Source organism: Sphingobium nicotianae, from assembly GCF_018603885.1.
In the GTDB taxonomy this organism is placed as follows: domain Bacteria; phylum Pseudomonadota; class Alphaproteobacteria; order Sphingomonadales; family Sphingomonadaceae; genus Sphingobium; species Sphingobium nicotianae.
The window spans coordinates 173014-218687 of record NZ_JAHGAW010000010.1 but is presented as its reverse complement, the minus strand read 5'-3'; the positions used below and the strand labels follow the sequence as shown (position 1 = coordinate 218687).

46 protein-coding genes (1 of these 46 running past the window's edge) are annotated in these 45674 nt (G+C 65.5%); 18 read left to right on the top strand and 28 right to left on the bottom strand.

Features of this window, described 5'->3' with window-relative positions:
• The 3 genes from KK488_RS15885 to KK488_RS15875 form a co-directional block, all read right to left on the bottom strand.
• Positions 1-238: alpha/beta fold hydrolase (locus KK488_RS15885; protein WP_432653854.1), on the bottom strand; the 238-nt coding region annotated here is incomplete at its 3' end.
• A 266-nt stretch (positions 239-504) separates the two neighbouring features.
• Positions 505-972, bottom strand: coding sequence for a GreA/GreB family elongation factor (locus KK488_RS15880; protein ID WP_214624677.1), 468 nt, complete (start codon positions 970-972; stop codon positions 505-507).
• Entirely contained in the window at positions 969-2255 is a 1287-nt protein-coding gene (locus KK488_RS15875) for a cystathionine gamma-synthase family protein (RefSeq protein WP_214624676.1), read from the bottom strand. Before KK488_RS15875 ends, KK488_RS15880 begins: the two co-directional genes overlap by 4 nt.
• Before the next feature lie 298 nt (positions 2256-2553).
• Between KK488_RS15875 and KK488_RS15870 the strand changes: the two genes are divergently transcribed.
• Positions 2554-2760 carry a cold-shock protein gene (locus KK488_RS15870; protein ID WP_214624675.1) on the top strand — a complete coding sequence of 69 codons (207 nt, stop codon included), beginning with the start codon at positions 2554-2556 and terminating at the stop codon, positions 2758-2760.
• An 84-nt stretch (positions 2761-2844) separates the two neighbouring features.
• The gene (locus KK488_RS15865; protein WP_214624674.1) at positions 2845-3171 is read left to right on the top strand and encodes a DUF6481 family protein; all 327 of its coding nucleotides are present in this window, start codon (positions 2845-2847) and stop codon (positions 3169-3171) included.
• Positions 3172-3189: 18 nt separating this feature from the next.
• On the opposite strand, the gene KK488_RS15860 is transcribed toward KK488_RS15865, so the two are convergent.
• The 4 genes from KK488_RS15860 to KK488_RS15845 all read right to left on the bottom strand — a co-directional run bounded on the left by KK488_RS15860 (position 3190) and on the right by KK488_RS15845 (position 7284).
• Positions 3190-3669 (bottom strand): RidA family protein, encoded by a 480-nt coding sequence (locus tag KK488_RS15860; protein WP_214624673.1) that lies wholly within the window; start codon positions 3667-3669, stop codon positions 3190-3192.
• Positions 3670-3741: 72 nt separating this feature from the next.
• Complete coding sequence (gene murA / locus KK488_RS15855; protein ID WP_214624672.1) at positions 3742-5025, bottom strand: UDP-N-acetylglucosamine 1-carboxyvinyltransferase; 1284 nt, start codon at positions 5023-5025, stop codon at positions 3742-3744.
• 150 nt (positions 5026-5175) lie between these two features.
• Positions 5176-6489 (bottom strand): M20/M25/M40 family metallo-hydrolase, encoded by a 1314-nt coding sequence (locus KK488_RS15850; protein ID WP_214624671.1) that lies wholly within the window; start codon positions 6487-6489, stop codon positions 5176-5178.
• 228 nt (positions 6490-6717) lie between these two features.
• The gene (locus KK488_RS15845) at positions 6718-7284 is read right to left on the bottom strand and encodes an HNH endonuclease (protein ID WP_214624670.1); all 567 of its coding nucleotides are present in this window, start codon (positions 7282-7284) and stop codon (positions 6718-6720) included.
• A 97-nt stretch (positions 7285-7381) separates the two neighbouring features.
• Here KK488_RS15845 and gluQRS point away from each other — a divergent pair, with 97 nt between their 5' ends.
• Together gluQRS and KK488_RS15835 are read left to right on the top strand one after the other, a co-directional pair.
• On the top strand, positions 7382-8272 hold the full coding sequence (gluQRS, locus tag KK488_RS15840) for a tRNA glutamyl-Q(34) synthetase GluQRS (RefSeq protein ID WP_214624669.1): 891 nt from the start codon (positions 7382-7384) through the stop codon (positions 8270-8272).
• A gap of 24 nt (positions 8273-8296) precedes the next feature.
• Positions 8297-8533 (top strand): HIG1 domain-containing protein, encoded by a 237-nt coding sequence (locus KK488_RS15835; protein WP_214624668.1) that lies wholly within the window; start codon positions 8297-8299, stop codon positions 8531-8533.
• 44 nt (positions 8534-8577) lie between these two features.
• On the opposite strand, the gene KK488_RS15830 is transcribed toward KK488_RS15835, so the two are convergent.
• The gene (locus KK488_RS15830; RefSeq protein WP_214624667.1) at positions 8578-9516 is read right to left on the bottom strand and encodes a hypothetical protein; all 939 of its coding nucleotides are present in this window, start codon (positions 9514-9516) and stop codon (positions 8578-8580) included.
• Positions 9517-9636: 120 nt separating this feature from the next.
• On the opposite strand from KK488_RS15830, the gene KK488_RS15825 reads away from it, so the two are divergent.
• Together KK488_RS15825 and KK488_RS15820 are read left to right on the top strand one after the other, a co-directional pair.
• On the top strand, positions 9637-10902 hold the full coding sequence (locus KK488_RS15825; protein ID WP_214624666.1) for a glutamate-5-semialdehyde dehydrogenase: 1266 nt from the start codon (positions 9637-9639) through the stop codon (positions 10900-10902).
• A 269-nt stretch (positions 10903-11171) separates the two neighbouring features.
• On the top strand, positions 11172-11729 hold the full coding sequence (locus tag KK488_RS15820; protein ID WP_214624690.1) for a hypothetical protein: 558 nt from the start codon (positions 11172-11174) through the stop codon (positions 11727-11729).
• 433 nt (positions 11730-12162) lie between these two features.
• Here the strand turns inward: KK488_RS15820 and KK488_RS15815 are convergent, their stop codons facing one another.
• The 4 genes from KK488_RS15815 to KK488_RS15800 form a co-directional block, all read right to left on the bottom strand.
• Positions 12163-12729: a GNAT family N-acetyltransferase gene (locus KK488_RS15815; RefSeq protein WP_214624665.1), complete on the bottom strand. Its 567-nt coding sequence runs from the start codon at positions 12727-12729 to the stop codon at positions 12163-12165.
• Positions 12730-12770: 41 nt separating this feature from the next.
• Positions 12771-13502, bottom strand: a complete 732-nt coding sequence (locus KK488_RS15810) for a L,D-transpeptidase family protein (protein WP_250890522.1) — start codon at positions 13500-13502, stop codon at positions 12771-12773.
• A 92-nt stretch (positions 13503-13594) separates the two neighbouring features.
• Positions 13595-14098, bottom strand: coding sequence for a DUF2721 domain-containing protein (locus KK488_RS15805; RefSeq protein WP_349356908.1), 504 nt, complete (start codon positions 14096-14098; stop codon positions 13595-13597).
• Entirely contained in the window at positions 14095-15306 is a 1212-nt protein-coding gene (locus KK488_RS15800) for an LL-diaminopimelate aminotransferase (RefSeq protein WP_214624664.1), read from the bottom strand. Before KK488_RS15800 ends, KK488_RS15805 begins: the two co-directional genes overlap by 4 nt.
• A 136-nt stretch (positions 15307-15442) precedes the next feature.
• Between KK488_RS15800 and KK488_RS15795 the strand changes: the two genes are divergently transcribed.
• From KK488_RS15795 to ppc, 5 genes are all read left to right on the top strand, one after another.
• Positions 15443-17182 carry a PHA/PHB synthase family protein gene (locus KK488_RS15795; RefSeq protein WP_214624687.1) on the top strand — a complete coding sequence of 580 codons (1740 nt, stop codon included), beginning with the start codon at positions 15443-15445 and terminating at the stop codon, positions 17180-17182.
• Between the two features lie 441 nt (positions 17183-17623).
• Entirely contained in the window at positions 17624-18145 is a 522-nt protein-coding gene (locus KK488_RS21440) for a phasin family protein (RefSeq protein WP_250890554.1), read from the top strand.
• 147 nt (positions 18146-18292) lie between these two features.
• Positions 18293-18622, top strand: coding sequence for an ATP-dependent Clp protease adapter ClpS (gene clpS, locus KK488_RS15785; RefSeq protein WP_246605954.1), 330 nt, complete (start codon positions 18293-18295; stop codon positions 18620-18622).
• A 19-nt stretch (positions 18623-18641) separates the two neighbouring features.
• Positions 18642-19421 carry a class I SAM-dependent methyltransferase gene (locus KK488_RS15780; RefSeq protein ID WP_214624661.1) on the top strand — a complete coding sequence of 260 codons (780 nt, stop codon included), beginning with the start codon at positions 18642-18644 and terminating at the stop codon, positions 19419-19421.
• A gap of 278 nt (positions 19422-19699) precedes the next feature.
• Positions 19700-22387 carry a phosphoenolpyruvate carboxylase gene (gene ppc, locus KK488_RS15775; RefSeq protein WP_214624660.1) on the top strand — a complete coding sequence of 896 codons (2688 nt, stop codon included), beginning with the start codon at positions 19700-19702 and terminating at the stop codon, positions 22385-22387.
• Between the two features lie 93 nt (positions 22388-22480).
• On the opposite strand, the gene KK488_RS15770 is transcribed toward ppc, so the two are convergent.
• Positions 22481-22834: a hypothetical protein gene (locus KK488_RS15770; RefSeq protein WP_214624659.1), complete on the bottom strand. Its 354-nt coding sequence runs from the start codon at positions 22832-22834 to the stop codon at positions 22481-22483.
• Positions 22835-23042: 208 nt separating this feature from the next.
• Here KK488_RS15770 and KK488_RS15765 point away from each other — a divergent pair, with 208 nt between their 5' ends.
• Positions 23043-24287: a hypothetical protein gene (locus KK488_RS15765; protein ID WP_250890520.1), complete on the top strand. Its 1245-nt coding sequence runs from the start codon at positions 23043-23045 to the stop codon at positions 24285-24287.
• A gap of 84 nt (positions 24288-24371) precedes the next feature.
• Here the strand turns inward: KK488_RS15765 and KK488_RS15760 are convergent, their stop codons facing one another.
• Positions 24372-24935, bottom strand: a complete 564-nt coding sequence (locus KK488_RS15760; RefSeq protein ID WP_214624658.1) for an outer membrane beta-barrel protein — start codon at positions 24933-24935, stop codon at positions 24372-24374.
• 287 nt (positions 24936-25222) lie between these two features.
• Positions 25223-25678 (bottom strand): peptidylprolyl isomerase, encoded by a 456-nt coding sequence (locus KK488_RS15755; RefSeq protein WP_214624657.1) that lies wholly within the window; start codon positions 25676-25678, stop codon positions 25223-25225.
• A gap of 166 nt (positions 25679-25844) precedes the next feature.
• Here KK488_RS15755 and mgtE point away from each other — a divergent pair, with 166 nt between their 5' ends.
• Both mgtE and KK488_RS15745 read left to right on the top strand, forming a co-directional pair.
• Positions 25845-27281, top strand: coding sequence for a magnesium transporter (gene mgtE, locus KK488_RS15750; RefSeq protein WP_214624656.1), 1437 nt, complete (start codon positions 25845-25847; stop codon positions 27279-27281).
• A gap of 11 nt (positions 27282-27292) precedes the next feature.
• Positions 27293-27691: a DUF1489 family protein gene (locus KK488_RS15745; protein ID WP_214624655.1), complete on the top strand. Its 399-nt coding sequence runs from the start codon at positions 27293-27295 to the stop codon at positions 27689-27691.
• A gap of 30 nt (positions 27692-27721) precedes the next feature.
• Here KK488_RS15745 and queA read toward each other — a convergent pair whose 3' ends face one another.
• Positions 27722-28750 (bottom strand): tRNA preQ1(34) S-adenosylmethionine ribosyltransferase-isomerase QueA, encoded by a 1029-nt coding sequence (queA, locus tag KK488_RS15740; protein ID WP_214624654.1) that lies wholly within the window; start codon positions 28748-28750, stop codon positions 27722-27724.
• A gap of 277 nt (positions 28751-29027) precedes the next feature.
• On the opposite strand from queA, the gene KK488_RS15735 reads away from it, so the two are divergent.
• A complete protein-coding gene (locus KK488_RS15735; protein ID WP_214624653.1) occupies positions 29028-30359 on the top strand; it encodes a M28 family peptidase in 1332 nt (443 codons plus the stop codon).
• 48 nt (positions 30360-30407) lie between these two features.
• Here KK488_RS15735 and KK488_RS15730 read toward each other — a convergent pair whose 3' ends face one another.
• The 4 genes from KK488_RS15730 to KK488_RS15715 all read right to left on the bottom strand — a co-directional run bounded on the left by KK488_RS15730 (position 30408) and on the right by KK488_RS15715 (position 32860).
• Complete coding sequence (locus KK488_RS15730; protein ID WP_214624652.1) at positions 30408-31115, bottom strand: peptidylprolyl isomerase; 708 nt, start codon at positions 31113-31115, stop codon at positions 30408-30410.
• Positions 31116-31186: 71 nt separating this feature from the next.
• Positions 31187-31687, bottom strand: coding sequence for a pantetheine-phosphate adenylyltransferase (coaD, locus tag KK488_RS15725; protein ID WP_214624651.1), 501 nt, complete (start codon positions 31685-31687; stop codon positions 31187-31189).
• A 22-nt stretch (positions 31688-31709) separates the two neighbouring features.
• Positions 31710-32612, bottom strand: coding sequence for a polyprenyl synthetase family protein (locus tag KK488_RS15720; RefSeq protein ID WP_214624650.1), 903 nt, complete (start codon positions 32610-32612; stop codon positions 31710-31712).
• Between the two features lie 5 nt (positions 32613-32617).
• Positions 32618-32860 (bottom strand): exodeoxyribonuclease VII small subunit, encoded by a 243-nt coding sequence (locus KK488_RS15715; protein ID WP_214624649.1) that lies wholly within the window; start codon positions 32858-32860, stop codon positions 32618-32620.
• A 214-nt stretch (positions 32861-33074) separates the two neighbouring features.
• On the opposite strand from KK488_RS15715, the gene KK488_RS15710 reads away from it, so the two are divergent.
• Positions 33075-33374, top strand: coding sequence for a hypothetical protein (locus KK488_RS15710; RefSeq protein WP_250890518.1), 300 nt, complete (start codon positions 33075-33077; stop codon positions 33372-33374).
• Positions 33375-33438: 64 nt separating this feature from the next.
• Here KK488_RS15710 and KK488_RS15705 read toward each other — a convergent pair whose 3' ends face one another.
• Entirely contained in the window at positions 33439-33951 is a 513-nt protein-coding gene (locus KK488_RS15705; RefSeq protein ID WP_214624647.1) for a nuclear transport factor 2 family protein, read from the bottom strand.
• Between the two features lie 65 nt (positions 33952-34016).
• Positions 34017-35354, bottom strand: coding sequence for a hypothetical protein (locus KK488_RS15700; protein WP_214624646.1), 1338 nt, complete (start codon positions 35352-35354; stop codon positions 34017-34019).
• 283 nt (positions 35355-35637) lie between these two features.
• On the opposite strand from KK488_RS15700, the gene purL reads away from it, so the two are divergent.
• The gene (purL, locus tag KK488_RS15695) at positions 35638-37869 is read left to right on the top strand and encodes a phosphoribosylformylglycinamidine synthase subunit PurL (RefSeq protein ID WP_214624645.1); all 2232 of its coding nucleotides are present in this window, start codon (positions 35638-35640) and stop codon (positions 37867-37869) included.
• Between the two features lie 52 nt (positions 37870-37921).
• Here purL and KK488_RS15690 read toward each other — a convergent pair whose 3' ends face one another.
• From KK488_RS15690 to KK488_RS15680, 3 genes are all read right to left on the bottom strand, one after another.
• Positions 37922-38995, bottom strand: coding sequence for a CAP domain-containing protein (locus KK488_RS15690; protein ID WP_214624644.1), 1074 nt, complete (start codon positions 38993-38995; stop codon positions 37922-37924).
• Between the two features lie 79 nt (positions 38996-39074).
• Positions 39075-39617: a GNAT family N-acetyltransferase gene (locus tag KK488_RS15685; RefSeq protein WP_250890516.1), complete on the bottom strand. Its 543-nt coding sequence runs from the start codon at positions 39615-39617 to the stop codon at positions 39075-39077.
• On the bottom strand, positions 39610-40371 hold the full coding sequence (locus KK488_RS15680; RefSeq protein WP_214624642.1) for a methyltransferase domain-containing protein: 762 nt from the start codon (positions 40369-40371) through the stop codon (positions 39610-39612). Before KK488_RS15680 ends, KK488_RS15685 begins: the two co-directional genes overlap by 8 nt.
• Before the next feature lie 196 nt (positions 40372-40567).
• Here KK488_RS15680 and KK488_RS15675 point away from each other — a divergent pair, with 196 nt between their 5' ends.
• Positions 40568-41788, top strand: coding sequence for a DUF418 domain-containing protein (locus tag KK488_RS15675; protein ID WP_214624641.1), 1221 nt, complete (start codon positions 40568-40570; stop codon positions 41786-41788).
• A 467-nt stretch (positions 41789-42255) separates the two neighbouring features.
• Here KK488_RS15675 and KK488_RS15670 read toward each other — a convergent pair whose 3' ends face one another.
• The 3 genes from KK488_RS15670 to KK488_RS15660 all read right to left on the bottom strand — a co-directional run.
• Positions 42256-42786 (bottom strand): FxDxF family PEP-CTERM protein, encoded by a 531-nt coding sequence (locus tag KK488_RS15670; protein ID WP_214624640.1) that lies wholly within the window; start codon positions 42784-42786, stop codon positions 42256-42258.
• 448 nt (positions 42787-43234) lie between these two features.
• Positions 43235-43771, bottom strand: a complete 537-nt coding sequence (locus KK488_RS15665) for an FxDxF family PEP-CTERM protein (RefSeq protein WP_214624639.1) — start codon at positions 43769-43771, stop codon at positions 43235-43237.
• 234 nt (positions 43772-44005) lie between these two features.
• Positions 44006-45674, bottom strand: the 3' portion of a protein-coding gene (locus KK488_RS15660) for a M13 family metallopeptidase (protein ID WP_214624638.1). Its footprint extends 404 nt past the window's final position; 1669 of the gene's 2073 nt are visible here — the last part of the coding sequence; its start codon lies off the right edge, out of view — the gene reads right to left on this strand; the stop codon is at positions 44006-44008.

Here is a 45674-nt window from a genome sequence, read left to right as displayed (position 1 = left end):
TAGCGGCCAATGCCCCAAAATCGAGTATCTGACGATCGGCAAAATGCGTGGAGCAGCCCGCGTCGCGGTTGTCGAAGCGGATCACGCGATAGCCTCTGTCGGCCAGCCGTTGGCAAAATGAAATAGTCCAGCGGATCATCTGGGTCCCGAGCCCCGCGATCAGAAGGATGGCCTCCGAGCTTTCATCGCCCAAACTGTCATAGGCCAGATTAATGCCATTGGTTTTCACGATGGGCATGGACGTTCCGTTGGCGATGATCGCTCAATGTGGCTTCGCCGCACTGGCGATCGAGTGGGTTCAAGCGCCCTATAGCGCGAATGTCAGTTCTTGAACCCAAAAGCCGACCTTCCCTTTCCCACGACTTTTTCGTCATCCACCGGTCCGAAACCACCTCTCCGAAGCGGACGTTCGCTCTGCTTCGAATTTGTCCACGCGGTCCAGAGCCGCGTCGACTGGCTTCTCGCGTTCGCGGGAATAACGAGGATTATTGTGGCCTATCGAGTCTATGTTCCATCGACGGCGATCGCCATGATCTCGATCGCGTCCGCTCTACCGGCGAAGGCCCCCAGTTCGCCCGGCTCGACGCCCATCATCGCGCGGCTGAGGGGTGCGGCGAAGGAGATCATCCCGCCGGCTGGATCGGCCTCGTCATCTCCGACGATCGTGACGGTGCGCTCCTGCCCGTTCAGCCGGTAAGTGACGGTGCAGCCGAACGCGACGGTCTCGCCATCGGGCACGGGCGCGAGCTGCGCGGTCGCCTGCCGCGTGCCCCAGTAGCGCAATTCGCGCTTCGCAGAGGTCAGTGCGGCCTCGTCGGTCAGCGTCGGCAGCAGCGCCTCCAGCTCCGCCACCTTCGCCTGAGTCAATGCCAGGCCCCGCGCCGTCACGAGATTGGGACCGGGCGGAATCGGAATCTCGAACCTGGGCTCGAGATGCTCCTCGTCGCTGTCCCGGCGGAAGGCGACGCTCATGCGAGCGCCAGCGCCTGTTCGAGATCGGCGATCAGATCGTCGGGATTCTCGATGCCGATCGAGAGACGGACGGTCGAATCGAGTACGCCGATCCGCCCGCGCACGTCCGCCGCGACGCCGCTGTGCGTGGTCGTGCCCGGGTGGCTGGCGAGCGACTCGGTGCCACCCAGGCTCACGGCCAGCTTGAAGATCTGCAGCGCGTTGAGGAAGCGGAAGGCGGCCGGCAAGCCCCCGGCGATGTCGAAGGAGAAGGTCGAGCCCGCCCCGGTGCATTGCGCATGGAAGGCGCGACCGGTCGGCGAGAGATGATCGGCGAAGGGCAGATAATGGATGTTCTCCACCTTGGCATGATCGCGCAGATAGGTGGCGATCGCCTCGGCATTGGCATTGGCCCGTTCCATGCGCAGGCTCAGTGTCTCCAGGCTGCGGCCGAGCATCCAGCAACTGTTGGGATCGAGCTGGGTGCCGATGGCGCTGCGCAGCGCGCGGATCGGCCGCATGATCTCCTTCGATGCCATCGCCGCGCCGGCGATCAGGTCGGAATGGCCGCCGACATATTTGGTGAGGGAATAGAGCGAGATGTCGGCGCCATGCTCGATCGGCCGCTGAAAGACCGGGCCGAGCAAGGTGTTGTCGCACATGATGACGGGGCGATGGCCGTCCTGCGTGGCGGCGATCTCCTCGGCCATCTCGCGCATCAGTGAGATGCGCACGAGGCCATTGGTCGGATTGGCCGGCGTCTCGATGAAGATGACGGACACGCGGCCCTTCGCCTGCGCTTCCCTGGCGGCCGCCTCGACGCTCTCGCGCTCCACGCCGTTGGTGAAGCCGACGGACTGAATGCCGAGCTTCGACAGGGAGTTGAGCAGCAATGTTTCCGTCCCGCCATAGAGCGGCTGGGAATGCAGGACGACGTCGCCCGGGCGCAGATAGGCCATCAGGCTGGTCGTGATCGCCGCCATGCCCGAGGCGAAGAGCACGCAGGCCTCCGCGCGCTCATAGACCGCGAGGCGATCCTCCACGATCTCGCTGTTGGGATGGTTGAAGCGCGAATAGACGAGGCCCGATCCCTGCCCGGCGGGCGGCTCCTTGCGGCCGGAGACATAGTCGAAGAAATCGCGGCCTTCCTCGGCCGACTTGAATACGAAGGTGGAGGTCAGGAACACCGGCGGCTTGACTGCGCCTTCCGAGAGGGCGGCGTCATAGCCATAGTTGAGCATCTGCGTCTCGGGATGCAGCGCATGATTGCCGATATGGGTCTTGCGGGAATTATTGACGGTCATGAAAATGGCGCTCCTCGCGGGATGGCGTGATGGTCCATCATAGCCCAGTCTGGCGACAAAGCACCCTGCGCTGCCGCTTATATTCGGCTCCTGTGTGAGTTGAGCCGGGCGTCGGCGCGGGTGAAGTGAAGCGGGGGTTTTGCAATTGTCGCGCAAATAGCCTATATGGGTCGGGCTACCGTCGTTTGCGACAGACTACTGGGCCGCTCTGGCGATCCCTTTGTCCTCTCTGAACTTTCTGCAGCCGGAGCGCCGCATGTCGCGGCGCCTCGTACATACTGGGCAAAGGATACCCAAAATGACCATCGGAACAGTCAAATTTTTCAATGCCGACAAGGGCTATGGCTTCATCGCGCCGGAAGACGGCGGCAATGACGCCTTCGTTCACATCTCGGCCGTCGAGCGCGCCGGCATGCGCACGCTCGACAAGGATCAGCGCGTTTCCTACGAGCTGGAGAAGGATCAGCGCGGCAAGATGTCCGCTGTGAATCTTTCGGCAGCCTGATCGTAAGATAGCGGGAGGCGCGGGCGGGGCCGATGGCTCCGCCCGCGCCTCTTTCGTTTAAGAGAACGGAACGTCACAGACTTTATGGTTTCCTACAAACAACCGAGCTTTGAAGAGCGCCTCGAACTGGCGCGCCTCGCCAAGCAGAAGGCGCTGGACAAGCTTAAGGCCAAGCCGCCGGTCGATCCGGCCGTGCTGGCCAAGCGCAAGGCCGCAGCCGAGGCGAAGGAAGCGGCTGCTGCCGAAGCCCGCCGGCTGAAGATCGCGGCGCGCGAGCAGGAAAAGGCAGCGAAGCGCGAAGCCGATGAAGCACGCGCCGCAGCCAAGGCGGCGGCTCCGGCGCTCGATGCAGCGCAACAGAAGGCCGCGCGCGATGCGCGCTATGCGGCCCGCAAGCAGCGCAAGGGCTGAGCGCGATCCGGAGCTTGTTTATTTCCCGGGCTTGCTCTTCACCGCGATACCCATGATCTCGAAATTCGAGCCGCCCAGCAGGCTGCCGGCGCCCAGGAAGGCGCGGGCAGGCAGCGGTCCCTTGAAGTAGGTGCGATACACCTCGTTGAACGCGGCGTAATTGCCGAGGTCGGTCGCGAAGATCTGGACCCAGACGAGGTCGTCCATCGTCATTCCCGCTTTCGCGAGCGTGTTCTTCATATTGTCGAGGATGATCCTGGCGCCGACCTTGGGATCAGTCGGTGGCTTGCGCGTCGCCGGATCGATGTCGGTCGATCCTGAGATGTAGAGCGTGTCGCCGGCCATGACCGCGGCGCTGAAGGCGGGGCCGCCGGCCGGCGATGTCGCTCCGGCCGGCATCGCGCCACCCGCGGGATAATGGACATTGCCGGATTGCGCGGCGGCAGGTGCAGCGAGGGCGAGGGTCAGCGCGGCAAGGGGGAGCGGCAGAGATTTCACGGCGGGTCTCCTGTTGAACGTCCGCCTCCTGCTTCGACCGGGCCTCGCCGGCTGTCAATGCGCGTCCGACGCTCAGCCGTCGCTGTCGCGCTCGATGTCCGCGCCCACGGCCGAAAGCTTTTCCTCCAGTCGCTCATAGCCGCGATCGAGATGATAGACGCGGTTGACGATGGTCTCGCCCCTCGCTGCCAGGCCGGCAAGGATGAGGCTCATCGAGGCGCGCAGGTCCGTCGCCATCACCGGCGCGCCGGTGAGACCCGTCACCCCGCGCACGACCGCGGTGCGGCCGTTCACAGTGATGTCGGCGCCCATGCGCGCCAGCTCAGGCACATGCATGTAGCGATTCTCGAAGATCGTCTCGGTGAGCACGCTCGCGCCGTCCGCCAGTGCAAGCATCGCCATGAACTGCGCCTGCATGTCGGTGGGGAAGCCGGGATGCGGCGCGGTCGAGAGCGTCAGCGGCCGCAGCCGGCCGTCCGCCGCGACCTTGATACCGCCTTTGGTCTCCTCGACATGGACCCCGGCCTCGCGCAGACTCTTGATGATCGCGTGCATGTCGTCGGCGCGGGCGCCGACCAGCTCCAGCTCGCCGCCGGTGATCGCTGCGGCGCAGGCATAGCTGCCTGCCTCGATCCGGTCAGGCATCACCTTGTAGGTCGCGCCATAGAGACGCGGCTTACCCTGGATGACGAGCCGGTCGGTGCCGATCCCCTCGATCTCGCTGCCCATTTCGACGAGCAGACCGCAAAGATCGACGATCTCCGGCTCGCGCGCGGCATTCTCGATGATCGTCTCGCCATTGGCGAGCGCGGCGGCCATCAGCGCATTCTCGGTCGCGCCGACGGAGGGGAAGGGGAAGCTGATCAGCGCGCCCTTGAGGCCGCCATCGGGCGCCAGCGCGCGGACATAGCCATTGGCCATCTCGATCGTCGCGCCAAGCGTCTGGAAGGCTTGCAGGTGGAAATCGATCGGCCGGTTGCCGATGGCGCAGCCGCCGGGCAGCGACACCGTCGCCTCGCCCGTGCGCGCGAGCAGCGGGCCGAGCACGACGATCGAGGCGCGCATCTTGCGCACTATGTCATAGGGTGCGACGGACGAGGTGATCCGGCTCGCCTTGAGCGTCATCACCCGGCCGAAATCCTCCTGCCGCGATCCCTCGATCGTCGTCGAGACGCCGAGCTGGTTGAGCAGATGGCCGAAGCTGTCGACGTCGGCCAGCCGCGGCAGGTTGCGCAGCGTCACCGGCTCCTCGGTGAGCAGCGAACAGGGCAGCAGCGTGAGCGCCGCATTCTTGGCGCCGGAGACGGGGAGCTGGCCGGAGAGCGGCTTCCCGCCGCGAATGAGGATGCGATCCATCGCGGCGTTATTAGCGGGTGCGGCGTCGGGTGCAAGGGGGAGGGGGCGCCCATCTCCCGTCATGCCAGCGAAAGCTGGCATCTCGTGCGGAGCAGGCCGTCTCATGGGATCGGAGACCCCAGCTTTCGCTGGGGTGACGCTGGTTGCGCTCTATTTGCGCGCCTTCTCCTTGCTCAGTCGCGTCATGATGATCGCGGCGCGCTTGCCCTGGCGGGGGAAGCTGGTCAGGTCGACCTGCTCGGCCGGGGTATGGTCGCCGTCGCTGGAGGCGCCGAGGCCGACCAGCCCGTCGATGTCCGCCGCGACGAAGCTGATGTCGCCCGCGCCGCGCTTGAGCGGATCGAGCGCGGGCATGGCGGGCAGGCCGAGATCGGCGTTGATGACATTCAGGGCCGCCAGCAGCTTCTGGTTGCCCGACGTCGGTGGCATCGGCGGATAGCCTTCCTTGAAGGTGATCGTCGCATTGGTTTGTGGCGCATGCGCGGCGATGATCGCTTCCATCTTCGCCTTCACCCGCGCCGTCTGCTCGGGCGAGAGGGTGCGGAAGTCGCCGCGCGCGATTGCGATCGGGGGGATGATGTTGACCTTGCCGGTGGCCCGCGCCTGGCTCTCGTCCGGGCTCATCGCCACGGTCGCGCCGCCGGCGATCAGGCCGATGTTGAAGGTGAGGTTGGGCTCGGGCAGCTCCTGGCGGAAGCGGCTGATGATCCGCACCAGCTCGTAGATGGCGCCATCGCCGACAGTGGGCGAAAAGATGCCGCTCGAATGCGCGGTCTTGCCGGTCGCGGTGACCGTATAGTCATTCGCCGAGCGGCGGGCGATCGAGCCATAGTCCTGCCCGTCGATCACCGATAATCCTTCGAAATCAAGGGCAACATCGGCGCGTTTGCCAGCGGCGATCAGGTCGGCGCGGCTGACCGAAACCGGCTCGCCGGAGGATTCCTCGTCGCCGGTCAGCACGATCTCGATATTGGCGTCCTTGAGGGTGCCAGCCGCCTTCATCGCCCGCAGCGCCGTGAACATCACGACCATGCCGCCCTTGTCGTCGCCGACGCCCGGCCCCTTCGCGACATCGCCCTCGCGGCTGAAATGCTGGAAGGGCGAGCTGGGCTCGAACACCGTGTCCAGATGGCCGATCAGGAGGATCTTCGTGGTGCCGGGCCTGCCCTTGTGCGTGGCGATGATGTGGCCGGCGCGATTGACCGCGTCCATCGGTTTCCATGCGACCGTGAAGCCCAGTGCTTCCAGCTCCGGCCGCACCATCTCGGCCACCTTGATGACGCCGGGGATGTTGCGCGTGCCCGAGTTCTGGTTGACCAGCCTTTCGAGCAGCGCGAGCGCCCAGGGTTGATCGGCATCGACGGATTTGGCGATGGCCTGCTCGGCGGCGGAAAGCTTCGCGGCGGCGGGCGCGGCGAGCAGGATGAGAGGGAGGGCGAGCGCGGTCAGGGCGGAGCGGGTCATGCCGTCACGATAGACTGCGCCGGAGAGGGCGCAATGGCCTGAATTACTTAGCCCCAAGGGAGGGCGCCTCAGGTCGGTCATGCCCCCGGCATGACCTAACAGCGCGGGGCGCTGTTTACCTGACGCGGGGTGGGTGGCGCGCAGCGATCTGCGGGGTTGCAGCCCCACCCCAACCCCTCCCCTGAGCCGAAGGCGAGCGAAGCCCAACGGGAGGGGCTACAAGTTTGGCTAAGCCAGCAACTCGACATCCCAATAAAGCCAGTCGTGCCAGCTCTCGTGGAGATGGTTGGGCGGGAAGGCGCGACCATGATCCTGGAGCTGCCAGCTCGTCGGACGGATCGGCGTGTCGCGCATCGCCATGTTGGCCTCGCGCGGCGTGCGGCCGCCTTTCTTGAGATTGCAGGGCGAGCAGGCCGTCGCGACATTCTCCCAGGTGGTGCGCCCGCCCGCGCGGCGCGGCACGACATGGTCGAACGTCAGATCCTTGGTCGATCCGCAATAAAGACAGGAGAATTTGTCGCGCAGGAACAGGTTGAAGCGCGTGAAGGCGGGATATTCGCTCGGCCGCACATATTGCTTGAGCGCGATGACCGAGGGGATCTTCATCTGGAAGCTGGGCGAATGGACTTCCCGGTCATAGCTGTCGACGATGTCCACCCGATCCAAAAAAACCGCCTTGATGGCGGTTTGCCAGGGCCAGAGGCTCAGCGGATAATAGGAAAGCGGCGTATAGTCCGCATTGAGGACCAAGGCCGGACAGTTTTCTGCATGGCGAATTCGTTCGGGATGATACATGCGTGCTCGTGCCCCTCACCGTTGCGTCGCGATCTCTCGAAGAGAAGCATGACGCCATCATGACAGCAGAGACAATAAGGCGCCGTCAAGAGCTAGTATGAACCAAACTGTTGCTCCACGACATCTGGTGACTCGCTTTGCGCCCAGTCCAACCGGGCGGCTCCATATAGGCCATGGCTGGTCCGCCCTCCAGGCCTTTGATCTTGCGCGTGAAGCTGGCGGGCGCTTCCTGCTGCGCATCGAGGACACGGACGTCACGCGCTGCCGGCCGGAATTTGTCGAGGGCATCTATGAGGATCTGCACTGGCTCGGTCTGGAGTGGGACGAGGTGGTCATCCAGTCGCAGCGGCTCGCGGTCTATAACGCGGCGCTAGAGCAGCTGAAGCGGCTCGGCGTCGCCTATCCCTGCTTCTGCACGCGCGGTGACATTGCGCGGGAAGTCGCCGCCAGCCTCCATGCCCCGCATGGCGCCGACGGGCCGCTGTATCCGGGCACCTGCCGGTCGCTGAGCGCTGACGCGCGCGCGTCGCGGATCGCGGCAGGCGATCCACATAGCTGGCGCCTCGACATGGCCACGGCGTTGGCGCGGACCGGGCCGCTGACCTGGCGGGACGAACGAGCCGGGACAGTGCCGGTCGATCCGGGTGCGCTCGGCGATCTCATCGTCAAGGGCCGTGATCGCCCGGCGAGCTACCATCTCGCCGTCGTGGTCGACGATGCGGAGCAGGGCGTGACGCATGTCGTGCGCGGGGAGGATGTGTTCGCCTCGACCCACGCGCATCGCACCTTGCAGGCATTGCTCGGCCTGCCATCGCCGCTCTACCGCCACCACCCGCTGATCGTTGACGCGCGGGGCAAGCGCCTCGCCAAACGCAGCCTTGGCCTCAGCCTCGCCGAACTGCGGGAGGGCGGTATGGACGGGCGCACGCTGGCCGACGATCTGCGCGCGGGGCGCTTCCCGCTTGGAATCGGGCTCGCGGACGCCTAGATCGAGGGCAAGGAGTTTCAACCAATGGGCAATGTCCTTCTCATCCTTCTGCTGCTGGCCGCCATGGGCGGCGCGCTGTTCATGCTCGTGCGGGGGATCATCACCTTCCTCAAGACGACCGAGGAAGACCTCAAGAACAACGCCGCCGGCCCCAGCCAGTCCAGCCTCAAGCAGAACAAGGCGATGATGGGCCGCGTGATGTTTCAGGCCTTCGCGATCCTGATCGTGGCGCTGCTATTGCTGATGAAGAGTGGCGGGTAAGTTTCTCGTTTAGAACGGTGTTTTAGTTCAGGCATGGTGCAGGCTCAGGTCATGCAGCGCACGCGCTTCACCTTGCCGATCGTCAGCGCGACGCCGCCGTCCGACAAAGCGAGCACCGATTTGTCCGACCATTCGTCCCCTTCGCCACTGTAGTTGGCCGTCACTTCGATCCGATTGGCGCCGAGCGGCCTGACGGCCGTCACCCTGCCTTCGCTTTCGTAGAAGACCAGGCTGTCGACATTGACCGCGAGACGCATGTCGTCGCCCGGCTTGCCGCAGGTCGCCGCCGTGCCCGACCAGGTCCCCCGGAAGGCCGCCGGGATGCGCGCCGCCTTCTCGCCTTCCGGCGACGCGATCCGGACCGTTCCGCGCGGCTGCAATTCGGAGGCGGCGATCAGCCAGGGCGTCTGCCCGGCCTCGCCCTGCTGGCCATTCGGGTTGCGCGCCAATGTCATCATGCCGATCAGGTTGAAGGGGCGCCCGCCGTCGCGCAGCCGCCCATAGACCTGCACCGGCACCCGCGCCGTCTGCGTGCCGCCCGCCTGCGGCCGCCCGACCAGCACATGGATCTCGCTATATTTGCGATAGGAGTCGGCGAATTGCGCCTGCGTCATGCCGCTCTGCCTGCCCTCGTCGCGCCATAGCCGATAGGCGTCGCCATAGCGCCCCTCGGCCAGCGCGAAGCCCCAGCGCTCGATCGTCGCGCCCGAGGCCTCGACGCTGGTCGGGATGCGTGCCGCACGTTCGTTCAGCGGCTCGCGATCGTCCGGCAGGCCGCCGACCTCGCCCGGCGCGGGCGGGATGAGCGCGCCCGGCTGGTCGACGTCGGCATCCTCCACGCCGTTCATGGCATCGTCCAGTGCGGCATCGGCCTGCTGCGCCGTCATGTTCGACTGATTGTCGTGGGAGGGCTGGCGCCCGCAACTGGAGAGCATCGTTGCGGCGAGGAGCAGTGCAGGCACAGCGAATAATTTGGCGGACATGATGGCTCCTCATGGGCTGACTGGCAAAACGTGCGGTCAATCATCCGGTTGCGGGCATTTGCGCGACTCTTGGCGCATGCTATGGGGACGCCCTTCGATCCCGACAGGACACTATCCCCGATGAACGACCTGACGCAAACGCCCGAGATGCTGATCGCCATGATGGGTGCCAAGGCGCGGCGCGCGGCCGCCGAGATGGCGCTGGCATCGAGCGCGCAGAAGGGCGAGGCGCTGGTCGCGGCGGCGCGGGCGCTGCGTGATGCGACGGCCAAGATCATCCTCGCCAACCGCATCGACATGGAGCGCGGCGCGGCCAACGGCCTCTCCTCGGCGATGCTTGACCGGCTCCGTCTGGACGAGAAACGGGTCGCGGCGGTGGCCGATGCGGTCGAGCAGGTGGCGAGCCTGGAGGATCCGGTCGGCAAGCTGATCGACGAGACGGTGCGGCCCAACGGCCTGAAGCTCAGCCGCGTGCGCGTGCCGCTCGGCGTGATCGGCATCATCTACGAGAGCCGCCCCAATGTGACGGCGGACGCGGCGGCGCTCGGCCTCGGCTCGGGCAATGCGGTCATCCTGCGCGGCGGCTCCGAGGCGGTCGAGAGCAACCGCGCGATCCACGCCGCGATGGTCAAGGGCATCACCGAGGCGGGGCTGCCGGCCGATGCGGTGCAGTTCGTGCCGACCACCGACCGGGCCGTCGTCGGCGCGATGCTGCGCGCGGTCGGCCTCATCGACATCATCGTGCCGCGCGGGGGCAAGAGCCTCGTCGCGCGCGTGCAGGAGGAGGCGCGCGTGCCCGTGCTCGCCCATCTCGACGGCATCTGCCACACCTATGTGCACGCCGCTGCCGATCCGCAGATGGCGCGCGACATCGTCGTCAACGCCAAGATGCGGCGCACCGGTATTTGCGGCGCGATGGAGACACTGCTGATCGACCGCGCCTTCCCTGAGCGCGAAGCGCTGGTGACCGCACTGCTCGATGCGCGCTGCGAAGTGCGCGGCGATGAGGCGGTCCGCAAGCTCGATCCGCGCGTCGAGCCGGCCGAGGATGGCGATTGGGACACCGAATATCTCGATTCGATCCTGTCCGCGCGCGTCGTCGACGGCTTGGACGAGGCGCTCGCCCATATCGCCAGCCACGGCAGCCATCATACCGACGCGATCGTGACTAATGACGAGAGCGTCGCCGAGCAGTTCCTCGCCCGTTGCGACAGTGCCATCGTCATGTGGAACGCCTCGACCCAGTTTGCCGACGGCGGCGAGTTTGGCCTGGGCGCGGAGATCGGCATTTCGACCGGACGGATGCACGCGCGCGGCCCTGTCGCGCTGGAAGGGCTGACCACCTATAAATGGGTTGTCCGGGGAAGCGGCCAGACTAGGGTCTGAACTCAGTTGGAACGGGGATCGAGATTGCCCATGGAAGGCCGCCGACAAGGAGCGCTGCGCAGTCGCGTAGCTAAAGCTACGCGCAAGCAAGCGACGCCGCTCGGCGGCCTTCCATGGGCAAGCGCGCCGCGGCGGGCGTCTTTTGGCGCCAGGCGGCGTCGCGCGTCGGTCACGATGGAAACCATCGCTCCCTCCCTGCTCCTGGCCGGCGCCAAAATTTGCTCCGTCTCGACCCCGTTCCAACTGAGTTCAGACCCTAGGCCGTGACCATGCCCAAGATTGCGATGATCGCGCGGCTGCGCGCCGGAGCGTTTTTGACGTCGGTCCTGTTGGCGGGCTGCCAGGCCGTGCCGTCACCGCGAGCCGCGCCGCCGCCCCCAACTCCGCCGGCTCCCAAGCCCACACCAGCGCCCACCCCGGCGACCCCGTCCAATCTGGACTGGGAAGAAGCACCGGTGGCACCTGGCACCTGGACCTACCTCACGCAGGACGGTGTGAAAGCAGCGTCCTTCGGGCAAGACATTGTGGTGATTGGATGCCGTCCCGCCACGCGGCAGATCGAGTTGAGCGTTCGGGGTGTGGCGCCCGTCGCGCGGGCGATGACAGTCCGTACCAGCTTCGGCGCATTGCAGTGGGCCGGTGTGGTGACGAGTCCGGCCGCCAGCGGCGTTGCGATGCTCACCGTCTCGCGCCCCGCGAGCGATCCCGGCTTTGACCAGATCGCTTATTCGCGCGGCCGCATCGCGATCGAGGTGGCAGGCCGCACGCGGCTGATCGTGCCGGCCTGGGCGGAAATTTCGCGCGTGATCGAGGATTGCCGAAACTAGGTTTTCGGCGGCGCGCCCGGTTCGAAGCGCGGACGCATGAGTATGATTCGAAAAAAAATAAATACAAGTCTTGTTCGCGAGCGCGGAATGACTCACATCTACACCTGTCGAAGGGAAACGGCTTTCAGCCAAACCGCTTCGAAGCAGTTTCAACTTAAGCGAAAGGAGGTGATCCGATGTCTCATGGTTCAGCAATGGGGTCGGTGAAGTCCGTTCGGGGAGCCTGCCGCTAAGGCATTGGTGGCAGGTCGCGCGGCGCTCGATTGAGCGAAACGCGGCGTAAATCCCCGGGTGGCGGCATTTCCGGCCGCTGACCATGCTGATGGGCCGCGCGGAACCTTAGAGGTTCCGGGCGGCCCCTCTCATTTGTGCTGCTTCGCGGCGAAGGCAGGGAGTTGCCTCTGCCTGGTTGGAAATTTCCCTTCCAAAAACCTCAGAGCGCGATCCGGTAGCGCAGGCTCTCCGCGCCGCCATAGGCCGCGATCTTCGTGAAGCGCTCGATCAGCACGCCGCCGCACCGCTCGATCGTACGGCGCGAGGGCAGGTTATCCTCGTTGGCGGTGATCTCGATGTAGGAGAGACCGCGTGACCGCGCATCGGGCAGCAGCGCCATCACCGCCCCGGCCGCATAGCCATTACCGCGCTTCGCCGGTATGACCGCGAAGCCGATATGGCCCAGCACGTGCGGCGGGAGGTCCGATGTGCCGGGCAACCAGCGAAAGCTGATCGATCCGCAGAAATCGCCGTCCCACATCCAGCGCCGATAGCCGGGAATGCGGGGGAGCACGGTGCCATCCGGCGCCGTGTAGCCGGGCAGGCGTCCCTCGGGATCGTCGGAGGCGGTCAGGAAGGCCGGCGCGTCGCTATCGATGGCCGCCAGTTCGGCAAGCCGGGTCTTCTCGCCATCGATATTGTTTGGCGACCAGCCCATCTCCAGCGCGGCCCGGTAGGCAGGCAGATGGTCCATCGACGGGACAACGAGGCTGAAGGTTCCGGACATGACGGCTCCCCGTAGCGGAGCCGCGACGCCCGAGCCAGACGTCAGTTGATCTCGCCGGCCTGGGTCATCTGCGTGCCCTGCGGCACGGCCATCATCTTGCCCGAGGTCACGATCACCTTGGTGCCGATCCTGGCCTGCGCGAACAGCAGCTTGGCGAAGGCGAGCGGCACGCCGATGCAGCCATGCGTGGCATTGCCCCATTTGACTTCGCTGGCGTGGATTGCGACGCCGTCATTGGTGAGCCGCAGCATGTAGGGCATCGGCGCATTGTTATAGACGTTCGAGTGGTGCGTGGCGTCCTTCTGGCTGATCGGGAAGGTGCCGATCGGCGTCGGATAATCGTCCGCGCCATAGAGCACGACGGCGGCGCCGATCTGGTAGCCGGCGCGGAACACGGCGATCGTCTGCGCCTTCACGTCGACGGTGATGATCACTTCGCCCTGCGGCACGCCGGCATCGTCCCAGACATAGTCGCCATGACGGAACGGTCCGTCGACGACGAGGACGCGCTTGAGCCGCATCGCGTCATTGGCCACGGCTGGCGCGGGGTTTGGGGCAACGACGGGTGCCCGGGCGGCGGGACGCGCCACCGGAGGAGCCTGGACCGCCTTGGGCTGATTGCCGAAATCGACCTCGAGGCGCGGCACGTCGCGGTTCGTGTCGGCGCGGGCCGCGACCATCGGCGCGACACTCATCGCGACCACGGCGCCCGTCACCATCGCTCCCAGAGCGAGGCCGATCCTGATCATTCTGTGCTGCGCGATCTTGGTCATGAGCCATGACTAAGAGACTCTTAAGATGCCGCGCAAGAGGCCATTTCTGGCCGTTTCCCAATGGGACACGAGGTTATGGACAAGTTAACGGGTTAATGCGGCCGCCGGTTTTGTTCTTCGTCCCCGGCCTCGTGATAAAGAATCTCGTTGCGGATATGCACGGCGCGCGAGCCCAGGCGCGTCTCATAGATGAAGATCGCGAAGCCGACGCCGATCGAGATCATCGAGGCGATGAAGAGCAGGGCGATCAGCGTCCCGAAATGCGCGTTCACCAGCTCCGAGAGAAACAGCAGGACCACGACCATGCAGATCAGCACCGCCGAGAGCACGGTGAGGAAGATGGCGACGTTGATGACCGAGATGCGCTTGTCGAGGACGTGGATCTCCTCGATCAGCCGGTCATGCTCGGGGCCGCGGCTCTTCAGCACCAATTCCTCGACCGCTCGCGCGCGGTCGACTACGCGCGCGAGCCGGCCGGCGCAGACGTTGAGGAAGGCGCCGGTCCCCGCGAGCAGGAAGACCGGCGCCACCGATAGCTGGATCGTCTGCGCGACCTGGCTGACCGCCGGGGAGCCCAGCGTATAGAGGTCGCTCACGCGGCCCCTTTGCTCGCCGGGGTATTGATCCCCATGGACTGGAGATATTTCTTCACGTTGCGCGCCGCCTGACGCAGGCGCTGCTCGTTCTCGACCATCGCGATCCGGACATAGCCCTCGCCATCCTCGCCATAGCCGACGCCGGGCGCCACCGCGACCTTGGCATGGGTGAGCAGCTGCTTGGAGAATTCCAGGCTGCCCATCTCCTTGAGCGCCGGAGGCAGTGGCGCCCAGGCGAACATGGAGGCCTTGGGGGCAGGAATGTCCCAGCCGGCCCGACCGAAGCTCTCGACCAGCACGTCGCGCCGCTTGTGATACAGCTCGCGATTCTGCTGGACGATGTCCTGCGGACCGTTGAGCGCGGCGCAGGCCGCAGCCTGGATCGGCGTGAAGGCGCCATAGTCGAGATAGGACTTCACGCGCGTCAGCGCCGCGATCAGCTTGGGATTGCCGACCGCGAAGCCGATGCGCCAGCCGGCCATCGAATAGGTCTTGCTGAGCGAGGTGAACTCGACCGCGATATCCTTGGCGCCGGGTACCTGCAGGATCGAGGGCGTCGGATTGCCATCATAATAAAGCTCGGAATAGGCAAGGTCGGAGAGCACCCAGACCTTGTTCTCCCTGGCCCAGGCGACCAGCCGCTCGTAGAAAGCGAGATCGACCGTCTCGGCGGTCGGATTGCTCGGATAGCCGACGACCAGCACACTCGGGCGCGGCACCGTGAAGGCCATCGCCCGGTCGAGCGCGCGCCAGTAATCCTCATCCGGCGTGGTCGGCACCGAGCGGATCGTGGCACCCGCGATGATGAAGCCGAACATGTGGATCGGGTAGGAGGGGTTGGGCGCGAGCACGACGTCGCCGGGCGCGGTGATCGCGGTGGCAAGGCTGGCGAGACCCTCCTTGGAGCCCATCGTGACGACCACCTCTGTCTCGGGATCGAGCTCGACCCCGAAGCGGCGGGCGTAATAGTTCGCCTGGGCCTTGCGCAGGCCGGGAATGCCCTTGGACTGGCTATAGCCGTGCGAGCTGGGCTTCTGTGCCACCTCGACCAGCTTGTCGATGACGTGCTGGGGCGGCGGCAGATCGGGATTACCCATGCCGAGATCGATGATGTCCTCGCCCGCCGCGCGCGCCGCTGCCCGCATCGCATTCACTTCGGCGATAACGTAGGGCGGCAGTCGCTTCATGCGGTAGAACTCATCGGACATTGGGAAGTCGATCTCCTTGAATTGCAATATGGCGTTTGGAACACGGCCTGCCATGATTGCACTTGGTCGGCAGGCACCAAGCTCCATATAGCTGGCAGTCGACTCTGGTGCCACCAAAACAAGATTGAGGCCACATCTGATGAAACAGGACGTGATCGATGGGCCTGACCTGGCGGAGATGCAGCACTGGACCCGGCTGATCGGCCGGGCCCAGCAGATGATCCTGGAGCGCAGCGCCGACCTCGCCGAGCGGGCGTTCAAGATCCGCAGCCTCGAGGCGCATCCCAACCTGGAGAAGATCGCCGAGATCCAGACGCAGATGGCCGGCAAGGGCATGGCCATGTGGGAACAGTTTCTCGCCCGTGCCAACCCCCTCGCCGGGAATATGGAGACGGCGTCGCCCGCCGATCTCGATCGCCGCTTCGCCGATCCACGCTGGCGCGACAATCCGGTGTTCGATCTGATCCGTCAGATCTATCTGCTCGCGTCGGAATATATGCTGCAGCTTGCCGACAGCGTCGACGGGCTGGATGTCCACGAGAAGGAGAAGCTGCGCTTCATGACGCAGCGTCTCGTCGAGGCGGCCAGTCCCGCCAACTTCCCCTTCACCAATCCGCTGGTGGTCGAGAAGACGATCGAGACGCGTGGTGAGAATCTGCTCACGGGTCTTCAGCACCTGCTCACCGATCTCGACCGCGGCCAGCTCACCCATACCGATGGCTCCAAGTTCGAACTTGGCCGCAACATCGCGACGACGCCGGGCAAGGTGGTTCACGAGACACCGCTCTATCAGCTCATCCAGTATGGCCCGACGACACAGACCGTGCTGGAGACGCCGCTGGTCATCTTCCCACCCTGGATCAACCGCTTCTACATTCTCGATCTCAATCCGCAGAAGAGCTTCGTGCGCTGGGCGGTGGAGCAGGGGCTCACCGTGTTCATGGTGAGCTGGAAGTCCGCGGATGCCAGCCTCGCCGACATTGACCTGGCGGATTATGTCGATGCGCAGATCGACGCGATCGATGCGGTGCGCGATCTGCTCGAGGTGCCGTCCGTCCACACGATCGGTTATTGCGTCGCCGGCACGGTGCTTTCCGCGACCCTCGCGCTGCTCGCGGCGCGCGGCGAGGCGGACAAGGTCGCGAGCGCGACCTTCTTCACCGCGCAGGTCGATTTCACGCAGGCCGGCGATCTCGGCCTGTTCGTCGATGATGAGCAGATCGCGCTGGTCGACAGTCTTGCGACCGAGGGCTTTCTCGATGGCCGCTATCTCGCTGCCACCTTCAATCTGCTGCGCGGGCAGGATCTGATCTGGAACTATGTCGTCAACAATTACCTGCTCGGCAATGCCTATCCCGAGTTCGACCTGCTCTACTGGAATGGCGACACGACCAACCTGCCGGCCAGATGGCACCACAGCTATCTCGCCGATTTCTATCGTGACAACCGTCTCGCCCAGCCCGGCGGCCTGATGATCCACGACGTGCCGATCGATCTGCGCCTGGTCAAAACGCCCGCTTATATTCAGGCGGGCATCGAGGATCATATCGCGCCGGCCTGCAGCGTCTGGAAGATCATGGATTATTTTGCCGGCGAGAGAAGGTTCGTCCTCGCCGGCTCGGGCCATATTGCTGGCGTCGTCAATCCGCCGGCCGCGCGTAAATATCAATATTGGACCAGTGAGGCCCCGCAGGCGAGCTTCGAGGCGTTCCGGAAAGCCGCACAGGAAAACAAGGGAAGCTGGTGGCCGGACTGGATGCAGTGGCTGCGCGATCATAACGCTGCGGAGGTGGACGCGACCGGCGCACGCATTCCGGGCACCGGAAAATTTACCGCGATCGAAGAGGCTCCCGGGCGCTACGTCCGCATGCGGTAAGCCGCTAAAATCTGCGACAAACGGGTGCATAAGACAGTTTTGTTGCACTGCATCATTTGACTTGCCAAATGCAGACAAAATCGTTATGCTGCAACGCAACAAATGACTCAGGAGGTCGTTTTGGCAATGCCATCCAAGCCCAAGTCGCGGAAACCGGGAGCGCCCGCCGTACCCGCCGCTGCGAAGGCACCGGCAATCAAGACGGCGCCTAAGCCGGCCGTGTTGGCAAAAGCCAAGCCGGCACCCGTCGTGAAGGCGACGCCAGAGACCGAATGGCCGGTGGCCAGGGCGCCGGTCGCGGATCCGGTCGTGGCGCCTGAACCAGCGCCCGCCATCGAAGCGGCACCGGCGATGGCGCAAGCGCCCGTCGAACCGGCCGCGACGTCGCTCGAACCGCAACCGATTGCTGAGTCAAAACCCGAAACACCAACCCCTCAAGTGATGGCCGTTGCCGACATCTTCCCTGTCGCGGCGCCCCTCAAGACGAAAGGCGATACGATCATGACCGATGTGCTGGAAACCGCGAAGACCTATGCCGAAGAAGCCAAGACCCGGATTCAGGGCGCGATGACCGAGATGAGCGAGAAGGCCAAGGTGGCGATGGAGAAGTCGTCCAAGGCGCTCGAGGAAATGGGCGAGCTGACCAAGGGCAACCTCGAAGCGGTCGTCGAATCGTCGAAGATTGCCGCCAAGGGCGTCGAATCGATGAGCCAGGGCGCCGCGGACTTCGGCCGCAAGTCCTTCGAGAAGACCAGCGCCAGCATGAAGAGCCTCGCCTCGGTCAAGACCCCGGCCGAGTTCTTCCAGCTCCAGAGCGAACTGGTCAGTGCCTTCTTCGACAGCTTCGCGTCGGAGAGCGCCAAGAGCAGCGAAACGATCCTCAAGCTCGCCAGCGACATCTCGCAGCCGATCAGCAATCGCGTGTCGATCGTCACCGAGAAGATGAAGTCCCTGGCTGCCTGATCGCACGTCATCCGGAATGAAGAGGGCGGCTCGCTTCGGCAGGCCGCCTTTTTTATGCTTAACGGCGTTCGGCCCTTGCCAGCGGGCCACCCCATACCCTATTTTTAGGTCATGCAGATAATGGGCGCGCCGCGGATCCAGCCGTTGATGGCCGGACGACAGGATGAAGAAGGTCCGGGCGGGCCGGGCCTGGGTATCGCCACGCGTACCCGCACGCGCACCAAGAAGCCGACGCCTTACAAGGTGCTCATGCTCAACGACGACTATACGCCGATGGAATTCGTCGTCGACGTGCTCCAGCGCTTCTTCCGCATGGACATCGAGCAGGCGACCCGCGTCATGCTCCACGTCCACCAGCGCGGCGTCGGCGTCTGCGGCGTGTTCAGCTATGAAGTCGCCGAGACCAAGGTCAATCAGGTGATGGACTATGCCCGCCAGAACCAGCACCCGCTGCAATGCACGCTGGAGCATGCCTGAGGCATTGGTCTGACCGGAGATGCAGCCGGTCGCCAAACCCGACTTTCTGAGCGCTCAGCAGGGTGCTGCCTTCGAGGATTTCGACGTCGCGCGCTCCTATCGCAACCGTCCCGGTTATGGCGATGCTGTGTTCGATAGGCTGATCGACCTCATGCCGGCATCCGGGCCGATTCTCGATATCGGCTGCGGCACGGGCTTCCTTGCGCGACCACTGGCAAGCCGTGGCTTCGCGGTCGACGCGCTCGACATTTCGCCCGCCATGGTCGAGCTGGGACGCGCACTGCCCGGCGGCCAGCTCCCGAAACTGCGCTGGTCTGCCGTTTCCTTCGAAGAGGCTGGGCATATCGGTCCCTATGCGCTGATCGTCGCAGGCGAGAGCCTTCACTGGATGGATTGGGCGACTGTCCTGCCCAAATGCCGCGGCCTGCTGATACCGGGCGGCAAACTCGCCATCGTCGACAATCGCGCGCTTCCGTTGCCCTGGCAGGAAGATCTGGTGGTCTTGATCGCCCGCTATTCCACGTCGCAACATTATCGCCCATATGACACGGCGCGCGAGATTGCTGCGCGCGGCCTGTTCATCGAGCAAGGTCGTATAAGCACCGACCCTGATCCAATGACCCAATCGATCGAAGCTTATATTGATTCCTTTCATGCCCGCGCCTCCTTCTCGCGGGCCAGAATGGGAGAAGCGGCGAGCGAATTCGATGCTGCCCTCTGCGCCGCTGTCGCAGCGAAAGGCGCCACCGAGGTGATCATTCAGCGAGTCACGGAAATCGTTTGGGGCGAACCAGCCTGAGCCCAACAGGCGCTTTTGAATTCAGCTGGCCGCCGCGTCCGCCTGCGGTCGGGCGCGGGAAGCTTTTTTGCTGTCCTACATGTTTTCGGCCATGCCAGACTGGTGCCCGCTCGGCTTCGGCCAGCCGCTCTTTCTCATCGCGAGCATGCCGCGCGGGAGGCCGGAGAAGCTGCGTGATGGTGTGACTTTCGTGTGACCTTCGGGGGCATTTTGCGAAATCCACCGACGCCTCCACTCCGTCCTTGACCGACTCCCTGTTGCAATGCAGCATCGGTTCCATGGATGCACCCCGGCCCACGATCTCCCAGAACCCCGACATTCGCTATCTCGGGAGGCTGCTGGGGGATGTGATCCGCATCTATGGCGGCGAGCGGCTGTTTCGGCAGACCGAATATATCCGCTCCGCCTCGGTCGATCGGGCGCGCGGAGTAGCGCCGGCCGAGGGCGTCGACTCCGGCCTCTCCGCGCTGACGCTGGACGATACGCTCGCCTTCGTGCGCGGTTTCATGCTCTTCTCGATGCTCGCCAATCTCGCCGAGGACAGGCAGGGCGTCGCCGCCGAGCCGGGCGCGGACGTCGCGAGCGCCGTAGCGAAGTTGGAAGGTGACGGCATCCAGCCCGCGCAGATCATGCAACTGCTCGAAAGGGCGCTGGTCGTGCCTGTGCTCACCGCGCACCCGACCGAAGTGCGCCGCAAGTCGATGATCGATCATCGCAACGTCATTTCCGATCTCATGGTGCTGCGCGACACCGGCGCCACGGAGACCGAACAGGGTGAGCCGATCGATGATGCGATCAGCCGCCAGATCGCCTTGCTCTGGCAGACCCGCCCATTGCGTCGCGAGCGGCTGTTCGTGCGCGATGAGATCGACAATGCGCTCTCTTATTTCCGAGACATCTTCATGCCGGTGCTGCCCGGCCTCTATGCGCGCTGGGACCGGGTGCTCGGCCAGCGCGTGCCCGGTTTCCTGCGTCTCGGCACCTGGATCGGCGGCGATCGCGACGGCAATCCCTTCGTGCAGGCCGATCAGCTTCGCCTCGCGCTGGGCCGCGCCTGCGGATCGACATTGCGTTATTACATGGATGCGTTGCACGAACTCGGCGCGCAACTCTCGATTTCGAGCGAGCTTGCCGCCGTGCCCGCCTCGGTGCGTGACCTCGCGGCCGCTAGCGGCGACGATGCGCCGAGCCGGCGCGACGAGCCCTATCGCCGCGCTATCGCCGGCATCTATGCGCGGGTGGCGGCTACTTACGAGAAACTGATCGGCAGCGCGCCGCCCCGTGTTTCCCGCCTCAAGGGCGTGCCTTACGAGAGCGCGCAGGATCTGCGCGCCGATCTCGCCACGCTTGGTCGCGGCCTCGCCATGGAAGGCAATGGCACGCTGGCATCCGGCGGTGGTCTCGCGCGGCTCATCCGCGCGGTCGAATTGTTCGGCTTCCATCTCGCGACACTCGACATGCGCCAGAACAGTGCCATCCACGAGCGCGTCGTCGCCGAGCTGCTCAAGGAAGCCGGCGTCGAGCCTGACTATCTCGCGCTGGACGAGGAAGCGCGCGTCGCCCTGTTGCGCCGCGAGCTGGCCAGCAACCGCCCGCTCGGCTCACGCTTCGCCCGATATAGCGAGGAGACGACCACCGAGCTCGGCATCGTCCAGGCGGCGGCCGAGGCGCACAGCCTGTACGGCCCGGCCAGCATCACCCATTATCTGATCTCCAAGGCCGAGAGCGTCTCGGACATGCTGGAGGTCGACATCCTGCTCAAGGAAGCCGGCCTGTGGAAAGCGGCGCAGGGCGATCAGCCGCCCTGGGCGCCGATCATGGCCGTGCCCCTGTTCGAGACCATCGCCGACCTTGAGGCCGCACCCGGGATCATGTCCGCCTATTTCGCGCTGCCCGAGATCGGCGCGTTGGTGCGCGCGCGCGGCCATCAGGAAGTGATGATCGGCTATTCGGACTCGAACAAGGACGGCGGCTATCTCACTTCCACCTGGGGGCTCTACGAAGCGAGCCTCGCGCTGACCCCGGTGTTCGAGGCGGCCGGCGTCGCCATGCAGCTCTTCCACGGCCGCGGCGGTGCGGTCGGGCGCGGTGGCGGCTCCTCCTTCGCGGCGATCCAGGCGCAGCCGCCGGGCACCGTGCAGGGCCGCATCCGCATCACCGAGCAGGGCGAGGTCATCGCCGCCAAATATGGCACGCAGGAAAGTGCGCGGATCAATCTCGAGGCCGTCACCAGCGCTGCCTTGCTCGCCAGTCTCGAACCGGAGCGCCTGTCTCCGGCGGACAGTGAACGGTTCAAGCAGGCGATGGACAGGATTTCCTCGCTCGCCTTCCACGCCTATCGCGATCTCGTCTACGAGACGCCGGGCTTCCGCGAATTCTTCCGCGGCCTCACGCCGATCCAGGAGATTAGCGGCCTCAAGATCGGCTCACGCCCGGCCAGCCGCACCAAGAGCAATCGCATCGAGGATCTGCGCGCCATTCCCTGGGTGTTCTCATGGGCGCAGGCGCGCGTCATGCTGCCCGGCTGGTATGGCGTCGGCCAGGCGCTCAAGGAATTTGGCGACGATGCGCTGCTGCGGGACATGGCGCAGGGCTGGCCCTTCTTCCGTGCCTCGATGGCGAACATGGAGATGGTCCTCGCCAAGTCCGATCTGGAGATTGCCGGCCATTATCTGCCTTTGGTCGAGGACAAGGCGGAGGGCGACGCGATCTTCGGCCGCATCCGCGAAGGCTGGCATCTCGCGCACGACCAGCTGCTTACCGCGACCGGCCAGCCGCACCTGCTCGCCGACAATCCCACGCTCGACGCCTCGATCCGCCTGCGCCTGCCCTATATCGAGCCGCTGAACCTGCTCCAGGTCGAGCTGCTCAAGCGCCACCGTGCCGGCGAGACCGATCCGCGCATCAGCGAGGGCATCCAGCTCTCGATCAACGCAATCGCCACGGCGCTGCGCAACAGCGGCTGAGCAACACACCGTTCGTCCTGAGTAGCCACTGAGTTTGTCGAAGTGGCTACTCAGGGCGAACGGGGGTGATGGAGGGGCGATGGAAAGTCAGCCTCAGTCCAGCAATTTTGCGATCGCCGAGATCACGAACGTCTCGCTCGCATCCCCGTCGGTCAGCACCACCTCGCCACCGACCGCCAGCTTTGCGCCGCGAATGTCGAGCTTGGACTGGCGCTCTGCGTCACTCGCATAGGCGCCCATGTCGAGCCGTCCGTCCATCATGAGCGTGAACGGAAACAAGGTCTCGTTCTTGCGGAAGTCGCCGATCCGGCCGAACGCCGGGAACGGACCGCTGCTCGTGCCCTTCTCCGTGTCGAGCTTCAGGTCGAGGATGATCTGCCGCGCAGCCGCCGTATCGGCGTCGGCACCCCGGGGAACAAGGGTGACGCGAACGGGATCGATGGCCATGGCTTGCTCTCCTGGATTGTCGCCTTCGGCGGATGTTGCATGAGGGCATAATCGAGCGCGGCGGGGGCGCCTTGCCCTCACCGGAAATGGTTTCTGTCCTTGACGGATTCGTCCAATCCTCGTCCGGCCCTGCCCGCTATGACGCACGCCTCCGGCACCGCTCTGGTGGATGCGGCAGCTGGCACGGACTGAACAGCAGGGGGATGATATGCTCGATCCAGGTCTTCGCCGCACGGCCCGCATGACGTCGGGCCTGGTCGTGGTGTCATTGCTCGCGGTGCCGGCCGCCACGCAGCAACAGCAGCAGGTGCTGCCGCCGATCGCGCGCTACACGGTCGATGCCGGCACCATGTCCGGCATGGCCGCGATGGGCGGCGGCATCGGCGGCGCGATGTCCATGATGAACGGCGGCGGCAATCGCGCCATGCACGAGATGCTCCTGCGGCTGGGTTCGACCCGCGCGTCGACCGGCGCCGCAAGCGCCGATCACTTCATGCCCGCCGGTGCCCAGCTCGGCAAATCGGTGCCGCTCGTCACCCCGCAGCCGGGCCGATCGGAGCCTGGCGGCTATGAGGCGCAGACGCCCAAGGGCCGGCTGCTTATCTACTGGGGATGCGGCGCGACCGCGCCAAAGGGGCAGCCGATCGTCATCGATTTCGCCAAGGTCGCCAAGGGACAGATGCCTCCCGGCCTCTATGCGCCGCCGATGAGCCTGCCCGGCGAATGGGAAGTGACGCCTGCCAACAGCCGCACCTATGGCGACTGGCCCAATGGCAAGGATCGCAAGACGCTCAGCGCCGCGTCCTCGCTGCTCGGCGCGCACAAAGTGGTGAGCAGCTATGCGCCCGAGATCAATTTCAACCTCGCGCAGGATTTCATGCCGCCGCTGAGTGCGCGGTCGGCCGAGCAGCCGGGCGGTTCGGTGATGCTGACCTGGAACCGTCTGGCGGCCGCGACAGGCTATTATGCCTGGGCCTTCTCCGCGAAGGGGACGGGCCGCGGCCAGCCGACCGACATGGTCTGGTGGGCCTCGTCCGCCACCCAGGCGTTCGGCGGGCCGCTCTGGCAGTGGCTCTCGCCCGCCGCCGTCCAGAAGCTGATCGCCGCGCGCACCGTGATGCCGCCGACGCAGACCAGCTGTCAGATCCCCGCCGAGGTCAAGCAGGCCGGTGGTGAAATGACCATGGGCAGCCTCTATGCCTATGGTCCCGAGCTGCACTTCGCCAATCCGCCGCGCCCCTCCGATCCGAAGGTCGCGTGGAAGCCGGACTGGACGGCGCGCGTTCGCTTCCGCTCGAACACGATGTTCATGATCGGCATGCCGGGCATGGGCGACATGGGGTCGGCGGAACGGGGCGAGCAGTCCGAGGACACGCCGCAGGGCGATGGCAAACCCAAATGCAAGGGCGGTCTTGTGGGCATCGCGATGCGCGCACGGGGCCTGTGCAACTAGCGACACGAAAGTTGCGCTTATGAGAAAGGCGGCCGGTGCTCCATCGAGCACCGGCCGCCCTCCGATCCCAGGAAGAGCAAGGGATCAGAATTTGGCGACGATACCTGCCATCGGGCGGAAGCTATGGAAATTGCCACGCGTATCGACCTGCGCGCGCAGGCGGATATTGCTGCTGTCCTGGCTGCCGCCGAGGTCGGCGAGCGAGAGTTCGGTGCCGAAGCCGTAGGTTGTGCCGTCAAACTTGCGGCTGGTGGACACAGGAGGGCGGGCACTGCCGTCGAACTGCGTCCACTGATAGCCGACCTTGGCGAAGAAGATGCTGTCCTTGCCAGCCTTCACGCCGAAGCGACCGGCGGCGCCGTATTCCCAGTCGATATCCTTGTCGACACCCTTGGCCAGGCTGCCCTCGGCACCCACGAAGACGGGACCGAAATTGTAGTTTACGCCTGCGACGCCCTCGACGATCCAGCCGCGATAGCCGCTCGGCGGACCGCCCTTATACTGGTCGTTATCGAAATCGTGGAGGCCGCCCATCACGCCCACATAGGGCTCGATGCGGCTGGTGGACTCGCCATCCTGGGCCAGGGCCGGGGCAGAGACGCCCGCCGCCAAGGCGAGAGCGAGGGTGGTGAGGGGAAGAGTTTTCATGATACTGAACCTTGTTGTTGAAACAAAGCAGGGGATGGCCCTGCATCGCGATCAGATGTGTCCGATCACCGGTTCAAAATGACCTCCCGGCCTGAACTGTTCCCGAATGAATTGTGGCGGAAAAATGGAAGAGCCCCGCTGTGTCATTTACGCGACACTGCGAGGCCATTCATTTGATGTTCAGTTTTTCTTGGATGGATCGTCGCCTCCTCTAGAGGTCTCTCGATCCAACCCGTTTTATGCTCATATGGGCGTCCCGTTGCGAGACGGATGGCGACGGGCCGTGATCAGTCGCTGACGGTCGCCTTGAGGATCTTGCCCGGTGTGCGCGGCGGCTCGCCCTTGGGCAGCGCGTCGACATATTCCATGCCTTCGATCACTTCGCCCCAGGCGGTGTACTGTCGGTCGAGGAAGGTCGCGTCGTCGAAGCAGATGAAGAACTGGCTGTTCGCGCTGTTCGGATTGCTGCTGCGCGCCATCGAACAGACGCCGCGAACGTGCGGCTGAGCGTTGAACTCGGCCTTGATGTCCGGGAGGTCCGATCCGCCCATACCGGTGCCGGTCGGGTCGCCGCCCTGCGCCATGAAGCCGGGGATGACGCGGTGGAAGACCACGCCGTCATAGAAGCCCTGCTTGGCGAGGGTGGTGATCTGCTCGACATGCGCCGGCGCCAGGTCCGGGCGCAGCTTGATGACGACGTCGCCGCCGCTGTCGAGTGTCAGGGTGAGGGTCTGGTCGGCCATTGAAACGCTCCTTCTGCGCCGCCGGGGGAGGGCGGCATGGAGCGGCCTCCTATAGTGCGTGGGATGCGCAAGGAAAGCCCCGCGCGTTGTTGCATTTGCGAGGCGCATGGGCAAAAGGGTGGCGAGCGCGGCCATGGTGGCCGGGCGCGGGGACAGGGAGACGCGCATGAGCGAGACCGATGCCGCCGCCGCTCCGTCGCGCAGCGATGCTCCAGACCTTGAGCAGGACGCGCCCATCGAGACCAATCTCGACGAGGACGATCATCTGAAGCCCGAATTCGTCGCCGCCGTGCTCGAGGCTGTCGACGAGGGCGATTTCGAGACCGCCCGCAAGCTGGTCGAGCCGCTCCATCCCGCCGATATCGCGGATCTGCTTGAGCTGACGCCTGGCGAGCGCCGCGCCGAGATGACCGAGGCGCTGGGCGATCTGGTCAGCGCCGAAGTGCTGTCCGAGCTCAACGATTATGTGCGCGACGATGTCGTCGAAGCACTGCCCAACGAGCAGATCGCCGAACTCGCCTCCGAGCTGGACACGGACGACGCTGTCGCGATCATTGAGGATCTCGACAAGGAGGACCAGCAAGAAGTTCTCGAGGCGATGGAGCCCGAGGACCGCGCGGCGATCGAGAGCGCGCTCTCCTATCCGGAGGAAACCGCCGGCCGCCTCATGCAGCGGGATCTGGTCGCGGTGCCGGAGCTGTGGAGCGTCGGCAAGACGATCGACTATCTGCGCGACACGGTCGATCTGACGTCGGATTTCTGGGAAATCTTCGTCGTCGATGCGGCTTACAAGCCGATCGGCACTTGCCAGCTGAGCTGGGTGCTGCGCTGCCCCCGCGACATCGCCATGTCGGACGTCATGAAGCGCGACCAGACCCTGATCCCGGTCGACATGGATCAGGAAGAGGTCGCGCTGCGTTTCCAGAAATACGCGCTCATTTCCGCCGCCGTGGTCGATCCGGGCGGGCGCCTCGTCGGCATGATCACCGTCGACGACATCGTGCACATCATTCAGGAGGAGGCCGGCGAGGATATCCTGCGCCTGTCCGGCGCCGGCGATGGCGACATCAACCAGCCGATCCTGCTCACCGTCCGCACCCGCCTGATGTGGCTGCTGATCAACCTGCCGACGGCCATGCTCGCCGCGACGGTGGTCAACCTGTTCGATGCCGAGATCGCCAAATATGCGGTGCTCGCCGTGTTGATGGGCATCGTCTCGGGCATGGGCGGCAATGCCGGTACGCAGACGCTGGCCGTGGTCGTGCGCGCCATCGCCACCAATCAGCTCACCAGTTCGAACACGCGCCGCGTCGTCTTCCGCGAGCTGCGGATCGCCGCCACCAACGGCGTGTCGCTCGGCATCCTGATCGGCATTGGCGCCTTCTTCATCTGGCACAATCCGGCGCTGGCCATGGTGTTCGGCGCAGCGATCCTGATCAACAACATCGTCGCCGGACTCGCCGGCGTGTTCGTGCCGGTGACGCTCGACCGGTTCAACATCGACCCTGCCATTTCCTCGGCCGTGTTCGTGACGATGTGCACGGATTGCATGGGCTTCATGAGCTTCCTCGGCTTGGCGACCCTGGCGGGGCTCGGGAGCTGACCGCCGCGCCCATGACGCTTCACATCACCAAGATCGCCTTCCAGTCCGAGAGCGCGGACACGCTGCGCGCCTGGCTGGAAGGGCATGAGGGGCAGGGCGAGGCCCGTCTTACCACCCGCTATCTCCCCAAGCGCATCGCCGAGATGGACGGCGGCTCACTCTACTGGATCCTGTCGGGCCAGCTGATCGGCCGCAGCCCGATCCTGGGCTTCGCCGAGAAGCCGGACGGCAAGCACTGGATCCGCCTTGCCCCCACGCTCATCCCCGTCGTCCCGCGCCCCAAGCGCGCCCATCAGGGCTGGCGCTATCTCAAGGCGGAGGACGCGCCGCCGGACCTGGGGGGGCTGGGTGAGGGCGATGCGCTGCCCGGCGACATGGCGGCGGAACTGGGCAAGCTGGGATTGCTGTGACGCCCGACTGACGATGGCGAGAAGCTAGCTTCAGGCCGGCAGCAGCAGGCTCGCATCCCCATAGCTGTAGAACCGATAGCCCTGCGCGATCGCGTGCGCATAGGCAGCGCGCATTCGCTCGGCCCCCATCAGCGCGCTCACCAGCATGAACAGGGTTGAGCGCGGCAGATGGAAATTGGTCATGAGGCCGTCCACCGCGCGAAAGCGATAGCCCGGCGTGATGAAGATGCGCGTCTCGTCGGCGAAGGGCCGGATGATGCCATCCTCACCTGTCGCGCTCTCCAGCAGGCGTAGGCTGGTGGTTCCGACCGCGATCAGTCGCCCGCCGGCCGCGCGCACCGCGTTCAGCCGCGCCGCCGTCGCGGCATCGATCCGCCCCCATTCGGCGTGCATACGATGGTCGTCGGTGTCATCCGCCTTGACCGGCAGGAAGGTGCCCGCGCCGACATGCAGGGTCAGCGTCTCGTGCCCGATCCCCGCCGCGTCCAGCGCGTCCAGCAACCCCGGCGTGAAGTGCAGCGCCGCAGTCGGCGCCGCCACCGCGCCTGCCTCGCGCGCGAACATCGTCTGATAATCGTCGCGGTCGCGCGCATCGGTGGCGCGCTTGCTGGCGATATAGGGCGGCAGCGGCATCTGACCGGCGCGCTCCAGCAGGAGCTCGACCGGCTCGTCGCCCAGGAAGCTGAGCGCCATCCCGCCATCCTCGTCGCGCGCGCCGGCCTGCGCCTGCACGTCCGCCGCGAAGTCGATGACGTCGCCCGGCCGCACACGCTTGGCGTTGCGCACGAACACCTGCCAGTCGCGCGGGCCGAGGCGCTTGTGCAGGGTCACGCCGACCTTCGCCTCGCCCCGCCGCCCTTCGAGCTGCGCCGGGATCACTCGCGTGTCGTTGAAGACGAGGCAATCCCCGGCGCGCAGCTGCCCGGGCAGATCGAAGACATGCAGGTCGTGCGTCTCGCCGCCTGCCAGCACAAGCATCCGCGCGGCGTCGCGCGGGCTCGCCGGCCGCAGGGCGATCCGCTCCGGCGGCAACTCGAAGTCGAACAGGTCTACACGCATGGGCTGGGGCCTTTACGCGCCGCCGGACGGCTTGACCAGTCGCGCTCTGGCAGCCGCTGCTCCCTTATCGCTGGAAAGTGCTCATGCATGCTGATTGTCGTTGCCCTGTGCGGTTTTAATGCGCTTGCTTTGGCGATCACGGACCGCCTCGCCGCCGCGCAACCCACCAGCGCCAGGCCTGAAGCCCGTATCTGGACGAGCGTCGGCTATGAGAGAATACGGCGGAGTATCTTGTAACCGCGCATTGCATTCCCTGCTGCACTTGCTAACAAATCGCATGACCAGCCTCGCTCGCGCCCTCGCGCTCTCCGCCCTCGTGTCCGCCACCGCCGTCACAGCGGCGCCCGGCGACTCGACCGCCTGGGACATCGTCTCGGGCCTCACCACCGAGATCGGCCCGCGCCTCGCCGGCTCCGAGGCCGAGGCCCGCGCCCGCGATTGGGCGAAGGCGAGGCTCACCGCCCTCGGCTTTTCGAACGTCGCGATCGAGCCTTTCACGATCAAGGGCTATGTCCGCGGCGAGGATCGCGCGCGTCTGCTCGCCCCTTATCAGCAACCGCTGGCGATCACCGCGCTCGGCTATAGCGGCACGACGCCTGCCAAGGGCATCGAGGGCGAGCTCGTCTATTTCGCGAGCTTCGATGCGCTCAAGGCCGCGCCGGCCGGGTCGCTCACCGGCAAGATCGCCTATATCGATCATGCGATGAAGGCCAATCAGGACGGTAGCGGCTACGGCCCCTATGGCAATGCACGCCGCCAGGGCCCGGCCATCGCCGCGCAGAAGGGTGCGATCGGCGTCGTCATCCGCTCGATCGGCACCGACAACCATCGCAATCCGCACACCGGCGCGACCAATTGGCCGGATGGCGTGAAGCCGATCCCGGCCGGCGCCATCTCCAATCCCGATGCCGACAATGTCGCCCGCATTGCCGCGAAGGGCCAGCCGATGCGCCTGTCGCTGACGCTCACCGGCACGATCACGGACAAGCTGCCCTCCGGCAATGTCATCGGCGATCTGCCTGGCAGCAATCCGTCGCTTCCGCCGATCCTGGTCGCCTGCCATCTCGACAGCTGGGATCTCGGCACCGGCGCGATCGACGATGGCGCGGGCTGTGCGATCGTTACGGCCGCAGCGTTGCGCGCGCGCGCGAGCGGGCCGCTGGTCCGCACGATCCGCGTGCTCTGGGCCGGAACCGAGGAACTGGGCGGCTTCGGCGGCGAGGCCTATGCCAAGGCCCATGCCACGCAGCCGCATGCGCTCGCCATGGAGAGCGATTTCGGCGCGGACCGCGTGTGGAACGTCAAGATGAAACTCGCTCCGGCCAACAAGGCGCTGGGCGATCGCATCGCCGCATCGCTGGCATCTATGGGCATCGTGCGGGCCACCGGCGAGACCGATGGCGGTACCGATGTCGGCCCGATCATCCGGGACCAGAAGCTCGCCGTGATTGATCTGGGCCAGGACGGAACGCGTTATTTCGACCTGCACCACACGCCCGACGACACGCTCGACAAGATCGATCCTGTCCAGCTTGAGCAGAATGTCGAAGCTTGGGCCCGCGTACTCACGATCCTCGGCAATGAAGCGGGGCCGATCAGCGGAGAGTGAAGGCGCCTTTGTAACCCTCTTCCGCGTGCGGAAGAGGGCCTAAACAGCTCAGCCCGCCGGCTGGCTCGGCGCCGGGGCGGCGGCGGCTTGGCCATCGCTCTCGATATAGGCGCGCACGATCTTGGTTGGCGCGGCGGGCGGCTCGCCCTTGGCGATCTCGTCGACGCCCGGCATGCCATCGATGACGCGGCCGAACACGGTATATTTATGGTCGAGCTGCATGCGCGGCATCAGCATGATGAAGAACTGGCTGTTGGCGCTGTCCTCGCCCTGCGCGCGCGCCATGGAGACGGTGCCGCGCATGTGCGGCAGCCAGTTGAACTCGTTATGGAGGTCCGGCAGGTCCGATCCGCCGGTGCCGTCACCCTTGGGATCGCCGCCCTGCGCCATGAAGCCGTCGATCACGCGATGGAAGGCCAGGCCGTTGTAGAAGCCCTTGCGCGTAAGCTCCTTGATCCGCTCGACATGGCCGGGCGCGACATCGGGGCGGAGCGCGATGCGGACATGGCCGCCATCGGAGAGATCGAGCACCCAGGTGTTCTCCGGCGTGATTGGCATCGTGGCCTGCAGCGGCTTGACGCCCGCCTTGTCGGCCGCGGCGCGCAGTGCATCGGCGTCCTTCTTGGCGCGGGCGGCCATTTCGGCCTCCTTCATCACATCTTCGGCGGTTTTGCGTCCCTGCGCGAAGGCAGGCGCGGCGCTGCCGAGCAGGAGGGCGATCGCCACGCCATGGCCGATCAGGTGGGAAACGCGCATTCTTGTCTTCCTCAAAATTTCCAGCCCTCTGGCAGCTCGTGGCTGAACCGGCGCTGACCCGTGAACCGCGCCTATAAGCCTTTTGGCCCGATCCGCGCCAGCATATCCTCACGCACGGTCGGCGACACGAAATTGCTGATGTCGCCGCCGAGATAGGCGATCTCCTTGACCAGTCGCGAGGCGATCACCTGGAGCGACACATGCGCCATCAGGAACACCGTCTCGACGCGCGGATCGAGATACTGGTTCATGCCCGCCATCTGATATTCATAGCCGAAGTCGGCACCGTCGCGCAGTCCGCGCAGGATGATGGAGGCGCCGACCGAGTGCGCATATTCGATCAGCAGCGAATCGAAGGCGCGTACCTCGATCTCGGTATCGGTGATGTCGGCGCATTCCCGCCGCACCATGGCGAGCCGCTCGTCGAGCGTGAACATGGGCGACTTGCTCGGATTGGTGGTGACGCCGATGACCAGCCTGTCGACCAGCTTTGCGCCGCGCCGGATGATGTCCATATGGCCCAGCGTGACCGGGTCGAACGTGCCTGGATAGAGCCCGATGCGTTGCGTCATCCCCGGTCCTTGTCCTCGTCCCTCAGTGGCTGCGGCGAATCGCGAAATCGGCGACGTCGCGCAGCAGATCGGCCTCGCTGCCGAAGCCGTGGAGATGATCCTTGGCCTGATCGACCAGCAGCTGCGCTTGCGCCCGCGCCTGGTCGACGCCCATGAGCGAGACGAACGTGGCCTTGCCCGCCGCGGCATCCTTGCCGACCGCCTTGCCGGTCACGGCCGCGTCCCCCTCGACATCGAGCAGGTCGTCGGCGATCTGGAAGGCGAGGCCGAGGTCGCGCGCATAGCCGCGCAGGCCGACGCGCCTCTCCTCGGGCACGCGAGCGAGAATGGCGCCCGCTTCCATGCAGAAGTCGACCAGCGCGCCGGTCTTGAGCTGCTGCATGCGCGTCACGGTCGGCAGGTCGTAAGGGCTGGCCTGCGCGGCGAGGTCCATCATCTGGCCGCCGGCCATCCCCGCCGGACCGCTCGATAGCGCCAGCGCGCGGACCAGTTCGCAGCGCGCGAAGGGGTCGGGATGGGTGCGCTCGTCGACCAGGATGGAGAAAGCCAGATCGTGCAGGCAATCGCCCGCCAGGATCGCGGTCGCCTCGTCGAACGCCCTGTGAACGGTCGGCTTGCCGCGGCGCATATCGTCATCGTCCATTGCCGGCAGGTCGTCGTGGATCAGCGAATAGACATGGATGCACTCGACGGCGAGCCCCGTGCGCACGGCGCTCTCCCAGCCGATGTTGAAGAGGTCGCAGCTCGCCTTGACGAGCAGCGGGCGCAGCCGCTTGCCGCCGCCGATCGCGCTGTGCCGCATCGCTTCATAGAGCCGCGCGCGCTGATCCTGCGGCACGGCGAGGAGCTGGTCGAACTGGCCGTCGATCGCCTCGGCCATCGCTGTCAGGGCGGCGTCGAGCCTGGTCGGGGCATCCACGCGCATGCCGCTCATTGCGCCGGATAGGGGGCCGTCTTGGTCGCGCCGTCCGCGCCGGTCATGATCTGCTCGATGCGCGCCTGCGCCGCGTCCAGCCGCCGCTGGCATTGCGCGCGCAGCTTGTCGCCTTCCTCATAGAGGGTGATCGACTGGTCCAGCGGCACATCGCCCCGCTCGAGCTGCTGGACAATCGCCTCCAGGCGCCGGAGCGCTTCCTCGAAGGTCAGGGTTTCGGTGTCGGCTGCATCTGCCATGCGCCTGCATTGACCCGCCGCCCCGGCAGGGTCAAGCGCCCAGTCTGCCTCTCATGGAAAAATGGCGTATTGTCATGGAAATTGAGTTGACCGGCAGGTTTCGAGCCGCAATAGCAAGCTTGTTATGAAAACCCTTCGCACTCGCACAACCCTCGCTGTCGCGCTCGGCGCGGCCGTCCTTGCTCTGGCTGCTTGCAAGAAAGAGCCCGAGACCATGAACACCGGCACTGTCGATCCGATGGCGGCCGAGCTGGCCAATGCGGCTCCCCCGCCGCCGCTGCCGATGATCAAGTCGAGCCACCCTTATCGGTGCAAGGACAACAGCCTCATCTACGTCGATTTCATGACCGACGACGTCAGCGCCAATTTCAAGGCCAAGCAGGAGGCGCCGATCACGCCGCTCAAGGCGCCCGAGAAGGGCAAGCCCTTCGTCTCGGCCGACGGCAAGACCACGATCACTGCCGGTGAAGGCAACACGATCACCTTTAACGGCCAGTCCTGCAAGTTCGGCTGATCAGCCCCTTCCAAGCTTCCCCTCATCAGGCCGGTCCGCGAGGACCGGCCTTTTTCATGCGCGCTTATTGTGCCGGGGCCGGTGCCGGCGGGCGTGGCGGGTAAAGCTCGGCGCCATCCCAATGCTCGTCGGCCTTGCCGTCGACGAAGCGCCACATGTCGAACCAGCTCGTCGTGTAGGTCTTGCCCGGATCGGTCGGATGCTTGAGCGTGCGCGAGATCACCACCGCGACCAGATCCTTGTCGGCCAGCACCGCGACGACCGGCGTGGTCAGCTTGTCGCAGGTCGGCGTGCGCGGGCGCGGCGCGAAATATTTCATGACCGGCGCAAGACCCGAGACGACATTGGGATTATGCTGCAGGTAGCGCTCGGTCAGCCACTGGCCCGCATCGCTCCAGTGATTGCACTGCAGCAACTCGCGCATGATGTGCAGCGCGGCCTGCTTGTTCCGGTTGATGACCGGATCTTTGTCGGTGAACAAGGACTCCGGATTGGCGACGCCCACCACCGGCTCCTGGGCCAGCGCGGGAGCGGTGACGCTGCACAAGGCGGCGGCGACGATCATCTGACGAAACATGGGCGGTCCTCTCTCTCCTGATGTCCGCCCCAGCTTGGCGCAGCGCGTCGAACCCGGCAAGCGTGTTAACGAGCCGGTTTCGCCACGAGGTCCATCGGCATCACCGTGTCGGAGAGCACATGCCGCATCCGCGCCCAGCGTGTCTTCGCGTCCGGCTTTCCGCGCTCGACAAAGCCGCGCACCAGATCCTGCCCGAGATAATAATTGATCGTATAACTGCGATACTGATCGAAAAAGGCGATGCCCTGCTCAGCGCGCTTCTGCGTGGTGAGCTGGTATTTCTGAAACAGCTCCAGCGTCTTCGCGCGGTCGATCGTGCCGTCGAGATAGAGCTTGGCGAGCGTCATGCGCGAAGCACCGAGCTCGGTCGTCGCCTTGCGCACGTCCCAGAGCGCCTTCGCCTCGCTGGGGTCGAGCCCGGCCAGCGGGAACAGGGTGTCGCGCTCGAAGGCGAGCTGTTCCTCGCCGGGGAAGGCGAGGTCGATGCCGTAATTGGCGCTGCCTTCGGAGATCAGGCTCTGCGGCGCGTAGAGCGGATTGACCCAATATTCGTGCCAGCCCTTGCCGCGCACCAGATTGCGCTCGATCATGATGTTGAGCACATGATGGCCGGGATAGCCCTCGTGACAGCCCAGGTCGACCGCGCGGCCGATCCGCACCGGCAGGTCGGTATTGACCTGGATCAGGCTGTGATAATTGCCCTTGTAGTAATTATAGCCCGACCAGCTCTTGCCGGTGACGAACTCCAGGTCGAAGCTCTCCTCCTTCGGCAAGTCGAAATAAGCGAGGGTGCGGCGCCGGCATTCGGCGATGGCCGCCTCCATCACCGGGCGCAGCCTGTCCTTGGGCACGATGAAGCGGTCGTTGAAGGCATCGACGCGCGCCGCCAGCGGGCCGTCGCCGGGCACCAGCCTGTCGAGCTTGGCGAGGATCGCGTCGTAATAGCTCAGTGGCTTGAGCTGTGGCTTCACCGCGAACAGCCCCAGCGCTTCCTGGTCGAACGGAAAGCGCTTGCCGCCGATCATCGCCAGCCGCATCGCCGCCGCCCGGTAGAAACCGCGCAGAGCCTTGGCGCGGCCGAGCGCGGCGGGATCGCGCAGATGCGGGATGACGCTCCTGTCGAGCTGCACGACCGCCGCGCTCGCCGCCTGCTCCAGCGCGCCGCGCGAGCGGGGCTTGGCCTCCGCTTTCGTCCGCAGATCGGCCGGCCCGTAATAAGCGTCGACGAAATCCGGCTCATAGGTGCCGATCTCCAGCACCAGCGGCACGAAGGCGTCGGCGAGGCGGGTGAGGGTGGCTTGCGGTGAGGGTGGGGCGGTGGTCTTGGCGATGACTGGACGCGGCGTCGCCAAGACAAAGAGGGGCAGAGCGAGCGCGCCGATGCGGACGAGTGATTTGATCATGACAACACTTTGACGGCGCGCTTTCGCACTGTCGAGCCTCGTCGCACCACATAAGCCCCTTTCAAGGGAGGGCGCCTCAGGTCGGTCATGCCCCCGGCATGACCTAAACAGCGCGGGGCGCTGTTTACCTGATGCGGGGTGGGTGTCGCGCAGCGATCTGCAATGTCGCCAGCCCCACCCCAACCCCTCCCCTGAAGGGGAGGGCCTATAATATGGCCCGCAATATGGTTCGCATCGCCTACACGAGGTTGTCTCTCCCGCCGCACGACGATAAAGGCCCCTCATGTCGACAAACGCGCCCGCCATCACGCCCCAGATCGTTGCCGACCACGGCCTGACCCAGGAAGAATATGATCGCGTCGTGCGGGCGATCGGCCGGGAGCCGAACCTCACCGAGCTCGGCATCTTCTCGGTCATGTGGAGCGAGCATTGCTCCTACAAGTCGAGCCGCATCCATCTGAAAAAGCTCCCGACGACGGCGCCCTGGGTGATCTGCGGCCCGGGCGAGAATGCCGGCGTCATCGATATCGGTGACGGCCAGGCAGCCATCTTCAAGATGGAGAGCCACAACCACCCGAGCTACATCGAGCCCTATCAGGGCGCGGCGACGGGCGTCGGCGGCATCCTGCGCGACGTCTTCACCATGGGCGCGCGCCCGGTCGCCAACATGAACGCGCTGCGGTTCGGCCGGCCCGATCACCCCAGGATGAAGCATCTCATCTCGGGCGTCGTGCGCGGCATCGGCGGCTACGGCAATTGCGTCGGCGTGCCGACCGTCGGCGGCGAGACCAATTTCCATTCGGCCTATGACGGCAACATCCTCGTCAACGCGATGACCGTCGGCGTCGCCGAGACCGACAAGATCTTCTATTCGGCCGCTTCGGGCGTCGGCAATCCGATCGTCTATGTGGGCTCCAAGACCGGCCGCGACGGCATTCACGGCGCCACCATGGCGAGCGCCGATTTCGGCGAGGATGCCGAAGCCAAGCGGCCCACGGTCCAGGTCGGCGATCCGTTCACCGAGAAGCTGCTGATCGAGGCCTGCCTGGAGCTCATGGCCTCGGACGCGATCGTCGCCATCCAGGACATGGGCGCCGCGGGTCTCACCAGTTCCTCGGTCGAGATGGCCAGCAAGGGCGGCGTCGGCCTGCGGCTCGACATGGACAAGGTGCCGCAGCGCGAAGCGGGCATGACCGCCTATGAGATGATGCTGTCGGAGAGCCAGGAGCGCATGCTCATGGTGCTCAAGCCCGGCCGTGAAGCCTTTGCCGAGGCGATCTTCCACAAATGGGAGCTGGACTTCGCGGTCATCGGCGAGGTCACCGACACCGGCCGCATGGTCCTCGTCCATCATGGCGAGACGGTGTGTGACATTCCGCTCGGACCCCTTGCCGACGACGCGCCTCTCTATGACCGGCCGCACGTGCCCACGCCCGCGCTGGCACCGCTCGCCAATGTGCCCGACACGGCGAATATCGCCGACGATCTGCTGAAGCTGGTCGGCTCGCCCGATCTCGCCAGCCGCCGCTGGATCTGGGAGCAATATGACCATATGGTCGGCGCCGACACGATCCAGCGCCCGGGCGGCGACGCGGCCGTCGTGCGCGTCCACGGCACGGGCAAGGGCCTGGCGATCAGCACCGACTGCACGCCGCGCTATTGCTTCGCCGATCCCGTGGAGGGCGGCAAGCAGGCCATCGCCGAGTGCTGGCGCAACATCACCGCAGTCGGCGCGACGCCGCTCGCCACGACCGATTGCATGAACTTCGCCAATCCCCAGCGGCCCGAGATCATGGGGCAGTTCGTCGGCTGCATCGAGGGCATGGCGGCCGCCTGCACCGCGCTCGACTTCCCGATCGTTTCGGGCAATGTCAGCCTCTACAACGAGTCCAAGGCAACCGGCGGCGGCAGTGCCATCCTGCCGACGCCCGCCATCGGCGGTGTCGGCCTGCTGCCGGACATCGAGCGCATGTGCACGATCGCGTTCAAAGGCACCGGAGACATCATCCTGCTCGTCGGCGAGCGCTCCGGCGATCTTGGCCAGTCGGTCTGGTTGCGCGAAATCCACGGCCTCGAAGGCAAGGATGCCGGCCCGCCGCCACGCGTCGATCTTGCCGCCGAGCGCCGCACCGGCGATTTCATCCGCGAGGCGATCCGCTGCGGCGCGATCACCGCCTGCCATGACGTGTCGGACGGCGGCGTCGCCGTCGCCATTGCCGAGATGGCGCTGGCCAGCGGCATCGGCGCGATGCTCGACCAGCCGCTCGCCGGCACCGCGGCGCAGAGCTATTTCGCCGAGGATCAGGGGCTTTACGTCATCACGGTGCGTGATGCGGCGCTGGTCGAGTTGCTCGCCATGGCCGAGATGAAGGGCGTTACCGTGTCACGGCTTGGCCGCACCATCGCCGGCCGGATCATCTTCGAGTTGCCCGAGAGCGACCATGCCGTCCCGCTCGACGCCCTGCGCGCCGCGCATGAGAGTTTCTTCCCGAGCCTGATGGACGCGGAAATCTGAAGAACGCGGGCTGGGCGGCTGAATGCCGCGCCAGCTTCCCGCTGCTGCGCGGTTACGGCACGATCTTGAACGTATAGCTATAGCTCGTCTGTGGCGCCCCGGTGACGCCGCTGATCGTCACCGTATAGCTGACATTCGGCTGCAGGTTGGCGACGCGCCACTGGATGTTGTTGGGCAGGCCGTAGCCATTATTGTCCTTGGCCACGTCCGTCACCGTGAGGTTGGTCGAGCCGTTGGCGACCGACACCGTGGCGCTGGCGAAGCTGACGCTGCCGTTCGCCCCTCGGCTGCCGGTATTGGCGACCACCGAGAAGGAGAGATAGTCGCCGGTGCCGAAATAGCGCGTCGGATAGTTGCCGTAAGGATAGGCGACGAAGGCGGGAAGGCCGGTCGGGGTCGCGGGCGTGGCGGCGAAGCCGAACACCTTCATCGATGCGGTGTCGGCCTGGCCGCCGCCGATGAACTGTTGCGTCACCCTGCCATAGCTGATCTTGCCGAGGAAAGGATCGAGCACCCAGCGGCGATGGCCGATGTCGATCGAGCCATTCTCGGTCAGCCACAGGGCGAGGAAGCTGTCCTCGGTCGACCAGCCCAGGCCGTTGCCCGTGCTCCACGCCCCGATCAGATTGCTCGATCCGGCGCCGGTGGCGCCAAGGCTGGTGTAGCACAGCCAGCTCGTCGGCGGCGTGTGGCTCAACGTCTTGTTCGCGGCCATCATCAGCGAGGAGTCATCGACCTGCTGATCGTCCGCCGACGAATAAGTCACCGCCGGCAGATTGTGCAGCGCCCGCAGCGCGTTGAGCCGGGTGAGGAATTCGGTGCGAACGCTGGTCTTGAGCGTGCCCGTCTTGCAGGTCGCGACATCGGGCTGCACATCGTAGAGCGCCGCCGCCAGGCCCGACCATGTCGTCGGTGCGGGGGTCGGTGTAGGCGTCGGGGTGGGCGCGGGCGTGGGCGTGGGCGTGGGGCTCGGCGTCGCCGTGGGGGAGGGCGTTGGCGTGGGGATCGTCGTGGGCGTGCCGCTGGCGCCGCTGTCGCCGCCACAGGCCGTGAGCATCAGGGCGAGGCTGCTGGCGATCGCAAGCGATGCCGCCTTGCGTGACCGGATGAAGTTATGCTGTGTCACGACCCTGTCCTCCCTGTTCTGTGATCCACGCTATGCGGTAATGATGGATCAGAGGTGAACGCGCGGTGCGACGGATCGTTCAATCTCGCCGATAAATGAATTCGGCATCGCGATGCTCGCCGACCATGAAGTGATAATCGCCAACCTTGCGGAACCCCGCGGCGGCATAGACTGTCTGCGCCTTTTCGTTCCCCGACCAGACGCCGAGCCAGAGCGGCCCGGGGAAATGCGTGCCCAGCCAGTCGAGCGACGTCGCGAGCAGCCGCCGGCCCAGCCCCAGGCCCTGCGCATGGCCGCGCACATAGATCTGATAAAGCTCGCCCGATCGCGCCGTTACCTCGGGGTGAGGCAGCTTGCAGGGGCCGGCATGGGCATAGGCCAGCAGCGTGCCGTCATCCGCTTCGCAGACCCAGGTCGCATGGCTGGTATCGGCCAGCTCGGCCGCGATCCGCCCCTCGCCATAACTCTCCGTCTCGAACCGGGCGAGATCAGCGGGCGGATAGGGGATGCCGAAGCCGTCGAGGAAGGTCTCGCGGAAGCAGGCGAGTTTAAGCGCCGCGAGCGTGGCAATGTCGGCTGTCGTGGCGGGGCGAAGGGTGCCTCCGGGCGCGGGGTCAGGCATGGGTGATGCGGCCATAAAGCACATGATAGCGCGTCTCGCCGCCCTGTCCGTCAAAATAGTTGATGACGCGGCGCATCGCCGCCGGTCCCAGCGGCTGGTAGTCCGGCCGTGGAACATGGGCGCCGATGTCCCGGAAATGGCGGATCAGGGCCTGGCCGCCACGTGCGGGCAAGGGGTGCTGCGCCTCGCTGACCGAAGTGTCGCCGAAACCATGGAGCATCTCGCCCAGTTCGGCGAGGCTAGGGTAGCGCGGCAGTCCGGCCGCCAATCCTTCGGCCGCATGCGCGGCGCGCCAGCTGGCGAAACTCTCCGCGCCCATGGTCGCGAAATACAGGCTGCCGCCGGGGCGGAGCAGGGCATGCAGCCGCGCCAGCGCCAGCGGCAGATCGTCGAACCATTGGAAGGTGAGGCTGGAAAGGATGAGGTCGAACTGTGGTCCCTCGAAGACCGGTACCTCGCCATCCATGGCCATCAGCCGCGCGGTGATGCCCGCGCGCGCCGCCCTGTCGATCATCGCGGGCGCGATGTCGGTCGCGGTCAGCTCGGCCTGCGGCCAGCGCGCCGCGATCTCGCGCGTGAGCAGCCCCGTGCCACAGCCAATCTCGAGAATCCGCGCCCCCGGCGCGAGGCGCACATGCCCCGCCATGTCGGCCAGCCGCTGCGCGACGGTCCGCTGGACGTCAGCCCCTGCGTCATAGCGCTCCGCCGCGGCGGCGAAGGCCGCGCCGATCAGGGCTTTGCGTGCTGTCTTCATGCGGGCCGCATGCCACCGCCGGGGAGCCAGGTCACGTCAAAAGGCGAAGGGTTTCGCGCTTGAGCTCTCCACCCCAGGCTGTCCATCGCAAGCGCAACGCCCGCCTCGCAGCCGACATTCGCCGGCATCGCAATTTGCCCACCCACCAGCCACTCTGGGCGATTCCCAAATCGATCCGCCTGCTCTAGGAAGCGCCATGGCTGATGAGAGTTTCCGCATAGACGGGCTGGATTTTCTGCGCGGATGCGCGGTCATGGGCATCCTGCTCGCCAATATCGTGCTGTTCGCGCTGCCCTTGCCGGCGCTTTACAATCCGTTCGGCATCGGCACGAGCGGCCCGGTCGATCTCGCCGCATGGCTGTTCAATTTCCTGTTCGTCGACGGCAAGATGCGCGCCATCTTCGCGATGCTGTTCGGCGCGGGCATCCTTCTCGTCATGGAATCGGCGGAGATGGACGGGCGCGACGGCTTTGCCGCGCATCGCCGGCGCATGCTCTGGCTGCTGCCGATCGGCCTGGCGCACTATCTCCTGCTCTGGTCGGGCGACATCCTGCTGCTGCTGGCCTTGTGCGGCCTCGTCGCGACCCTGTTCGTGCGGTTCGAGACGCTGTCCCTGATCAAGCTCGCCCTCGCGCTTATTCTGGGACAATGGCTGATCGACCTGTCGGCCGTGCTGCCCGGATTCTGGCTGCGTGCTCATGCCGGGAGCGCGGACGCCACGGCCCATCTCATGGCGCATTGGCGCCTCTATGCCGATCAGCTCGGCATGGGCGACAGTGTTGCGGCGACCAGCGAGCGGGCGCATTATCTCGGCACCTATGGCGGGATCCTCCAGTTCCGCTTGGCGCGGTTCCCCGGCGATGCACTCGACCAGCTCGTCTATGCCATGCCGGAAATGCTGGCCTTCGTCGCGCTCGGCATGGCGATGCTCAAGGGCGGCTTCCTCGCCGGCCAGTGGCGCGCCGAGCAATATCGCGCGACATGGCAGCGTGGGCTGCTGGTCGGTCTCGTGCCGATGGCCGGGCTGGCCCTGTGGGTGCTGCTCTCGCGCGATCCGCTTGCGGTGCAGGCGGCGAGCTTCGGCTGGTCGCTGCCACTGCGCCTGCCGTTTGCCGTGGCGCTGGCCGCGCTGGCGATGGAGATTGCCGGGCGCGTGCCCGATGCGGCGATCGTCCGCGCCGTGCGGTCGGTCGGCCGTCTGGCGCTGTCCAACTATCTGCTGACCAGCCTCGTCATGACGAGCCTCTTCTATGGCTATGGCGCCGGCCTGTTCGGCAGCCTGAACCGCGCGGCGCTGATGCTGGTCGCGCTCGCCATGTGGGCCGTGATGCTCGCCTGGTCGCCCCTGTGGCGTCGCTCGTTTGGGCAGGGCCCTGTCGAGCGGCTTTGGCGAAGCCTCGCCCGCAGCGCGAGGTAGGGCGCCAGCGGATCACGTCGAAGTCACGCAGTGGCGTGGGCCTGATCTTCTCGCGCCGCCCGGCAGCGCTCTTGCGTCTTGCAGACATCCGGTGTCGGCGGGATGCATGTGGCGCAATGCGGTTGGCTCGGTTCAGATTGACCCGGCATGAGTGTTCCCGTGGAAGCAGGAACTCAGAGCGTGACGGACGAACCCGCAGCCCCGGGCTCCTGCTTCCGCAGGAGCACTGATTTAACGCACGCGGGACCGACTCTATCGTGGGTGCCTGACCGGCCAGCCTGCTCCCGCCGCGTCGGCCGCTCGACGGGGGCGATTGTCCCCCGTGCGACGCGATAGAGGCCTCGAACAAGCACGCGAGGGAATGAGGCGCGCAAAAAAAACGCCAGCGATCCCACAATCGCTGGCGCCCATCATTTGTCGAAGCGGGAAGGGCAGGGGCCGGGCCCCGACCCTTCCAAGCCGGATATTTAGCTGAACGCGACGACCCGCGCGCGACGACGCAGCGACACGCCGACGGCGGCGACGCCTGCGAGCATCATCGCCCAGGTTGCGGGCTCGGGAACGGCCGGCGTGCGCACGTCGATCGTGCCGCCGAAGCTGGCGCTGCCCTGCGAGGCGCCGACGAACTTCAGATAGTAGCTGCCGGCGGCCAGATTGAACGTCGTCGGCACGGCGCCGAACGCGATCGGGCCCAGCGAGGTCATCGCGCTGTCGAGCAGCTCGGCCGAGGTGAAGCTGATCGGGCCCCCGGTCGCGGCGGTGTTGGTCGCCGTGATCGACAGCACATAGGCGGTCGACAGGTTGATCTGATAGCTGTCTGTGAACGACTGCGGCGAGGTGAAGCTGTCGCCGAAGCTGCCGGTCATGTTGACCTCATTGAACGTGCAGAAGCTCAGGCCCGAGTTGCCGGGGCAGACGATCGACACGGACGCATGTGCAGCCGGCGTCACGCTCAGCGCTGCGATAGCGGCAGACGCCGCCCAAATAATTTTCTTCATGATGTACTCCCACAACGCCTTGGTTGGCCCGTGCAGATTAACCTTTTGCGGGCCAAAAATTCAACCCTTTGTTAACGATATTTTACAACTGGATGTTCCAGAATGAGATGGTTTGCGCCCCTCTGTCCGTGAACAGGCCGGATCCGGTGATTTTGTGGTCCGGATCGGATGGATATCGGCATATCGGCCACCTCTCCGTCCGCGCCTTCGCTGGCGAACGCGACTCCAAACCCGCCCAACCGCGACAAATCCGGCTGCGCGAGTCCCATGCCGTGCGATCAGCCCGCCATGTCGACATCGCCTGGAGACAGTGTCGGGAAAAGGCGACAGGCTGGGCCGATCACGAACCAAAGAGGTAAGAGACGCGCAGCTCGCCGAGCCGCGCGCCTCTTTCTCCCACCATCACTGACCGGATGAGCCTGATCCCCCAATCAAGCCCGTCTGACGGTCAGCTAAAAGCCACGCGCGCCGCGACAACACGACGGCGCATGATGGCGCCGAGCGCGGTCACGCCCACCAGCATCAGACCCCAGGTCGCCGGCTCCGGAACCGGGACGGCCGAGACGTCGATCGTGCCCTGATAGCTGGAGCTGCCCGAGGCGCTGCCCGCCACCTTCAGCGTATAGACGCCGGCGCCGAGCGCGTAGGTCGTGGGCACCGAGCCGAACGCGAAATTGCCGAGCGACGTCATCGTGCTGTCGTACAACGCATAGGTGGTGAAGGTGATCGGGCCACCGGTCGCCGCCGTGTTCGTCATCGTGAGCGACAGGTCATAGGCCTGGCTCAGGGTCAGTGTGAACGTGTCGTTGAAGGACTGCGCGCTGGTGAAGCTGTCACCGAAATTGCCGGTCTTGTTCACCTCGTTGAACGTGCAGTAGCCCAGCCCCGAAAAGCCCGGGCAGGAAATCGTCACAGACGCATTGGCGGCCGGTGCCAGCAATGTCGCCGCTGCGGCAGCCGAGGCCGCAAGCAGATATTTGTTCATGGTAGGTCTCCCACGCCCCAATTTGTGGCTGTCTGAATAATCGCACGGGTCGACGTGGTTCGCAAACAAAATTAATATTTTCGGTTAAGGCGATTGTGCCGAAACGAGACGGCAATAAATGGCTGATTTTCGCCATTTTTCGGGTCTCTGTGGATAAGGTCCGTTTGTAAAATGTGGCGGTGGAGCGGCCGGCGTTAACCCTTGGTCTTAACGACCGCTCCTTCGCTCTGTTCACTACCAGACACGCACTCGCGCATCGCTCGGCAGCGCCAGCTTCGCGGTCGCCGGAATCGCATAGGCATCGTACCAGGGATCGAGATTGCGCACGATCGCGGTGCGCTGCTCGGATGGGGAGTGCGGGTCGGTCAGCAGGCGCTGGCGCAGATTGGCCTCGCGATAGCTGCGCCGCCACACCTGCGCCCAGCCGAGATAGAAGCGCTGATCGCCAGTGGTCCCGTCGATCACCGGCGCGTCCTTGCCACCCAGCGCCGCCTTGTAGGCGTCATAGGCGATGGTGAGACCGGCCAGGTCGGCCATGTTCTCGCCCAGGGTCAGCGCCCCCTGGACATGCTCGCCCGGCAGCGGCTCATAGGCGTCATATTGCTTGACCAGCTTGTCGGTCAGCACCTTGAAGTTGGCGACGTCCTGATCGGTCCACCATTGGGCGAGCTTGCCGGTCTCGTCATATTTCGCGCCCTGATCGTCGAAATGATGGCTGAGTTCATGGCCGATCACCGCGCCGATGCCGCCATAATTGACAGCCGGGTCGGCGTTGGGATCGAAGAAGGGCGGTTGCAGGATGGCGGCCGGGAAGACGATCTCGACCATGCCGGGATTGGCATAGGCGTTGATCTCCATCGGCGTCATCTGCCACTCCCAGCGATAGATGGGCTGGCCGAGCTTGCCGATCATATAGGCATAGTCGAACTGGTTGGAGCGGATCGCGTTGCCGAACAGGTCGTCGCGCTTCACCTCATAGCCCGTATAATCGCGCCACTTGTCCGGATAGCCGATCTTGGGCGTGAAGTTGGCGAGCTTCTGGTGCGCCCGCGCCTTGGCCTGCGCGCTCATCCAGGTGAGGCCGTCGATGCGTTTGCCCATCGCGGCGATGATGTTCTTGACGAGCTGGTCCGCCGCCGCCTTGGTCTCGGGCGGGAAATAGCGCGCGACATACTCCTTGCCGACTTCCTCGCCGAGCGAGCCCTTGACGAAGGTGACGGCGCGCTTCCAGCGGATCTCCCGCTCCGGCGTGCCGCTCAGCGTCGTGCCGTAGAAGGCGAAATTCTCGGCGGCGATGGCATCGGGCAGATAGTCCGCGAACCCGTCGAGGCTGCGGATGATCAGCATGTCCTTGAGCAGCGCCAGCGGCGCCTTGGCGATCAGCGCCGCCTCGCCCTTGATCGCGCTCGGCTGGTTGACCAGCAGCGCGTCGCTGGTGACGCCCGATGCCTTGAACAGGCTGGCGAAGTCGAAGCCGGGCGCGAGCTTGGTGAGCTGCGCGACCGTCATCTTGTTATAGGTCTTGTCGGCGTCGCGGCTGTCGATGCGGGTCCAGTGGACCTTGGCGATCGCCGTCTCGAAGGCCATGATCGCCGCGGCGCGCTTCTCGCCGTCCGGCTCGCCGGCCAGCGCGAACATCTTGGCGATATGCGCGACATAGGCCTTGCGCGTCGCCTCCATCTTGTCGCCGGGCTGCAGATAGAAATCGCGGTCGGGCATGCCGAGCCCGCTCTGGGTCAGCGTATAGATATAGCTCTCGGGCGCCTTGTCGTCCTGCCCGACATAGCCGCCGAACGGCCGGCCGACGCCGTTGCGCGCCGCCTGCGCGAGGATAGCAACGTAATCGGCGCGCGTCTTCACCGCCTTGATCGCGTCCAGCCAGGGCTTGATCGGGGCCAGCCCG

What these genes read in the sequence shown, in the direction of transcription:
- KK488_RS15760 (WP_214624658.1), bottom strand. Translation starts at nt 24,935, where the DNA reads ATGAAAACTCTTCCCCTCACCACCCTCGCTCTCGCCTTGGCGGCGGGC.
- KK488_RS15870 (WP_214624675.1), top strand. Translation starts at nt 2,554, where the DNA reads ATGACCATCGGAACAGTCAAATTTTTCAATGCCGACAAGGGCTATGGC.
- coaD (WP_214624651.1), bottom strand. Translation starts at nt 31,687, where the DNA reads ATGACGCAACGCATCGGGCTCTATCCAGGCACGTTCGACCCGGTCACG.
- KK488_RS15745 (WP_214624655.1), top strand. Translation starts at nt 27,293, where the DNA reads ATGACGCTTCACATCACCAAGATCGCCTTCCAGTCCGAGAGCGCGGAC.
- gluQRS (WP_214624669.1), top strand. Translation starts at nt 7,382, where the DNA reads ATGAACCAAACTGTTGCTCCACGACATCTGGTGACTCGCTTTGCGCCC.
- purL (WP_214624645.1), top strand. Translation starts at nt 35,638, where the DNA reads ATGTCGACAAACGCGCCCGCCATCACGCCCCAGATCGTTGCCGACCAC.
- KK488_RS15710 (WP_250890518.1), top strand. Translation starts at nt 33,075, where the DNA reads ATGAACACCGGCACTGTCGATCCGATGGCGGCCGAGCTGGCCAATGCG.
- KK488_RS15730 (WP_214624652.1), bottom strand. Translation starts at nt 31,115, where the DNA reads ATGCGCGTTTCCCACCTGATCGGCCATGGCGTGGCGATCGCCCTCCTG.
- KK488_RS15850 (WP_214624671.1), bottom strand. Translation starts at nt 6,489, where the DNA reads ATGACCCGCTCCGCCCTGACCGCGCTCGCCCTCCCTCTCATCCTGCTC.
- KK488_RS15815 (WP_214624665.1), bottom strand. Translation starts at nt 12,729, where the DNA reads ATGTCCGGAACCTTCAGCCTCGTTGTCCCGTCGATGGACCATCTGCCT.
- KK488_RS15700 (WP_214624646.1), bottom strand. Translation starts at nt 35,354, where the DNA reads ATGATCAAATCACTCGTCCGCATCGGCGCGCTCGCTCTGCCCCTCTTT.
- KK488_RS21440 (WP_250890554.1), top strand. Translation starts at nt 17,624, where the DNA reads ATGGCCGTTGCCGACATCTTCCCTGTCGCGGCGCCCCTCAAGACGAAA.
- KK488_RS15825 (WP_214624666.1), top strand. Translation starts at nt 9,637, where the DNA reads ATGAACGACCTGACGCAAACGCCCGAGATGCTGATCGCCATGATGGGT.
- KK488_RS15680 (WP_214624642.1), bottom strand. Translation starts at nt 40,371, where the DNA reads ATGAAGACAGCACGCAAAGCCCTGATCGGCGCGGCCTTCGCCGCCGCG.
- ppc (WP_214624660.1), top strand. Translation starts at nt 19,700, where the DNA reads ATGGATGCACCCCGGCCCACGATCTCCCAGAACCCCGACATTCGCTAT.
- KK488_RS15735 (WP_214624653.1), top strand. Translation starts at nt 29,028, where the DNA reads ATGACCAGCCTCGCTCGCGCCCTCGCGCTCTCCGCCCTCGTGTCCGCC.
- KK488_RS15810 (WP_250890522.1), bottom strand. Translation starts at nt 13,502, where the DNA reads ATGACCAAGATCGCGCAGCACAGAATGATCAGGATCGGCCTCGCTCTG.
- queA (WP_214624654.1), bottom strand. Translation starts at nt 28,750, where the DNA reads ATGCGTGTAGACCTGTTCGACTTCGAGTTGCCGCCGGAGCGGATCGCC.
- KK488_RS15880 (WP_214624677.1), bottom strand. Translation starts at nt 972, where the DNA reads ATGAGCGTCGCCTTCCGCCGGGACAGCGACGAGGAGCATCTCGAGCCC.
- murA (WP_214624672.1), bottom strand. Translation starts at nt 5,025, where the DNA reads ATGGATCGCATCCTCATTCGCGGCGGGAAGCCGCTCTCCGGCCAGCTC.
- KK488_RS15685 (WP_250890516.1), bottom strand. Translation starts at nt 39,617, where the DNA reads ATGCCTGACCCCGCGCCCGGAGGCACCCTTCGCCCCGCCACGACAGCC.
- KK488_RS15665 (WP_214624639.1), bottom strand. Translation starts at nt 43,771, where the DNA reads ATGAACAAATATCTGCTTGCGGCCTCGGCTGCCGCAGCGGCGACATTG.
- KK488_RS15755 (WP_214624657.1), bottom strand. Translation starts at nt 25,678, where the DNA reads ATGGCCGACCAGACCCTCACCCTGACACTCGACAGCGGCGGCGACGTC.
- KK488_RS15835 (WP_214624668.1), top strand. Translation starts at nt 8,297, where the DNA reads ATGGGCAATGTCCTTCTCATCCTTCTGCTGCTGGCCGCCATGGGCGGC.
- KK488_RS15715 (WP_214624649.1), bottom strand. Translation starts at nt 32,860, where the DNA reads ATGGCAGATGCAGCCGACACCGAAACCCTGACCTTCGAGGAAGCGCTC.
- KK488_RS15720 (WP_214624650.1), bottom strand. Translation starts at nt 32,612, where the DNA reads ATGCGCGTGGATGCCCCGACCAGGCTCGACGCCGCCCTGACAGCGATG.
- clpS (WP_246605954.1), top strand. Translation starts at nt 18,293, where the DNA reads ATGGCCGGACGACAGGATGAAGAAGGTCCGGGCGGGCCGGGCCTGGGT.
- KK488_RS15770 (WP_214624659.1), bottom strand. Translation starts at nt 22,834, where the DNA reads ATGGCCATCGATCCCGTTCGCGTCACCCTTGTTCCCCGGGGTGCCGAC.
- KK488_RS15875 (WP_214624676.1), bottom strand. Translation starts at nt 2,255, where the DNA reads ATGACCGTCAATAATTCCCGCAAGACCCATATCGGCAATCATGCGCTG.
- mgtE (WP_214624656.1), top strand. Translation starts at nt 25,845, where the DNA reads ATGAGCGAGACCGATGCCGCCGCCGCTCCGTCGCGCAGCGATGCTCCA.
- KK488_RS15765 (WP_250890520.1), top strand. Translation starts at nt 23,043, where the DNA reads ATGCTCGATCCAGGTCTTCGCCGCACGGCCCGCATGACGTCGGGCCTG.
- KK488_RS15845 (WP_214624670.1), bottom strand. Translation starts at nt 7,284, where the DNA reads ATGTATCATCCCGAACGAATTCGCCATGCAGAAAACTGTCCGGCCTTG.
- KK488_RS15800 (WP_214624664.1), bottom strand. Translation starts at nt 15,306, where the DNA reads ATGTCCGATGAGTTCTACCGCATGAAGCGACTGCCGCCCTACGTTATC.
- KK488_RS15705 (WP_214624647.1), bottom strand. Translation starts at nt 33,951, where the DNA reads ATGTTTCGTCAGATGATCGTCGCCGCCGCCTTGTGCAGCGTCACCGCT.
- KK488_RS15830 (WP_214624667.1), bottom strand. Translation starts at nt 9,516, where the DNA reads ATGTCCGCCAAATTATTCGCTGTGCCTGCACTGCTCCTCGCCGCAACG.
- KK488_RS15780 (WP_214624661.1), top strand. Translation starts at nt 18,642, where the DNA reads ATGCAGCCGGTCGCCAAACCCGACTTTCTGAGCGCTCAGCAGGGTGCT.
- KK488_RS15675 (WP_214624641.1), top strand. Translation starts at nt 40,568, where the DNA reads ATGGCTGATGAGAGTTTCCGCATAGACGGGCTGGATTTTCTGCGCGGA.
- KK488_RS15865 (WP_214624674.1), top strand. Translation starts at nt 2,845, where the DNA reads ATGGTTTCCTACAAACAACCGAGCTTTGAAGAGCGCCTCGAACTGGCG.
- KK488_RS15670 (WP_214624640.1), bottom strand. Translation starts at nt 42,786, where the DNA reads ATGAAGAAAATTATTTGGGCGGCGTCTGCCGCTATCGCAGCGCTGAGC.
- KK488_RS15820 (WP_214624690.1), top strand. Translation starts at nt 11,172, where the DNA reads ATGCCCAAGATTGCGATGATCGCGCGGCTGCGCGCCGGAGCGTTTTTG.